At 66.4% G+C, this 57,671-nt stretch carries 51 protein-coding genes and 1 riboswitch (2 of these 52 cut by a window edge); of the genes, 19 read left to right on the plus strand and 32 right to left on the minus strand.

The annotated features are described in order from the left end of the window. Positions 1-965, plus strand: the 3' portion of a protein-coding gene (locus FHG09_RS16340) for a sugar porter family MFS transporter (RefSeq protein ID WP_152348699.1). 463 nt of this gene lie to the left of the window's left edge; only the last 965 of its 1,428 coding nucleotides appear in the window; its start codon lies off the left edge, out of view; the stop codon is at positions 963-965. Between the two features lie 9 nt (positions 966-974). After that, positions 975-1,343 (plus strand): universal stress protein, encoded by a 369-nt coding sequence (locus FHG09_RS16345; RefSeq protein WP_152348700.1) that lies wholly within the window; start codon positions 975-977, stop codon positions 1,341-1,343. Here FHG09_RS16345 and FHG09_RS16350 read toward each other — a convergent pair. Together FHG09_RS16350 and FHG09_RS16355 are read right to left on the minus strand one after the other, a co-directional pair. After that, entirely contained in the window at positions 1,312-2,151 is an 840-nt protein-coding gene (locus FHG09_RS16350; RefSeq protein WP_152348701.1) for an isocitrate lyase/PEP mutase family protein, read from the minus strand. The genes FHG09_RS16345 and FHG09_RS16350 overlap by 32 nt on opposite strands. Positions 2,152-2,181: 30 nt before the next feature. Then, positions 2,182-2,892, minus strand: coding sequence for an ArsR/SmtB family transcription factor (locus tag FHG09_RS16355; protein WP_193627414.1), 711 nt, complete (start codon positions 2,890-2,892; stop codon positions 2,182-2,184). Between the two features lie 137 nt (positions 2,893-3,029). Between FHG09_RS16355 and mgtE the strand changes: the two genes are divergently transcribed. Then, positions 3,030-4,397, plus strand: a complete 1,368-nt coding sequence (gene mgtE / locus FHG09_RS16360) for a magnesium transporter (RefSeq protein WP_152348703.1) — start codon at positions 3,030-3,032, stop codon at positions 4,395-4,397. A gap of 46 nt (positions 4,398-4,443) precedes the next feature. On the opposite strand, the gene FHG09_RS16365 is transcribed toward mgtE, so the two are convergent. Beyond that, a complete protein-coding gene (locus FHG09_RS16365; RefSeq protein WP_152348704.1) occupies positions 4,444-6,216 on the minus strand; it encodes an ABC transporter ATP-binding protein in 1,773 nt (590 codons plus the stop codon). Next, entirely contained in the window at positions 6,213-7,889 is a 1,677-nt protein-coding gene (locus tag FHG09_RS16370) for an ABC transporter transmembrane domain-containing protein (RefSeq protein ID WP_227492820.1), read from the minus strand. The genes FHG09_RS16365 and FHG09_RS16370 overlap by 4 nt, the downstream gene beginning before the upstream one ends. Positions 7,890-7,938: 49 nt before the next feature. Here FHG09_RS16370 and FHG09_RS16375 point away from each other — a divergent pair, with 49 nt between their 5' ends. Continuing rightward, positions 7,939-8,838 carry an oxidoreductase gene (locus FHG09_RS16375; protein WP_152348706.1) on the plus strand — a complete coding sequence of 300 codons (900 nt, stop codon included), beginning with the start codon at positions 7,939-7,941 and terminating at the stop codon, positions 8,836-8,838. A 40-nt stretch (positions 8,839-8,878) separates the two neighbouring features. Continuing rightward, positions 8,879-9,955, plus strand: coding sequence for an amidohydrolase family protein (locus FHG09_RS16380; protein ID WP_152348707.1), 1,077 nt, complete (start codon positions 8,879-8,881; stop codon positions 9,953-9,955). 64 nt (positions 9,956-10,019) lie between these two features. Here FHG09_RS16380 and FHG09_RS16385 read toward each other — a convergent pair whose 3' ends face one another. The 5 genes from FHG09_RS16385 to FHG09_RS16405 form a co-directional block, all read right to left on the minus strand. Continuing rightward, entirely contained in the window at positions 10,020-10,919 is a 900-nt protein-coding gene (locus FHG09_RS16385; RefSeq protein WP_152348708.1) for a GntR family transcriptional regulator, read from the minus strand. Positions 10,920-10,965: 46 nt separating this feature from the next. Next, the gene (gene pdxA, locus FHG09_RS16390) at positions 10,966-11,991 is read right to left on the minus strand and encodes a 4-hydroxythreonine-4-phosphate dehydrogenase PdxA (protein WP_152348709.1); all 1,026 of its coding nucleotides are present in this window, start codon (positions 11,989-11,991) and stop codon (positions 10,966-10,968) included. Next, entirely contained in the window at positions 11,988-13,253 is a 1,266-nt protein-coding gene (locus tag FHG09_RS16395; RefSeq protein WP_152348710.1) for a four-carbon acid sugar kinase family protein, read from the minus strand. Before FHG09_RS16395 ends, pdxA begins: the two co-directional genes overlap by 4 nt. A gap of 38 nt (positions 13,254-13,291) precedes the next feature. Beyond that, positions 13,292-14,308 carry a 2-keto-3-deoxygluconate permease gene (locus FHG09_RS16400; protein ID WP_152348711.1) on the minus strand — a complete coding sequence of 339 codons (1,017 nt, stop codon included), beginning with the start codon at positions 14,306-14,308 and terminating at the stop codon, positions 13,292-13,294. A 162-nt stretch (positions 14,309-14,470) separates the two neighbouring features. Further along, complete coding sequence (locus FHG09_RS16405) at positions 14,471-15,643, minus strand: acyl-CoA dehydrogenase family protein (RefSeq protein ID WP_152348712.1); 1,173 nt, start codon at positions 15,641-15,643, stop codon at positions 14,471-14,473. Positions 15,644-15,873: 230 nt separating this feature from the next. Here FHG09_RS16405 and FHG09_RS16410 point away from each other — a divergent pair, with 230 nt between their 5' ends. Continuing rightward, the gene (locus FHG09_RS16410) at positions 15,874-16,770 is read left to right on the plus strand and encodes a LysR substrate-binding domain-containing protein (protein WP_152348713.1); all 897 of its coding nucleotides are present in this window, start codon (positions 15,874-15,876) and stop codon (positions 16,768-16,770) included. Positions 16,771-16,821: 51 nt separating this feature from the next. Here the strand turns inward: FHG09_RS16410 and FHG09_RS16415 are convergent, their stop codons facing one another. The 4 genes from FHG09_RS16415 to FHG09_RS16430 all read right to left on the minus strand — a co-directional run bounded on the left by FHG09_RS16415 (position 16,822) and on the right by FHG09_RS16430 (position 21,738). Next, positions 16,822-18,252 carry an aldehyde dehydrogenase family protein gene (locus FHG09_RS16415; RefSeq protein WP_152348714.1) on the minus strand — a complete coding sequence of 477 codons (1,431 nt, stop codon included), beginning with the start codon at positions 18,250-18,252 and terminating at the stop codon, positions 16,822-16,824. A 75-nt stretch (positions 18,253-18,327) separates the two neighbouring features. After that, positions 18,328-19,869 (minus strand): APC family permease, encoded by a 1,542-nt coding sequence (locus tag FHG09_RS16420; RefSeq protein WP_152348715.1) that lies wholly within the window; start codon positions 19,867-19,869, stop codon positions 18,328-18,330. A 142-nt stretch (positions 19,870-20,011) separates the two neighbouring features. Further along, a complete protein-coding gene (locus tag FHG09_RS16425) occupies positions 20,012-20,974 on the minus strand; it encodes a helix-turn-helix domain-containing protein (protein ID WP_152348716.1) in 963 nt (320 codons plus the stop codon). 167 nt (positions 20,975-21,141) lie between these two features. Further along, positions 21,142-21,738 carry a TetR/AcrR family transcriptional regulator gene (locus tag FHG09_RS16430; RefSeq protein WP_152348717.1) on the minus strand — a complete coding sequence of 199 codons (597 nt, stop codon included), beginning with the start codon at positions 21,736-21,738 and terminating at the stop codon, positions 21,142-21,144. A gap of 98 nt (positions 21,739-21,836) precedes the next feature. On the opposite strand from FHG09_RS16430, the gene FHG09_RS16435 reads away from it, so the two are divergent. Together FHG09_RS16435 and FHG09_RS16440 are read left to right on the plus strand one after the other, a co-directional pair. After that, the gene (locus tag FHG09_RS16435; RefSeq protein WP_152348718.1) at positions 21,837-23,774 is read left to right on the plus strand and encodes a primary-amine oxidase; all 1,938 of its coding nucleotides are present in this window, start codon (positions 21,837-21,839) and stop codon (positions 23,772-23,774) included. 125 nt (positions 23,775-23,899) lie between these two features. Then, positions 23,900-25,135, plus strand: coding sequence for a threonine/serine ThrE exporter family protein (locus FHG09_RS16440; protein ID WP_193627415.1), 1,236 nt, complete (start codon positions 23,900-23,902; stop codon positions 25,133-25,135). 103 nt (positions 25,136-25,238) lie between these two features. Here the strand turns inward: FHG09_RS16440 and FHG09_RS16445 are convergent, their stop codons facing one another. The 3 genes from FHG09_RS16445 to FHG09_RS16455 all read right to left on the minus strand — a co-directional run bounded on the left by FHG09_RS16445 (position 25,239) and on the right by FHG09_RS16455 (position 28,503). Beyond that, the gene (locus tag FHG09_RS16445; protein WP_152348720.1) at positions 25,239-26,204 is read right to left on the minus strand and encodes an aldo/keto reductase; all 966 of its coding nucleotides are present in this window, start codon (positions 26,202-26,204) and stop codon (positions 25,239-25,241) included. 89 nt (positions 26,205-26,293) lie between these two features. After that, positions 26,294-27,139: an SDR family oxidoreductase gene (locus FHG09_RS16450; protein WP_152348721.1), complete on the minus strand. Its 846-nt coding sequence runs from the start codon at positions 27,137-27,139 to the stop codon at positions 26,294-26,296. Continuing rightward, positions 27,136-28,503, minus strand: a complete 1,368-nt coding sequence (locus FHG09_RS16455; RefSeq protein WP_152348722.1) for a flavin-containing monooxygenase — start codon at positions 28,501-28,503, stop codon at positions 27,136-27,138. The genes FHG09_RS16450 and FHG09_RS16455 overlap by 4 nt, the downstream gene beginning before the upstream one ends. Before the next feature lie 47 nt (positions 28,504-28,550). On the opposite strand from FHG09_RS16455, the gene FHG09_RS16460 reads away from it, so the two are divergent. Together FHG09_RS16460 and FHG09_RS16465 are read left to right on the plus strand one after the other, a co-directional pair. Further along, a complete protein-coding gene (locus FHG09_RS16460) occupies positions 28,551-29,300 on the plus strand; it encodes a TetR/AcrR family transcriptional regulator (RefSeq protein WP_152348723.1) in 750 nt (249 codons plus the stop codon). Positions 29,301-29,351: 51 nt separating this feature from the next. Then, positions 29,352-30,632, plus strand: coding sequence for an MFS transporter (locus tag FHG09_RS16465; RefSeq protein ID WP_152348724.1), 1,281 nt, complete (start codon positions 29,352-29,354; stop codon positions 30,630-30,632). A gap of 121 nt (positions 30,633-30,753) precedes the next feature. On the opposite strand, the gene FHG09_RS16470 is transcribed toward FHG09_RS16465, so the two are convergent. Further along, on the minus strand, positions 30,754-31,599 hold the full coding sequence (locus FHG09_RS16470) for a DNA-formamidopyrimidine glycosylase family protein (RefSeq protein ID WP_152348725.1): 846 nt from the start codon (positions 31,597-31,599) through the stop codon (positions 30,754-30,756). A gap of 132 nt (positions 31,600-31,731) precedes the next feature. Here FHG09_RS16470 and FHG09_RS16475 point away from each other — a divergent pair, with 132 nt between their 5' ends. Next, on the plus strand, positions 31,732-33,663 hold the full coding sequence (locus FHG09_RS16475) for an aconitate hydratase (RefSeq protein ID WP_152348726.1): 1,932 nt from the start codon (positions 31,732-31,734) through the stop codon (positions 33,661-33,663). Between the two features lie 211 nt (positions 33,664-33,874). Here FHG09_RS16475 and FHG09_RS16480 read toward each other — a convergent pair whose 3' ends face one another. From FHG09_RS16480 to FHG09_RS16490, 3 genes are all read right to left on the minus strand, one after another. After that, a complete protein-coding gene (locus tag FHG09_RS16480) occupies positions 33,875-35,353 on the minus strand; it encodes a catalase (protein WP_152348727.1) in 1,479 nt (492 codons plus the stop codon). 235 nt (positions 35,354-35,588) lie between these two features. Next, on the minus strand, positions 35,589-36,902 hold the full coding sequence (locus tag FHG09_RS16485; protein ID WP_152348728.1) for a hypothetical protein: 1,314 nt from the start codon (positions 36,900-36,902) through the stop codon (positions 35,589-35,591). Positions 36,903-37,099: 197 nt separating this feature from the next. Next, positions 37,100-37,645: a HutD family protein gene (locus FHG09_RS16490; protein ID WP_152348729.1), complete on the minus strand. Its 546-nt coding sequence runs from the start codon at positions 37,643-37,645 to the stop codon at positions 37,100-37,102. Positions 37,646-37,952: 307 nt separating this feature from the next. Between FHG09_RS16490 and FHG09_RS16495 the strand changes: the two genes are divergently transcribed. Beyond that, entirely contained in the window at positions 37,953-39,386 is a 1,434-nt protein-coding gene (locus FHG09_RS16495) for an MFS transporter (RefSeq protein ID WP_152348730.1), read from the plus strand. 41 nt (positions 39,387-39,427) lie between these two features. Here FHG09_RS16495 and FHG09_RS16500 read toward each other — a convergent pair whose 3' ends face one another. Then, a complete protein-coding gene (locus FHG09_RS16500) occupies positions 39,428-39,790 on the minus strand; it encodes a VOC family protein (protein ID WP_152348731.1) in 363 nt (120 codons plus the stop codon). A 194-nt stretch (positions 39,791-39,984) separates the two neighbouring features. Here FHG09_RS16500 and FHG09_RS16505 point away from each other — a divergent pair, with 194 nt between their 5' ends. The 5 genes from FHG09_RS16505 (at position 39,985) to FHG09_RS16525 (ending at position 45,060) form a co-directional block, all read left to right on the plus strand. Next, entirely contained in the window at positions 39,985-41,016 is a 1,032-nt protein-coding gene (locus FHG09_RS16505) for an ATP-grasp domain-containing protein (RefSeq protein WP_152348732.1), read from the plus strand. Continuing rightward, on the plus strand, positions 41,013-41,690 hold the full coding sequence (locus FHG09_RS16510) for a uridine kinase (RefSeq protein WP_227492821.1): 678 nt from the start codon (positions 41,013-41,015) through the stop codon (positions 41,688-41,690). Before FHG09_RS16505 ends, FHG09_RS16510 begins: the two co-directional genes overlap by 4 nt. A gap of 42 nt (positions 41,691-41,732) precedes the next feature. Then, positions 41,733-41,839, plus strand: a riboswitch (TPP riboswitch). Then, on the plus strand, positions 41,834-42,526 hold the full coding sequence (locus FHG09_RS16515) for a TenA family protein (protein WP_152348733.1): 693 nt from the start codon (positions 41,834-41,836) through the stop codon (positions 42,524-42,526). Its footprint overlaps the riboswitch before it by 6 nt. Positions 42,527-42,580: 54 nt before the next feature. Then, positions 42,581-44,062, plus strand: coding sequence for a phytoene desaturase family protein (locus FHG09_RS16520; protein WP_152348734.1), 1,482 nt, complete (start codon positions 42,581-42,583; stop codon positions 44,060-44,062). Positions 44,063-44,181: 119 nt separating this feature from the next. Next, on the plus strand, positions 44,182-45,060 hold the full coding sequence (locus FHG09_RS16525) for an AraC family transcriptional regulator (protein ID WP_152348735.1): 879 nt from the start codon (positions 44,182-44,184) through the stop codon (positions 45,058-45,060). Position 45,061: 1 nt separating this feature from the next. Here the strand turns inward: FHG09_RS16525 and FHG09_RS16530 are convergent, their stop codons facing one another. The 4 genes from FHG09_RS16530 to FHG09_RS16545 all read right to left on the minus strand — a co-directional run bounded on the left by FHG09_RS16530 (position 45,062) and on the right by FHG09_RS16545 (position 48,871). Then, on the minus strand, positions 45,062-46,411 hold the full coding sequence (locus FHG09_RS16530) for a hypothetical protein (protein ID WP_152348736.1): 1,350 nt from the start codon (positions 46,409-46,411) through the stop codon (positions 45,062-45,064). A 66-nt stretch (positions 46,412-46,477) separates the two neighbouring features. After that, a complete protein-coding gene (locus FHG09_RS16535) occupies positions 46,478-47,353 on the minus strand; it encodes a hypothetical protein (RefSeq protein ID WP_227492822.1) in 876 nt (291 codons plus the stop codon). Continuing rightward, positions 47,350-47,928, minus strand: coding sequence for a hypothetical protein (locus FHG09_RS16540; protein ID WP_152348738.1), 579 nt, complete (start codon positions 47,926-47,928; stop codon positions 47,350-47,352). The genes FHG09_RS16535 and FHG09_RS16540 overlap by 4 nt, the downstream gene beginning before the upstream one ends. 127 nt (positions 47,929-48,055) lie before the next feature. After that, positions 48,056-48,871 carry a hypothetical protein gene (locus FHG09_RS16545; protein ID WP_152348739.1) on the minus strand — a complete coding sequence of 272 codons (816 nt, stop codon included), beginning with the start codon at positions 48,869-48,871 and terminating at the stop codon, positions 48,056-48,058. Between the two features lie 127 nt (positions 48,872-48,998). On the opposite strand from FHG09_RS16545, the gene FHG09_RS16550 reads away from it, so the two are divergent. Next, complete coding sequence (locus FHG09_RS16550) at positions 48,999-49,208, plus strand: DUF3073 domain-containing protein (protein ID WP_152348772.1); 210 nt, start codon at positions 48,999-49,001, stop codon at positions 49,206-49,208. A 299-nt stretch (positions 49,209-49,507) separates the two neighbouring features. Here FHG09_RS16550 and purM read toward each other — a convergent pair whose 3' ends face one another. The 3 genes from purM to FHG09_RS16565 are packed head-to-tail and all read right to left on the minus strand — an operon-like array spanning position 49,508 to position 52,588. After that, positions 49,508-50,605, minus strand: coding sequence for a phosphoribosylformylglycinamidine cyclo-ligase (gene purM, locus FHG09_RS16555; protein WP_152348740.1), 1,098 nt, complete (start codon positions 50,603-50,605; stop codon positions 49,508-49,510). A 1-nt stretch (position 50,606) separates the two neighbouring features. Then, on the minus strand, positions 50,607-52,088 hold the full coding sequence (gene purF, locus FHG09_RS16560) for an amidophosphoribosyltransferase (protein ID WP_152348741.1): 1,482 nt from the start codon (positions 52,086-52,088) through the stop codon (positions 50,607-50,609). A gap of 44 nt (positions 52,089-52,132) precedes the next feature. After that, a complete protein-coding gene (locus FHG09_RS16565) occupies positions 52,133-52,588 on the minus strand; it encodes a hypothetical protein (protein WP_193627416.1) in 456 nt (151 codons plus the stop codon). A gap of 196 nt (positions 52,589-52,784) precedes the next feature. On the opposite strand from FHG09_RS16565, the gene FHG09_RS16570 reads away from it, so the two are divergent. Beyond that, complete coding sequence (locus FHG09_RS16570; RefSeq protein ID WP_152348742.1) at positions 52,785-53,762, plus strand: universal stress protein; 978 nt, start codon at positions 52,785-52,787, stop codon at positions 53,760-53,762. A 40-nt stretch (positions 53,763-53,802) separates the two neighbouring features. Here the strand turns inward: FHG09_RS16570 and FHG09_RS16575 are convergent, their stop codons facing one another. The 4 genes from FHG09_RS16575 to FHG09_RS16590 form a co-directional block, all read right to left on the minus strand. Then, on the minus strand, positions 53,803-54,696 hold the full coding sequence (locus tag FHG09_RS16575; RefSeq protein ID WP_152348743.1) for an EamA family transporter: 894 nt from the start codon (positions 54,694-54,696) through the stop codon (positions 53,803-53,805). A gap of 61 nt (positions 54,697-54,757) precedes the next feature. After that, positions 54,758-56,200 carry an aldehyde dehydrogenase family protein gene (locus FHG09_RS16580; protein ID WP_152348744.1) on the minus strand — a complete coding sequence of 481 codons (1,443 nt, stop codon included), beginning with the start codon at positions 56,198-56,200 and terminating at the stop codon, positions 54,758-54,760. 2 nt (positions 56,201-56,202) lie between these two features. Then, on the minus strand, positions 56,203-56,598 hold the full coding sequence (locus FHG09_RS16585; protein ID WP_152348745.1) for a sterol carrier family protein: 396 nt from the start codon (positions 56,596-56,598) through the stop codon (positions 56,203-56,205). Then, positions 56,598-57,671: the 3' portion of an asparaginase gene (locus FHG09_RS16590; protein ID WP_152348746.1), read on the minus strand. The gene runs 69 nt beyond the window's last position; 1,074 of the gene's 1,143 nt are visible here — the last part of the coding sequence; its start codon lies off the right edge, out of view; it ends in the stop codon at positions 56,598-56,600. The genes FHG09_RS16585 and FHG09_RS16590 overlap by 1 nt, the downstream gene beginning before the upstream one ends.

Here is a 57,671-nt window from a genome sequence, read left to right on the forward strand (position 1 = left end):
CCCGCAATGAGCTGATGATCGTCGCCGGCCAGCTCGCGGCCTTCGTCATCAATGCCGTGATCTTCAACTTCTGGGGTCACGTCGATTCCATCTGGCGTTGGATGCTCCTCGTGGCCCTGGGCCCGGCGATCGCCCTCCTCGTGGGGATGGTCTTCCAGCCGGAGAGTCCCCGGTGGCTGATCTCGAAGGGACGCTCCGACGAAGCTCTCGACGTCCTCCGGCAGGTCCGTTCCCCCGAACGCGCCGAGGCGGAGGTCGCCGAGGTGACCAAACTGGCCCAACAGGACGCCCAGCAGCAGACCGGCGGGCTCTCCGACTTGGGGACGCGTTGGGTGCTGCGCTTGGTGATCATCGGCGTCGGGCTCGGCTTCTTCCAGCAGCTGACGGGCATCAACTCGGTGATGTACTACGGCACGCAGCTGCTGACCAACGCCGGCCTCGACTCCGGAGTCGCCATCATCGGCAATATCGCCAATGGCGTGTTCTCCCTGGCCGGCATCTCACTGGGCATGTTCCTGCTCAACAGGCTGCCGCGCCGCGTCATGTTCCTCACCGGATACGGACTCATCGCGTTCTTCCACGCCCTCATCGCCCTGACCGCGGTCATCGTCCCGGCCGGCCCGGGACAGGCGTGGACGGTCCTCGTCTTCCTCGTCCTCTTCGTCTTCTCGATGCAGGGCACCGTCGGTCCGCTGACCTGGCTGATGCTCTCCGAGATCTTCCCGATGAAGATCCGCAGCTTCGCGATGGGCATCTGCGTGTTCGTGCTGTGGATCATGAACGCCGTCGTCGCCCAGTTCTTCCCGCCGCTCATCGAGGCGATGGGCATGACCGCGACCTTCGGCATGTTCGCAGGTCTGGCCGTCGTCGCCTTCATCTTCCTCGCCCTGCTCCTGCCGGAGACGAAGGGCAAGGATCTCGCACAGTTCGAGCGGGAGTTCAAAGCCGAATACGGCCGGAGGTAAGGAGTCACCATGTCCGTCGCAGTCGCCGTCACAGACAGTCCGGAGGGCCGTCGCGCGCTCGAGTCCGCAGTCTCCGAGGCCAGGCAGCTGAATACCGGTCTCCTGCTCATCAACCTCACCCTCCACGACTTCACCGACGATGAGATCCCGCCCGACCTCGAGGTCACCCTGATCAACCGGTCCGGTCGCGGCGATCGTGATCCCGTCACCGCCGTCCTCGATGAGCTGGGCGACCACGCCGAGGTGGAGCGGCTCGTCCTCGGGGTGCGCAATCGGTCCCGGGTGGGCAAGATTCTGCTCGGCTCGGTCACGCAGAGACTCATCCTCCGCTCCCCCGTGCCTGTGCTCACCGTCCGCCGGGATGCGGCCGGACGCTGACTCGGCCCAGTTCGGTGAATGCCCCGTACGACAGCACATTCGCCGTCTCTGCAGGGCGGTCATCATCGAGGATCCGCAGGGCACGCAGCGCCTCCGACATCGCCGCACGATAGGGCAGCGATCCGGTGCTGATCCGGCCCACCCCTGCCTCGGCGAGGGTCGACCGCGAATACCGCGGACTGACCAGCACATTCACCGGAGCCCGGCTGCGACCGGTGATCGTCTCGATCGTCTTGAGGTCGAGGTCGCCGGGGACGAAGATGCCATCAGCTCCGGCATCGGTGTAGGCGTCGACGCGTTCGAGAACCTCGCCGAGGTTGTGCTCCCCCACCCAGAATGTGTCGATCCGAGCGTTGACGAACAGTCCAGGGAACGCCTCCTTGATCGCCTCCGCCTTCGCCGCCAGAACCGCCGGTTCGCTCATCAGGCCCTGTCTCGAGTCCTGGATGTTGATGCCGTCGACGATGAGCCCGCCGGCGGAGTCGCCGGCGAAAGCCTCGCGCACGGCCTCGACGACGGATTCGGGAACGTTTCCATAGCCGTCCTCGAAGTCGCAGGTCAGCGGCTGTTCGGGCAGTACTTTGCGAAGAGCGGCGGCGAGGTTCGCGGTTGCGGTCAGGGTTTCTCGGTCCTCATCGGCGGCACCGATGGCAGCGGCGACGCCCAGACTCGTAGTGCCGACGGCTCGGTGCCCCGCCTCGGCGAAGAGCTGTCCACCGGCCACGTCCCAGGCACACGGCAGGATGAACGGGTCGCCGGGGACATGCAGCTTGTGGAAGGCTGCCGTGGTGTCGGTGGCATCGGTCATGTCTGGTCTCCGTTCTGTGCCATCGTCGTCTCAGAGATGGTCGTCGTCAGCGGTGAGCACCCAGTCGAGATGTTCGCGTCCGGCCGGGGTGATCTTCAGCGCCCGAGAGTTCGGACGTCGCACGATCCATTCGCGATCGAAGAACGTGCGGCAGATGTCGTCGCCGAGGGTTCCGCCCAGGTGGGAGCGGCGTTCCGTCCAATCGAGGCACCGTCGGATGAAGGGACGCGCCGACGAGGTCGGTGCTCCGACGTCGAGTCCGAATACGTCGGCGAGACCGGCCCGCCCGGCGTCGGTGATGGTCAGGGACTCGTCGATCCACTCTCGCTGGGTCAGGGCAGAGAAGAGCTGAGTGCCGAACCGGCCTGCGATGTGCCTGTAGCAGGTGCGGGCGTCGATCAGCCGGCGATCACGGGTCTTGGCCGCCAGGGTCGGTGCCGCGGCCATCGACCCTCCGACCAGAGCTCCCGTGTGTTCCAACCAGTCGGCGATGTCGGTCGAGGCGATCTGGACATAGCGGTGCCGACCTTCGCGTCGCTCGGCGAGGACACCATGGTCGATGAGGATGCTGGCATGTTCGGACAGTGAGGACATCGGAACGGACAGGGCGCGGCAGAGCTCGGTGAGCGTCCACGCACGACCGTCGAGGACACTGGCACAGATCATCACGCGGGTGGGATCGGCGATGGCCGATGCCAGGGCGGCGATGTTCGGCGCGGACTCCGGGAATCTCCTCGTCATGGCTCCATCGTAGGACCGTGTCGTTTCGGCCCGGCCCGAAACGTCCCGGCTCTGTGCTTCGAGGCGGCGCGGAGGTCCGCCTCGTGCATGGCCTAGGCTTGACTGCGGGAGTTTCCGTTCGAGGTGAGGGGGCATGCATGGCCGATACGACAGAGGGCACCGAGGCGGCCGACCGACTCGAATCAGCGCTCACCGGCCGGATCGATACGTCCACCCTCGACGAGATCTCGGCGCTGGCCCAGCAGGTTCCGCGGGCCGAGATCGGACGCCTCGTCCACACATCGACGCCTCTGCAGTCGGCGATGCTCTTCCGGGTGCTGACCAAGGAGGAGGCGCTCGACGTCTTCGAGGACCTGCCGCCGGCGTACCAGGCCGAACTCATCGGCAATCTCCGTGAGCCCGAGGTCGCCGACATCGTCGAGGGCCTCGACCCCGATGACCGGGCCGAACTCTTCGGCGAACTGCCTGCGAGTGTGGCCAGTCGTCTGATGAAGGGACTGACCACCGACGAGCGGGCGATGACGTCCGCAGTCCTCGGCTACCCGAAGTCCGCGATCGGCCGCTACATGTCACCCGAGGTGCTCGGCCTGCACGAGGATTGGACCGCTGCCGAGGCGATGGAAGTGGTGCGGGCCCGCATCGACGGTCCCGAGACCGTCTACCTCCTGCCCGTGGTCGGACCCGGCCGGGTGCTGCGCGGAGTCGTGTCTCTGCGCAACCTCATCGCCGTCGACGGGGACACCGTCATCGAGGACATGGTCCGCGATTCGATCAGCACCCATGCGCTGAGCGACCGTGAGGAAGCGGCACGCGAGTTCCTGTCCCACCGGCTCATCGCGATGCCGGTGACCGACCAGGAGGACCGCCTCGTCGGAATCCTCACCATGGACGACGTCCTCGACATCATCGACGAGGAGGACGCCGAGGACATCGCGCGCGGCTCGGGCACGGAACCGCTCGACCGCTCCTACCTGTCCTCGACGATCCTGCGTCTGGTCAGGAGCCGCATCGTGTGGCTGCTCGTCCTCGCCGTCTCCGCGATCCTCACCGTCCAGGTCCTCGAGGTCTATGAGGACCGTCTCGACCAGGTCGTCGTCCTCGCCCTCTTCATTCCGCTGCTCACCGGCACCGGCGGCAACACGGGCAACCAGGCCGCGACCACCGTCACCCGCGCCCTGGCCGTCGGTGAGGTTCGCATCCGGGACCTCGGGCGGGTGATCTGGCGGGAGCTGCGTGTCGGGGCGCTGCTGGGAGCGGTCCTCGGCGTTCTCGGCTTCATCGTCGCGGGCCTCGTCTACGGGTGGCCGATCGGCTTGGTCATCGGGCTCACCCTGCTGTCGGTGTGCATGATGGCAGCGACGGTGGGCGGGCTGATGCCGATCATCGCGAAGAAGGTCGGCGCGGACCCGGCCGTGTTCTCCAACCCGTTCATCTCCACGTTCTGCGACGCGACCGGCCTCATCCTCTATTTCACGATCGCGACCACGGTGCTCGGGCTGAGATGAGCCTTTCGGGCTGCGCTGAGCCTGCTCGGTCGATCGGCCGAGGCGGTCAACCCGACCACGCCTCCCACAGACGGGCGTAGGCCCCCTCGGCGGCGACGAGTTCGGCATGGGGTCCCTCCTCGATCACCCGGCCGTGCTCCATGACGAGGATCCGGTCGGCCTTCTCGGCCTGGCTGAGACGGTGGGCGACGACGAGAGCGCCCCGCCCGTCCAGGGCCGCCTGCGCGGAGGCTTCGAGGACATGGGCTCCGGCGGATCCCGCCTCGGCGGTGGCTTCGTCGAGGATCGCGAAGTCCGGGTCGGCGAGGACGAGTCTGGCCAGGGCGATCGTCTGCTCCTGGACTGCGGAGAGCCGGGTTCCGCCGTCGCCGATGTCGGTGTCCAGACCCTTGGGCAGTGTCCTCACCCAGTCGTCGCCGACCGTCTCGAGCGCTGAGCGGATCGCCGCGTCGGAGGCTGCCGGCACCGGCAGTGCGACGTTGTCGCGCAGCGTTCCGCTGAAGGTGTGGACCTCTTGGGCGACCATCGAGATGTGGTCGCGGAGAACTGCTTCGTCCAGTCCGGTCAGATCCGCGCCGGGGCCTGGGTCGCCAACGAGTGCGGCACGTCCGTGCGAAGGTGCCGAGAGTCCGGCGGCGATGCGGGCCAGGGTCGACTTGCCGGCGCCGGTGGTGCCGACGACGGCGACGACCTCGCCCGGGGCGATGCGCACGCTCACGCCTGTCAGGACGTGATTGTCGGAATCAGGGCCCTCGTCGTAGCTGAACCACAGGTTCTCGAGCACCAGCGACGGGGCGCCTGAGACGGTGTGGGTCGACCGCCTCGGCGAGGTCTCGGCTTCGTCGATGACCCCGACCATGCGGGTCAGCGACGCCCCGGCGGACTGGATCTGATCGAACAGGCCGACCAGTGCCCCGATCGGGTTGAACAGACGGTGGAAGACCAGCGCGGCAGTGGTCACGGCTCCGGCGGTCGTCTCGCCGAGGAGGACGAGTGCGAATCCGGCGACGAGCAGCAGAGAGAGGACGACGGCCTCGGCGCGGTTGTTGCGGCCGAAGGCGCGGGTGAGGAAGCGGAATACGTGGATCGACAGGTCACGGGCCTCGCCGGAGGCCGAGTCGACGCGGGTCATCTCCCCGCCTTCGGCGCGGTAGGCACGCAGGGTCTGGGCTCCGGTGAGCCCGCCGAGGAGACGGCCGGCACGTCTGCCGAAGGCCGCGCGCTCCTCCTTGTAGATGGGCTCGGACCGCGGCAGGTACCAGCGCAGAGTGAGCCAGTACATCGGCAGGGCGATGAGGCCGACGATGCCCAGCCGCCAGTCGATCGCGGCCAGTCCCGCGGCGGAGACGATGACGACGAGGAGGGATTCGACGACCAGAGGCAGCACCTGGGCGGCGGCTTCGCTGATCTTGCGTGAGTCGTCGGCGACGCGGGAGACGAGGTCGCCGGTGCCGGTGGCCTCGATCCGCTGGGAGTCGAGTGACATGGCCGAGTCGACGACCTGTGTGCGCAGTTCGGCGACGACGGGCATGGCGATGTGGGCCAGGGCCCAGGCGCCGATCCACGTGCCCAAGGCCATGACGACACCGGCGACGGCCACGGCGATCGCACAGGCCCACACGAGGTCTTCTCCCGCCCCTGCCGGCAGTTCGTCGACGAGCCGGCCGATCGCCCAGGGGCCCACCAGGCCGGCGCCGGCGTTGGCCAGCCCGGCGATGACGAGGAGGACCATCCATCCCGCCCTGGCTCGCAGCAGCGGGGCCAGGCGGGTGAACGCACGGCGTCTGGTGGCGATGGTCAGGGTGGTGTGTGCGCTCACCTGGTCACCGCCTGACGGTAGGCCTCGGCGTCGTCGGCGGCGAGCAGTTCGGAGTGGCCGCCGCTGAGGACGGGGCCGGTCGTCGGCACGAAGACCACGGTGTCGGCCGCGGCCAGGAAGGCCGGTGAGCTGGTGAGGATGATGGTCGCGGTCGCCTCGGCGGACCGTCGCAGCCGCGTCACTCCCTCGGCGATCCGGGCTTCGGTGACGGCGTCGACGGCGGTGGTCGGTTCGTGGAGGACGAGGACGGACGGGTCGGCGTCGAGGGCTCTGGCCAGTGCCACGCGCTGGCGCTGCCCGCCGGAGAGATTGCCGCCGAGCTCCTGGATGCGGTGATCGAGGCCGCCGTCGACGAGGCCGAGGAGTTCGTCGGTGCCCGAGGCCGCGAGCACGTCCTCGGTCACCGGGTGGTCTGTGGTCCCGACGATCATCGTGATATTCGAGCGGATCGTGCCTTCGAACAGGTCGACGGTGTGGGGAGACACGATCATCCGGTCCGGTCCCGTGCCGCGGGCGTGGGTTCCCAGTGCGCCGAGGAGGTCGGCTGCCGGTTCGGACTGTTCGGTCACGATGCAGGTCAGAGTCCCGAATCCGCAGGTGAAGTCGACGGTGCGGCCCTCGTCGACGTCCCAATCATCGACGGTGATTCCCGAGTCGTCGAGTTCCACGGTCGGTGGGGTCGGGCGCTCCGCCGACGCGGGGGCGTCCGCTGTGTCGATATCGCGAAGCAGGGTCGCGATCCTCTCCGCGGCACCGTGGGACTGGGCGAACTGTCCGACGATCTCGGCCAGTGCGCGCATGGGTTCGGTGAGGAATGCTGTCATTCCGAGGATGCCGATGAGCGCCCCGACGCTGATCTGGCCTTCGATGAGGCGCAGCCCTGCGACGATGAGGACGAGCGCGAGCACGATCGACATCACGAGTGCGCCCAGACCGGCAAGACGCCCGGTCCTCTCGCCGGTGGCGATGCCGGCGGTGGCCGCCTCGTCGGAGGTGGTCCGGTAGCGGCTCACCGCCCAGGGTTCGCCGCCCATGGCTTTGATCACGCGCAGGCCGTGCATGAGGTCGGAGGCCGAGCGGCCGGCGCGGGCCACGGCCTCGAGCTGGGCACCGGCCTTGGCCGAGACGGACCGTCCGGGCAGCGCGACGATGAGCAGACCGATGGGCACGGCGATGAGGACGACGAGCCCGGTCACCGGGTCGGCGACGAGGAGGAAGACGGCGGCGGTGAGCATCCCCAGCACCGAGGCGATGCCGCGTCCGGCTTGGGCGAAGGAGAGGGCTGCGGTGTCGGCATCGGCCGAGGCGATCGAGAGGACCTCGCCCGAAGCGCGGTCGGCAGGCAGATTCGCCGAGGTCAGGGCCGCGTGGGTGATCTCGACGCGCAGGGCATGCGCCTCGTGTTCGCGGGCGGCATTGCAGAAGCGGGAGCCGAAGCGATATCCGAGGCTGAGCACGGTGAACAGCAGCCCGATGCCGATGATGGAGACGATGAGCATCGTCCACGACAGCGGGATGATCGCCCGGTCGACGACGATGCCGATGGCCACGGGCACGAGCGCTTCGCAGACCTGCCACAACGACAGTGTGACGGCTCCGGGGATGAGGAGGGAGAGGCGCCGGCGGGCGGCTCTGGCCAGGAGGGTCGAACCTGAAGAGGGTATGGTCGGCACGAAGGCTACCCTAACATCTCCGCTGATTCGGAGGACTACACTGCCGACTATGCTGCCCATCACCGCCGACCTCGAGCACGGGATCCCCCACCTCCAGGGTCGGACCTTCGTCGTCACCGGAGCCAACAGCGGTCTCGGGCGGGTCAGCGTCGGCGCTCTCGCCGCCCACGGGGCGCGTGTCATCCTCGCGGTGCGCAACCTCGAGAAGGGTGAGGCGGCGGCGGCGGCGATGACCGGATCGGTCGAGGTCCGCGAGCTCGATCTGGCCGACCTTGCCTCCGTGCGCTCGTTCGCAGCGAGCTTCGACGGCCCGATCGATGTCCTCATCAACAACGCGGGCATCATGACTCCGCCATTGGGCTTCACCGCCGATGGCTTCGAGTCCCAGTTCGGCACCAACCACCTCGGACACTTCGCGCTGACGAACCTTCTCCTGTCGCAGATCCGCTCGCGGGTCGTCACGGTCTCCTCGCTGGCACACAGGCAGGGAGTCATCGACTTCACCGACCTCAACTGGCGGCGCCGGCGGTATCGGGCGATGGCCGCCTATGCGCAGTCGAAACTGGCGAACCTGCTGTTCACCACCGAACTCGAACGACGACTGACGGCGCACGATTCTGCAGTGATCGCGACCGCGGCCCACCCGGGACTGGCCGCAACCAACCTCTTCCACTCCGGAGACCGACGACGACTGCGCGATGTCCTCGGCAAGGCCATCACCCGGCTGTTCACGCAGAGCGACACCGCCGGTGCCGCGCCGACGCTCAACGCAGCCCTGGCCGATGTCCCCGGCAATTCCTATCTGGGTCCGGGCAGTGCCTTCGAGACTCGCGGCGAAACCGTCTTCACCGGCCGCACGCCGAGCGCGCTCGATGAGGACGTGGCCGGGGAACTGTGGGAGGCGTCGGAGGAGCTGACGGGGGTCGGGTTCCCTGAATCGTTGTCCTGACGAACCGACCATTCGCCGCCACGGTCGGTATCGTGGCGCTATGACTGTACTGCGCAATGTTCGGATCCTCGACCCCGACTCCACGAGCTCTGCCGGCGAACCGGTCGACGTCGAATTCGCTGACACGATCACTGCGATCCGCCCGGCCGCGGAACCGGATCCGTCTTCGGCGGCCACCCTGCTTCCCGGTCTCATCGACACCCACGTCCACCTCGGCGAGCGCTCGCGGCTGGTCGAGGCGCTCCGGTCGGGGCTGACGACGGTCGTCGATCTGGGCACCCATCCGGATTCGCTCGTCGCGGGATTTCGGGCCGACGACGAACTGTCGGACATACTCAGCGCAGGATCGGCCGCCTCGGCGCCGGGCAGCACCCAGATCGAGGTGATGGGTTTCCCGGCCGAGTCCGGTGTCATCGGTCCCGGCGATGCCGAACGGTTCCTCGACTGGCGCGTCGGGAACGGCGTCGATCTCATCAAGATCATCATCGAAGATCCCGACGCGACCGACACGCCTGCTCTCGACGTCTCCACCCTGCGCGCGCTCGCAGAGGGAGCCCGGCAGCGGGGGCTTCTCACCGTCGCCCACGCGGTGACTGCCGCGGCCTTCGCTCGCGGACTCGATGCCGGAGTCGACATCCTCACTCATGTGCCGTTCGATCGCCCGCTGCCGGAGGCGATCATCGAGCGGATGGTCGAGACCGGCACGCGTGTCTCCCCCACTCTGGTGAAGATGCGCGCAATCGCCGACGCCCGCCTCGGCGAGCATGCCGATGCCGCCATGGAGCAGGCGATCGCCAATGTCCGCGCCATGCACGAAGCCGGAGTCATCGTCATCGCCGGCACGGACGCGAATGAGACACCCTTCGCCCCGGTCCGTCACGGTCCCTCGCTGCACACCGAACTCGCCTATCTGGTCCAGGTCGGCATGAGCACCGCCGAGGCGATTCGGGCGGCGACCTCGACGGCGGCGGAGACGTTCGGTCTGAGCGACCGGGGTCGGGTCTGTGAGGGTGCCCGGGCCGATCTCGTCGTCGTTGACGGCGATCCGCTCGCCGATCTCTCGGTGCTGGCCAGCCCCGCCGAGGTGGTCGTCGGCAGACGTCGGATCGCACGCTGATCGCGTCTACCGGAAGGCCTGCTGCCCGGTGATGTAACGTTCCAGGTCGTAAGCTTGGTTCGCCCTAGTGCGATTCCGGGCTTGTGGGCAGACGCGCGGCAAATCCCTTCAGCTGTTCGGCCAGCGAATTTGCGGTCTCTTTCAAATCAACGCCAGGTTGCGCAGCGATGCCCGTAATAGAGTCGGACAGCAGATGAGCAGGCCCCCAGTCGCCGGGCCCCTTGTCTCCGGCGTCCACATCAAAGACAACTCTGTCGGAGCGATGCCAGGTGCAAAAGTACTCGACCGCCGCACCAACATTGCTTTGGCTCGTGCCTTCGAGCACTAGCAGCGGCGATCCTGCCGACAGCGACAACGCTTCGGCTAATGTGTCAGAAGCAGCAACCGCGCGAACCTGCCTGCGTCCTGCAGACACGGGAATCCCGAATCGTGTGTCGAGCATCGCATGCAACGAGGCATCGACTAGGTCGGCCGCGGCCAAACCCGGAACCAGATCTCGAGGCAACCAGGTGTGGATGATGGCGAGCGGTTCACCATCGACGCTGCGGCGTCGCCTGACTCCGATCAGATCGCTGGTTCCCAGCGCCCTCTCTGCACGCGAATCGGTTTCCCGGCCGAGAGACAGGACTTCTGTGGTCACGACCTCATTCGCGGTCGCAATCTGCGCCGAGAGTCCCGTCATCTTCTGTACGGCTCGATGATGCTCATGGCGGGGGGCGACAACGCTGCCCCGCCCCCTCCCACGTCGGATCAGCCCATCGTGAGTCAGCGATGACAGCGCCTGTCGAACCACCGACCGGGAAATGCAGAAGTGTTGCTGAAATTCCGCTTCGGTTGGAAGCTGCGCGCCCGGAGGCAAATCTCCTTGCGAGATCGCCTGCCGAAGCACATCGCCTAATTGCCGGTGGAGAGGGCAGGCTGCGTCGGGATCAAGTACCTTCGAGGGCTGGTCATCGATCCACATGTCGCCTCCTCACTGTCCGACGCTTCATCGTAGCAACGCCACCGTCTCACATCGCCTGCGCGGCTCTCCAGACGACATCCCACTTCGGAGCGAGGCTAGCAGCTCGCTCGAGTGAGAGCACCAAACTCGCTTCACGGGCGATGCCTTGACCGGCGATGTCGAAGGCAGTTCCATGGTCGACTGACACTCTGACCACAGGCAGGCCCACAGTGATGTTGACACCGTCGTCGCCGTAGACGGCCTTGAACGGCGCATGCCCCTGATCGTGATAGCAGACGACGACGAGGTTGACGTTTCCTCGTACCGCTGAGGGAATCAGGGCGTCGCCGGGCAGTGGCCCGGAAACGTTAAGTCCCTGCTTTCGCGCGGCTTCGACTGCCGGAGCGAGCACATCTGCATCTTCATCACCGAAAAGTCGGTTCTCGCCGGCATGAGGGTTGAGCCCCGCCAGCCCGATGAGCTCGTTGGGCTTACCCATCGACTCGGCGAAGGCACCTGCGAGCTTGAGCACGCTGAACGTGCGATCGAAGGTGATGTTCTCGATCGCCTGACGCAACGAGACGTGTGTTGTGAGGTGGAAGAAGTAGAGATCTCCGGCGGAGAGCACGAGCGAATAGTCTTCGACTCCGAATTCTTGCGCGAGCAGTTCGGTGTGCCCAGGGAAGCTATGGCCACCGGCATGCATCGCCGCCTTGTTGAGGGGAGCCGTGACAATTCCGTCAATCGCCCTCTCCCTCGCCAGACGGCAGGCCTCGACGACGAACCGGTACGATCCGTCGCCTGCTTCCGGGCTGAGCTCGCCGACCGGGACCGATTCAAGAGACGGCCCGACCTGGATCACTTCGATGGTGCCGGGGACGTTCTGTGCCTCGCTCGGATCGTTGATCTGAGATATGGCTACGGGATCGCCGCCGACGGACTCCACGCCGCGTCTCACCGAAGCGAGATCGCCGATGACCACCGGCACGCACTTCTCGCGTAGCTTGTCATGACCGAGCAGTGACTTCGCTGTGATCTCCGGCCCGATGCCTGCCACATCGCCGAGAGTAATCGCCAATACGGGTAGTGTCATTGTCTGATTCCTTCATTGTTGATGCTGAGAAGTTCATCGGCGATATCGGCCACATCTGTGCGCCTGCCGAAACCGCCTGCTTTTGTGATGACCGTGGCACCGGCGGCGATGCCGCCCTCGATCGAGCCAATCGGAATGCCCTCACGAACCGTCGCGTGAATGTGTAGACGCTGGGCGCCGAGGCGGCTGAGAACAGCCCTCGCTCCCTCTCCGCCCAGCAGCATCAGGGCAATCGAAGTCCGGCCATCGATAAGAGAAGAAGTGGCTTCGGCAAGAGTCTGCACTATCAGTTCAGTGGGTTTGAACTCACCAGCGCCGCTTGGCTCAGCCCGTTGCCTCGGAGCGTCGATGACAGTGATGAGATGGCGCAGATCCGTGGCGCGAACTGCCGACAGCCATGCAGCTCGCTCACCCTCGTCGAGTATCTCGCGCACCGTCGGGGCCCAGGTTATTGACTGCTCGCAGCGCCGCGCAGACAGAGCAGCCACCTGAGATCTTGTCACGTCATGGAGCGAACTCGCCACGATAATCATTCGCTGCGGATTTTGTCGTGTTCGCGATTGAGCTTCGAGCCCCGCTCCCCACACCGTCGCTAGCGCTGCGGCAAGACCCGCCGACCCGACCGGCACGACGTCGTCTTCAAACTCGGCGACTACCTCGGCGAGGACAGCAAGGTCGTTTTGTTCATCGGCATCAACCGAGATAACAGAAGACGTCGTTCGAGCAACCCTGATTGCTGCCAGCAAAGACTCCTTCGACCATCTACCTCGCTTAGGAGCCGGCACGACGCACGAGCCGGGGATGAGTTCGGCGACTGAGCTCGTCGTCAAGGGCGTCACGGGATCCGAACCGATCGATGTCTCGTGCACAGGTGTTCCGTTGACGAGAAGGAGGCCATCGGCAATGGTACGTCCCATCGCAGGGTAGGCCGGGCAGATCAGCGCAAAGGCATCCGGACGTGTTCGCTGCCACGCGTCGAGGGCTCCGCCGACCTGCGCTCCAACAGATCCGCGCAGGGTCGAATCGATCTTGAGGAAAAGGCGAGTAGCCCTCTCGGCACCGATTGAGGCAGCCGAACGCGTTCGAGTTCTCGCTTCTGAATCGCCGAGTGCCCGTGCATCGGTGACGAACGCGCTAACGCTGCCGTGCTTATGACTGCCGAGCGCACAATCATCGAGGAGTAGCTGCGCATTCCATCCAGCGTGTGCGAACTGCACTGCCGAATCCATGGCACCGGTCAGATCATCGGCGACGACCGACACCACTGGCGCCTCTTGGACGTTCCCCGTCCGAGCGTTCGTCACAGGCCGTCCGCTCGCAGAGGCTCGGAGTCCTTTTCGGCGTTGGTGATGCCGCCCTGTTTCTTGAGCACCCACGCAGCCAAGAGCGGAGCGAGCACAGCCGACACCAGAACAGCCGAGGCGACTTGTGCGGTGGCTACCTCGACGAATGGCTCGAAGCTGGGATCGGCACCGGCGATGATCGCCGGTGTCGCTATGGCATTGCCAGCGGTGGTCGCCGAGGCGATTCCGATGCCGGATTGCTTACCGCGGCGCAGGATCCAGCGGTATCCGAAATAGGCCAGCGTGCCAGTAATGACCGTCGCAATCGCGCCGACGAGCAGCCCGGACAGACCGCCGGTGACGACATTGCCCAGGTCGATGCCCGTACCGAGAGCGAAGGCGAAGAAAGGGATCACGATGTTGGGAATGGGACGCATGATCTCCGTCCACTTCTCATCGAGGTTGCCGACGATGACGCCGAGGACAAGAGGGATCACTGCTGCCAGAAGAAGAGTGTATGGGATGTCCGCGAGTCCAGCTGCTCCGAGGAAGAGCATGGAGAAGAACGGTCCGTCGTTGACGGCCGAGGCCATATAGGCTCCCCGGTCTCGTGCATCACCGTAGCGTCCGGTGAAGGCCAGCCAAAGCCCCCCGTTGCTGTTATCCATCGTGACGATGAGCGCGAGGATGGAGACACCGAGGATTCCCTCGATCCCGACAAACTGCCCCAACAGCACCACGAGTCCAGCAGGGATGATCGATTTCGTCAGCAGGATGGTGCCTGTCGTCGCAAGCACTGGGCCCGAGGTTTTGAGGGTGATCTGCATGCCTGTGGCGAAGATGAGCAGGCCGATGAGAGGCAGTGCGCTGTCCCGGAACAGCGCCGACGTGAAGTTTCCCATCTCGAGGAACCCGGGGAAGAACGTCCCGACGATCGAACCGAGTATGAGCGGAATCAACATGATTCCGCCCGGTATCCGATTCATTCCATCGAAAAGCGGAACCTTGCTGGTGATCTGTGATTCGGCAGCCATGACGAATCCCCTTTGCGTGAGCTGATTGTAGGCACATGATCAAATATGTACGTACACAGTGTACGTACATATGAACATTAAGCCAACGCCGGGCGGGGAGAGCCCTCGCCTGATAACTAGATGGCGAGGGCTCTTGAACAGCCGATCAGCGCGGCTGATCAACTACCGGAAGGCCTGCTCGCCGGTGATGTGACGACCTAGAATGAGGGTATGGACCTCGTCGGTGCCTTCGTAGGTGCGCACGGATTCGAGGTTGTTCGCATGCCGCAGCGGTGAGTACTCGAGTGTGATGCCGTTGCCGCCGAGCATCGTCCTCGCTTCGCGGCAGATGGCGATGGCCTCGCGGCAGTTGTTGAGTTTGCCGACGGAGATCTGGATCGGGTCGAGCGTTCCCGCATCTTTGAGCCGGCCCGTCTGGAGAGCCAGGAGGGTGCCCTTCTGAATCTCGAGGGCCATGTTGACCAGCTTCTCCTGCGTGATCTGGTAGGCAGTGAGCGGTTTGTTGAACTGAAGGCGGTTCTGTGCGTAGTCCAGGGCGACCTCGAAGGAGTCGCGGGCGGCCCCCATGGCGCCCCACATGATTCCGTACCGGGCCTCATTGAGGCAGGAGAACGGCCCCTTCAGTCCCGTGACTCCGGGCAGGACCGCCTCGGCGGGCAATTTCACGTCCTCAAGGTCGATGTCGCATTGGATGGAGGCCCGCATCGAGAGCTTCTGCTCGATCGGTGTGGCCGTGAATCCCGGAGTGTCGGTGGGGACGAGGAACCCGCGGATGCCTTCATCGGTCGTGGCCCAGATGACGGCGATCTGCGCGATCGAGGCCAGACCGATCCAGCGTTTGGCTCCGGTCAGCTTCCAGGTTCCGTCCTCATTGCGGGTGGCCGTGGTGGCCATCGAGGCAGGATCGGAGCCGGCGGTGGGTTCCGTCAGTCCGAAGCAGCCGATGATCTCACCTTTGGCCATGCCGGGCAGGTAGCGGTTCTTCTGCTCTTCGGAGCCGAATTTGTGGATGGCCGACATCGCCAGCGATCCCTGCACGGAGACGAAGGTGCGCAGTCCCGAGTCCCCGGCTTCGAGCTCGAGGGCGGCGAGACCGTATTCGACGGCGGAGCGTCCGGGGCAGCCGTAGCCCTGCAGATGCATGCCGAGGAGGCCGAGCTCGCCCATCTCACGCATGATCTCGGTCGGGAAGATCGCTCTTTCGTACCAATCGGCGATGTTCGGGCGGATCCGCTCGTCGACGAAGGTGCGGACCTTCTCACGGATCGCCAGCTCCTCGGCGGAGAGGAGACCGGCGAGGTCGAGCAGGTCGGAGGGATCGGCGGCAGCGGTCATGGATGTCTCCTGGTGCGAACGTGTGATGGATCGGATTGTGGGCCGGGACGTCGAGAGCGGGGTGCCGGTCGACGTGACCCTTCCCGTTCACTGTGCCATTCGCATTACCTTAAGTCCAAGACTTAATATTGACCCTATTGATTGGTTTGGAATATCAATTGGCAGTTCGCAGTGGGCGCGGCACCGCTGTCGGCGAGGTAAGCGAGCCGCTGAGCCCGAGGAGCACAGGCATGGAGTTGAGACATTTCGAGGCCTTCGTCGCCGTCGCCGAGGAGCTGCATTTCGGCCGCGCCGCGCAGAAGCTTCACATCGCCCAGCCGGCATTGAGTCAGATGATCCGCTCGCTGGAGAAGGAGCTCGGGGTCCGACTCTTCGACCGCACGACCCGGCGGGTGCGATTGACCGCTTCCGGTGAGGCGATGTTCGAACCCGCGCATGCGATCGGCACGCAGGTCGACGGGGCGAAGCGGATCGCACGGGCGGCTCAGGACGGGGCGGTCGGTCGGGTGCGGATCGGCTTCGGTGGGACGAGCGGCTATTCGATCCTCTCACTCATCGCCCGTGAGGTTGCGGCCAGGCAACCGGGCATCTGCCTCGACCTCAATCCGCAGATGTACTGCGGGGAGGCCGCGCAGGCTCTGCGTGACGGGGAGATGGATCTCGCCGTCGTCAGTCCGCCGGCTCCCGCAGGGATCGATTTCCATGTCATCCGACAGGAGACCGTGATGGTCGCCGTTCCGATCACGCACCGGCTTGCCGATGAAGAGGAGGTCTCGATGTCCGACCTCGCCGGCGAACCGTTCATCTCCTATGCCCCTTCGCACGGTTCGCAGGTCAGGGAGGTGATGGTCCGGTTGGCCGATGAGGCCGGATTCCTTCCGCATGTCGTCCAGGAGGCACCGGATCCCTACAGCCTGCTGGCACTCGTCGGCGCGCAGGTGGGAGTGGCCATCGTCGTCGAGTCCTCGGACCACATCCGCATCGACGGGGTGCGGTATGTTCGCCTCGCCGAGGGTGGGGATGCCTTCACACTCGCGCTCGGCTGGCGCCGGAACAACCCGTCGACGGCCCTGGCGAAGACTCTCGCCATCGTCCACAGCCTCCTCCCCTCCCCTATTGCTACGTGACGGCGGCCCAGCGACCTCGCGCGAGGTTGCTGGGCCGCCGTCGGGTAGTAATTACCAGCTGATGACTTGGGGGACGCTGACGTGTTTGAGGCCCTCGAGACCGAACTCGAGGCCGAAGCCGGACTTCTTCACCCCGCCGAAGGGCACTCGGGGGTCGACGGCACCGTGTTTGTTGATCCACGTGGTGCCTGCCTCGAGTCGGGCAGCGACGCTCCGGCAGGCGTCGAGATCGGTGCCCCACACCGAGGATCCGAGGCCGACTTCGAGCTCGTTGGCCCATTCGATGGCCTGGTCGAGGTCGGTGTATCTGATTATCGGCAGCACGGGCCCGAACTGCTCCTCGGCGACGAGCGGATTGTCGTTGTCGATGTCGGCGACAAGTGTCGTCGGGTAGAAGTAGCCGGGCTGATTGGCGGCGGGGTCGCCACCGATCAGCACTCGCGCGCCTCCGTCCTTCGCCGCTTGGACGAGGTTCGCGACGATGTCGTACTGCTGTCTGTTCTGCAGCGGACCGAGCACGTTCTCCTCCTCCAGGCCCACGCCCATCGGGGACTGTCCGGCCACCTCGACGAGGGCCTGGCAGACCTGGTCGTAGAGCGATTCGGGAACGTAGAGGCGCTTCATCGCCGCACAGGTCTGCCCGGTGTTGATGAATGCTCCCCAGAACAGGTCCCCGGCGATCTGGGCCGGATCGGCGTCGTCGAGGACGATGCCTGCATCGTTGCCGCCGAGTTCGAGGGTGATGCGGGCGAGGTTGTCCGCGGCGGTGCGCATGATCGCCTGCCCGGTCTTCGTCGACCCGGTGAACATGATCTTGTCGACATCGGCATGGCTGGTCAGAGCGGCACCGACCGCCCCGTCGCCGGGCACGACGGCAAGCACATCGGCCGGCAGCACCTGGTTGACCACCGCGACGAGCGCCTGCACGGACAAGGGCGTGTACTCCGAGGGTTTGAGGACGACGGTGTTGCCCATCTTCAGCGAGGGGGCGAACTGCCAGACGGAGATCATCATCGGCCAGTTCCAAGGCCCGACCGCTCCGACGACGCCGACCGGCCGGTAGTGGAGTTCGGCATGGGTCTCCCCGTCCTCGACGAGGACTTCGGGTTCGAGTTCGAAGGCGGCGTTCGCGCGCAGCCAGGCCGCGCACGCGCCGACCTCGAAGCGGGCGTTGGGACCGTTCAGGGGTTTGCCCTGCTCGCGGGAGAGCAGCTCGGCCAGCGCCTCGGCGGAGGCTTCGATCGCGTCGGCTGCCTGGTTGAGGAGGTCGCTGCGCTCCTGCGAACTGCGCTCCGCCCAGGCAGGCTGGGCCTTGCGTGCGGCAGCGACGGCGGCATCGATGTCGGCGGGGGTGCCCTCGGCGGTGCGGCCGACGACCTCGCCGGTGGCGGGATCAAGGATCTCGCGGCCGGCGGGGTCTTCGACCGCGGCCAGAATGGCAGAGGTGGTGCTGAGGTCGGTGACGGCTGTCTCGGTGGTCATGATGCTCCTTGTGTCGGGGACTGTGCAGTTGCTGATGGGCAGGTCGGTTGGTGGTCGAGGTCATGGTTCGGTCTCTCATCCCAGGCTTCCACCGGAACCGATTCCTGCATAGAGGTCCGGCGAGGACGAGCGGAGGACGATGGCCCAGATGGTGCCGATGAGTCCGGGGACGAGGACGATGGCCGGCAGCAGCCAGGACAGGACCGTGGTGCCCTCTGCGCCGATGAGGACGTTGAAGTTGATGACGATGGCGACGAAGAGGGTGAAGAGCCCGACCGCGGAGAGGCCGGGGGCGAAAACCCGGGTCCACAGCGAGTACTCCCCCGCCTTCGTGCGCAGGAAGCCGACGACGGCGAGCGCGGTCAGCGCCATGAGCAGCACGAGGCCGAAGGCGCCCATGTTCGTCAGCCACGTGAAGAGCGTGACGACGGGGAACAGCGGGTCATCGCTGCCGGAGCCGACCACCGCGAAGACGAGGATGATCACGAGCGCGAGACCCGACTGGGTGAGCGAACCGGCCACCGGGGCACCGGTGCGACGCGAAGTCCTGGCGAGGCCGGACGGAAGGACCTGATCGCGGCCGAGGGCGAAGACGTAGCGCGCGACGATGTTGTGGAAGGCGACGAGCGCGGCCAGCAGCGAGGTGAGGAACAGCAGGTTGCCGAGGTCGACGAACCACACCGGAGCATGCTCGCCGAGGAAGACGAACATGAGGTCGGGGCCGAACTGCTGTGACCGGCCGATGACCTTCGAGGCCCCCTCTCCGACGACCATCGCCCAGGCCGAGAGCGCGTAGAACACCGCGATGATGCACACGGCGATGACAGTGGCACGTCCTGCGGTGCGTTTGGGGTCCTTGACCTCCTCGTTGTAGATGGCTCCGGACTCGAAGCCCATGAAGGCCGCGATCGAGAACGCCAGGGCCGCACCGACTCCGGGGGCGAAGAGCTGGTCGAGCGCGAAGCCGTCGGTGGTGATGCCTTCGGGGCTGTGGGCGAGTCCGATGATGTCGAAGACGATGACGATGAGGAACTCCGCACCGACGATGATGCCGAGCACCTTCGCGGAGAAGTCCACGCGCAGCACCCCCATGATGCCGACGATGACCCAGGCGATGAGGGCGCAGACCCACCAGGACCAGGAAAGGCCGAAGAGCGTGTCGAGGAAGGAGGAGAAGACGAAGCCGAACATCCCGGCGATGCCGATCTGCATGGCGTTGTAGGCCACCAGCGCGGTCATCGCCGCACCCATCCCGGCGGGTTTGCCCAGTCCTTTCGAGATATAGGCGAAGAAGGCGCCGGCATTGTGGACGTGGCGACTCATCGCCGCATACCCGATCGCGAAGAGGATGAGGACGATCCCGAGGACGACGAAGGACAGCGGAATCCCGATCAATCCGGTGACGGCGAAGTTGCTGGGGACTCCGCCGGCGACGACGGTCAACGGCGCCGAGGCGGCGATGATCATGAAGACGAGCGCGGGGATTCCGATGCGGCGGGCATCGAGTGAGGCCGTGGCCGCAGGTGCGTGCCCGACGTCCGTGGACGGTCGATCGGCAGCGCTGCCGATCGGGGAACCCGGATCGCCTTCGGCCGGGTCCGAGCTGAGAGTGCTCATGTGATCCACCTAACAGTCGTAAGTGATTACTGCCAGTGTGGCCGCTGCCTGTCCGCTGCGTCTTGGCTTTGCAGGCAGAGTTCTTGACGATTCGCGCATTCGCGGCCGGCTGCCCCGGCTCGACCCAGCCGAACCGGTTTCGTCAGTCGGCCAGGGCGCTGCGGCGATATCCTGCGGGCGGCTGGCCGACCGCGCTGCGGAACAGGCGGGAGAAGTGTGCAGGGTCGCTCAGTCCCCATCGGGCGCCGATGGCCGCCACCGGCGTCTGACGCTGTCCGGGGTCGACGAGGTCGAGTCGGCACTTCTCGATGCGGCGGCGCCGGATCTCCCCGGACACGGTCTCCCCGCTGCCTTCGAAGATCTGGTGCAGGGTGCGCACCGAGATGAAATGGGCGGCCGCGATGGTCGACGGTGTCAGCTGCGGATCGGAGAGGTGGGTGTCGATGAAATCGGTGACCTCGGCCCACAGTCGCCGCCGCTCGTCGACCTCGCCGCCTGCGGCCGAGAGCTCGTCGGCCATCACCGTGGTGAGCAGATCGACGACATTGCCGGCCAGCCGCACCCCGGTCGCCCGGCTGAGGGTCGGCAGCATGGCTCCGGCCTGGGAGATGACCTGGGCGACGACCGTGCCGAGCTGATGGTCGGCTCCGATCGGGGTGGCGGTGAGCTGGCCGACGGTTCCGGCGGGCAGGTTGACCCGTGACTGCGGGAACATCATGACGTAGGACGAGAAGTCCGAATCGAAGCTGAGCGTATAGGGACGGGACGTGTCGTAGATCGCCAGCGATCCGGGTGCCAGGGTCATCTCGCGTCCGTCCTGGATGAGCAGGCCGTGCCCGTCGAGCTGCAGCGAGACCTTGAAGTAGTTCGTCCCGACCGTGCAGCAGTGCGCCTCTGACCCGGACCGGGCGATCAGGGCGGGGGTGCGCAGAACGGCGTGGGGGTTGGCGTTGATCTGCGACATCACCACGGAGTCGTAGTCGCGAGCGCTGATGCGACCCTGGAATCCGCCTCGGCGCTGGGGTTCGGTATCGAGCGGGACGAACGAGTCCGAGACCAGGCTCTGCCAGCCGTCGAAGTCGTTCGCGGTGTCTTCAAGCAACATCGTCGTCCTTAGATTGCTCGGCCCCGACCGCTTCGTCGAAGGCCCGTTGTCCGGTCACTCTATCCCCAACCGTCGCGCCAGTCACGACCCTGAGACCGATTACCGACCATTTGGTCACCGCCCTTCGGCAAGGCTCCCGCCGCTCGCCCCACTCCGGCCCCGCCTCATCAGCTCCGCCGGTCCAGTCGGGCGATGACGTAGTCGAGCTGGGCCCGGAAGCCGTCGAAGTCGAATCCGCGCCCGCCGATGATAGCGGTGGTCTGTGCCCCGAGGAGATAGGTCAGGAGCACCTCGGTCTCGGATTCGATGGCGGCCTCGGCACGCAGCCGACCATCGGCATCGGCCTCGCTGAGCCAGGACACGATCCACGCTCGCCAGAGCTCCATGGTCTCAGCGGTCGCGCGCGCATGCTCGGGGTTCTGGGCCACCTCGGCGAGATAGGACAAGACGACGCGGGCCTCATCGTGCAGTTCCGGCGTCACCGGGAGCACCTCATGCGCGAACGCCCGCAGAGCATCGAGCCCGCGCAGACCCGCCGTCGAGGTCGCCACCCTGGCGTTCGTGGCCTCGAAGACGTACAGGTAGGTGGCCGCGAGGAGATCGGCCTTCGACCCGAAATACGTTGTGACGACGCCGTTGGCGAAGCCGGCCTCGGTCGCGATATCGCGCATCGTCGCTCCGCCGAGCCCCTGCCTCACGATCAGGCGCAGCGTCGCCTGCACGAGGTCCCGGCGACGCTGGTCATGGTCGACGATCTTGGGCATGGTTCCTCCAGCGGTAATGATCGGGTCTTGACTTTATTTCCTACGAGTGTAGATTTTAGCGTGACTCAGCCCACAGGCCCAGATTGCAAAGGTGCACAATGTCCTGCCATTCCTCCGCCGCCATCGCCGAGGCGACCACAGCCACCCCCTTCACTCTGCCGACCGAAACCGAGATCGCAAGCGTCACTTCGGTGCTGCGCTCGGCCGGACATTTTCCGGAGACCGCGCGCATGGCCTACGTCGGCCTGCTCGATCCCGTGCGCGGCACGGATCGGACCACCGCCGAGGTGGACCGCCGTTTCCGTGCCTTCGTCCTCGACAAGACCGCCGGCACCGCCCGTGACATCATCGTCTCAGCCACCCGCGAGACCGTCGACACGGTGACCGAGTTGGACTCGACCGAGATGGGCGAGTTCCCCGTCATGGAGGAGGAGTTCGAGGTCGTCGAGGAGGTCCTCGCCTCCGATCCGACGTGGCTGGCCAGCCTGGAGAAGCGCGGGCTGCCCGTCGACGAGGTCCGGGTCGCTCCGCTGTCAGCCGGGGTCTTCGAGTACCCGGAGGAGTCGGGTCGGCGGATTCTGCGTGGGCTCGCCTTCCACCAGCAGCACGAGACCGACTCGGCGTGGGCGCACCCGATCGACGGCCTCGTCGCCTATGTCGACGTCACGAACAAGACCGTCGACCAGATCCTCGACCTCGAGAACGTCCCGGTGCCCGCCGAACACGGCAACTACACGGATCCCGAGCTCACCGGACCTGTGCGCACTACGCAGAAGCCGATCTCGATCACGCAGCCGGAGGGTCCGAGCTTCACCGTCACCGAGGGCAACCACATCGAATGGGAGAAGTGGTCCTTCGATGTCGGCTTCGACATGCGCGAAGGACTCGTCCTGCACAACATCGCCTTCGACGACGGAGACCGGCGCCGCACGATCCTCGACCGGGCCGCCATCGCCGAGATGGTCGTTCCCTACGGCGACCCTTCGCCCGTGCGGTCGTGGCAGAACTACTTCGACACCGGGGAATATCTCGTCGGGCAGTGGGCGAACTCGCTCGAACTCGGGTGTGACTGCCTCGGCGATATCACCTATCTGTCACCGTGGGTGGTCAACAACCTCGGCGAACCGCGGCAGATCAAGAACGGCATCTGCATGCACGAAGAGGACGCCTCGATCCTCGCCAAACATTCGGACCTGTGGTCAGGGGTCGCCTACACCCGCCGCAACCGCCGCTTCGTCGTCTCGTTCTTCACCACGGTCGGCAACTACGACTACGGCTTCTACTGGTACCTCTACCTCGACGGCACGATCGAGTTCGAGGCCAAGGCCACCGGTGTCGTCTTCACCTCGGCGCTGCCGAACGGGTCGACGGACTTCGCCTCCGAGATCGCGCCCGGACTCGGCGCCCCGTTCCATCAGCATCTCTTCGGTGCTCGCCTCGACTTCGCCCTCGACGGAGGCAAGTGCCGGGTCGAAGAGGAGGACGTGGTTCGTCTCCCGGTCTCGGAAGACAATCCGCGCGGCAACGCCTTCAGCCGATCCCGGACGGTCCTGGGCACAGAGCAGGCCGCACAGCGGGACGCGGACCAGTCGAAGGCACGGACGTGGGTGGTGACGAACCCGGAGTCGAACAACCGCCTCGGCGAACCGGTCGGCTACAAACTGCACCCGACGGGCCTGCCCACCCTGCTCGCGGCCGAGGATTCGTCGATCCATCGCCGCGCCACGTTCGCCTCGAAGTCGCTGTGGGTGACGCAGTATCACGAGGACGAACGCTATCCGACCGGGGATTTCCCGAATCAGCACCCCGGACATGCGGGTCTGCCGACGTGGACGGCTGCCGACCGCAACGTCGACGGTGAGGACATCGTTCTCTGGCACAGCTTCGGCCTCACGCACTTCCCGCGGGTCGAGGACTGGCCGATAATGCCCGTCGACGCCGTCGGCTTCAAGCTGCGCCCCGAGGGCTTCTTCGACCGCTCCCCCGCCCTCGACGTCCCGGCCCCGGAATCCGGCAGCCACTGCTGCGACTCCTGACCTCCCCTAATTGCTATCTGACGGCGGCCCAGCAACCTGGCACCAGGTTGCTGGGCCGCCGTCGGGTGGCAAATGGCTGGTATCTTCTACTTCGTCGGCCGACCTGCAGACGAGAGGGACTGGGAGTGCACGAGGCAAGCGAGACGACCGTTCCCGCTCAGGAGCTGCTGGTCAACATCGGGACCGGGCTGCTCGCCGGCGGGATCTCCTCGGTCGATGTCGAAGACGCTCTGACCGGTCTGGCCCCCGCCGTCGGTCTGAAGTCCATCAACGTCGCCGCCCTGCCCAAGGGCCTGTTCCTCACCGTCGGCCCCGGCAGCCCCACCCGGTTCGAACGGATCGGTCCTGACCTGCGGTTCGACCAGACCGCGAAGCTACTCGACATCGTCGACGCCCTTCGATCCCGCCGGCTCGGCATCGAGGCGGCCCGCCGGAAGATCGAAGCCGAAGTCATTGCCAGTCCCCCGCGCTGGCCAGGATGGCCGACCTACCTCGGTGCGGTGCCCATCGGCGTCGGGCTGTGCCTGCTGCTCGAACCCGGACTCGTCAATCTCGCATTCGCCGCCTTCGGCTCCCTCATCGTCGCCGGCGTCCTGGCGCTCAACGCCAAGCATTCCAGCCTCGGTGCACTGCTGCCGGTGGCCTCGGCGTTCGTCGTCGGCGTCCTCATGCTCGCCGGCTACCGACTCGAGTGGCTCGAGAGTCCGCTGCGCACGATCGTCGCGACCCTCGCCCTCCTGCTGCCCGGCAGCGCCGTGGTCACCGGGCTCACGGAGATCTCCGCCGGTGCTCTCTCCGCCGGCAGCTCCCGGCTCGTCTCCTCCACAGTGCAGCTGGCGATGTTCATCGCCGGAGTCGCCGGTGCCGCCGTGGTCACCGGTACCGGCGCCGAGGCGCTGGCGAACTCCCAGCTGACCGATTCCACGTGGTGGCTCTCGGCCCTCGGAGTCGCCTCCGCGACTCTGGGTCTCATCCTCTACCTCCACACTCCGCTCGAACACACGGTCCCGATCGTCCTCGCCATCGCCGCCGCAGCCCTGGCCCAACTGGGAATCGGCGCTCAGTTCGGTGCCGCGGTCGGCGGTCTTGCCGGCGCCCTGACCGCCTCCCTGGTGGCCGTCGTGCTCTCGCGTGTGCCGAAAGGGCCGATCTGGCGGATCAGCTTCGTGCCCGCATTCCTCGTCGTCGCGCCCGGCTCGTTCGGACTCCTCAATGCCTCACAGATCGAGTTTGGCGACGGGTCCGGAGTCGCCGGCAGTCTGCTTGCGGCAGGGGCGACGTTCTTCACGATCGCCATCGGCACCGTCATCGGCTCCGCCATCGCCCATGCCGCCGAGCCCAAAGACGAAATCGTCGCCTGAGGCCAGGCCCTCCCCTGCAAGAGCCCTCCCATACTACTTGATGGCGCCCCAGCAACCCGGCGCCAGGTTGCTGGGGCGCCATCAAGTAGTAGTAATAGGAGGGTCAGGAGGGGTCTTCTTGCGCGAACGGCGCGGAGGCCGCGTCGAGACGTTCGACCTCGTCGGCGCTGAGTTCGAGCCCGGGAGCGGCCATGAGCGATTCGAGCTGCTCAGGTGTGCGGGCCGAGACGATCGGCGCCGTCACTCCCTTGGCCAGCAGCCAGGCCAGTGCGACCGTCGCCGGAGCCACGTCATGCGAGTTCGCGATCGCCACGAGGTCGTCGACGGCTCGCAGCCCCTCGGCGTTGAAGTACCCGTTGACCATGGCCCCTCGATCGGCACCCTCGAGGTCGGCCTCGGTGCGGTATTTGCCGGTGAGGAAGCCCGCGGCGAGGCTGAAGTAGGAGAACACCGCGAGGTTCCGTCGCTCGGCCACCGGGCGCAGGTCGGTCTCGAACTCCCGCCGGTAGACGAGGCTGTACTGCGGCTGGATGGCCACAGGTTTGATCAGGCCTTCGTCCTCGCATGCGGCGAACCAGGCGGCCAGCCGCGCGGCGGAGTAGTTCGACACTCCGATGTGCGTGGCCTTGCCGGAACGCACGATCTCATCGAAGACGCGGGCCACCTCGGCGATGGGGGTCACCTCATCATCGCGGTGGGCATAGTAGAGGTCGACGTGATCGGTCTGCAGACGCTCCAGGGAGGCGTCGATGGCGGTGCGGATGTAATCGGGGTTCTGCGTCTTGTGGTCGGGGTGGTCACCGACCTTGGTGGCGATGACGACGTCATCGCGGTTGCCGCGGTCGGCCAGCCAGGTGCCGATGATGGTCTCGGATTCGCGACCGGTGTTTCCGGGCACCCACGCGGGGTAGGACTCGGCGGTGTCGAGGAAATTGCCGCCCGCGGCGACGAAAGCGTCGAGGACCGCATGCGACTGGGCCTCATCGGCCGTCCAGCCGAAGGTGTTCGTGCCGAGGTTGATCGGGAAGATCGACAGCTCAGTGCCGGGGAACTGCTTCCGTGACGTCAAATTCTCCTCCTTCAGTAGGGTGCTCGGCCATATGTGGACCGCACTCCCGCACAACGGAATTGCGTCGGGGACTATTCCGCCGAGGCGACTCACCCTTCCTTCCGCCCCGCGCGGGAGGTCATGAACGCTGCCGTTTCGTACCCGGCGCGGGCGTCCTCCCGCACCTGCTCCACCTGGTCGGGGACCATGGCGGCGAATGCGCGGTCCTTGAACCGCTGCGGCAACAGGCTCACCCACCGGGTGGCCGATCCGATGAAACCGGGAACGGTGACCTCGAACCGGGGCCGCGCCACAGCGTCGACGACGGCGGCCGCGACATCGTCGGGGCGCAGCAGTCGGACCGACCCTGTGCCGGTGCCCGCTGCGAGGACGGTGTCGACGACGGCGGGCATGATGACGCTCGTGTCCACTCCCTCCCCGCGCAGCTCCGCACGCACCGCGCGGAAGTACCCGAGCACCCCGGCCTTGGTCGCAGCGTACGTCGCCTCCCCCGGGACGGGCAGGATCGATGCCGCCGAGGCGACCGCGATGAGGTGACCGCGCCCGGCCCCGCGCATGGCAGGCGCTGCGGCCTTGACGCCGTTGATGACACCGAGGAGGTTGACCTCGAGCTGGGCCCGGGCCGCAGAATCCGGCTCCTCCTCGAAGGATCCGACCCACATGATGCCGGCGTTGTTGATGAGCACATCGACGGGACCGAGTTCGCTGCGGACGGCACCGAGGAAGTCGTCGAAGGAGTCCCTGTCGGCAACGTCGAGGGAGTAGGCGCGCACGCCCAACTCCGCGGCGGTCTCCTGCGCCGCTTCGAGGTCACGATCGCCGATGGCCACTCGAGCCCCGGCAGTTGTGAGGCGCTCGGCGATCGCACGCCCGATCCCGCGGGCCCCTCCGGTGATGGCGATGACCTTGCCTGTGACTGCTCTCGATCTGCTCATGCGGCCACCGCACCCTTCGTCATCTCCCGTTCGATCTCCCACAGGTAGTGGTCGAAGTCGACCTCCATCGTGTGCCGCGGCGAATCGTAGAACTGCTTCTTGTTGCGGTCGTCATCGCGGGCCATCTGCCTGACCATGTCCCGGCGGCTCGGCAGCTCGCAGGCGCCGGTGAGGATCTTCGCCGCCAGCTTCGACTGGACCTCGGACAGCGGCATGACCGCCCCCACCGGTTGGAGCAGTCCGATGAAGAACAGTCCCGGCCGATCCGGATGGACCATCCGCTTCCACAGGGGCAGGTCGTTGTTCTCGACGTCGACGACGTCGGCGGACAGGAACGGGAACGAGACCCGGTATCCGGTGGCCCAGACGATGAGGTCGGCCGGTGCCGAGGTCCCATCGGCGAAGACGACCCGATCCCGCTCGAGGCGCTCGATCCCGGGGCGCGGAGTCACAGCCTTCGCCTTGAGCCGGTCCCGGATCGCGTCCGATTGCACGGGGTGCGATTGGCCCGGGGCGTGCGGGGGCACCGGCAGTCCGTACTTCTTCAGTCCTCCTGAGGCCAGTGCGCCGAGGCGCAGCCTCAACGAGGTCATCCACCACGGAGCCCATCCGGGCAGGACGACCTGATCTGTCGCCATGCCCATGATCGTCTTCTTCATCACCCATTGGCCGCGTCTGATCGAGAGGTTGACGCTGCGGGCCCGATGCGAGCCTTCGACGGCGATGTCCATGGCCGAGTTGCCGGCACCGACGACGACCACATCGCGTCCCTCGAGCTGGTCCCCGCTGCGATAGTCGTGGGCGTGGATCTGTTCGCCGTCGAAGTCCCCCGGGTATTCGGGGTCGGGCCACCGGGCATCCCAGTGGTGCCCGTTGGCGACCATCACGGCGTCGTAGTGCCGGGTCTCGGAACCGGATGCGGACGTGATGTCGACGTCCCAACCGCCACGGCCGCCGCCTCGGCGAACATCGGTGACCTCGGTGTCGAAGGTGATCGTGTGGCCGAATCCGAAGTGTTCGACGTAGTCGCGGAAGTAGTCGTAGACCTGATCGTGGCGGGCGTAGTGCGGGTAGTGCTCGGGCATGGGGAAGTCCGAGAAGGCCATGCGCGGGCACGAGGTGTTGATCTGCAGGGTCTCGTAGCACGCGCTTGTGCCGTTGGGGTTGTCGAAGAGCCACGTGCCCCCGATTTCGCTGCCCTTCTCGAAGCAGTCGAACGGGATGGCCGAGGTGTAGAGGATCTTCGCGGCGGCGATCCCCGAGGATCCCGCCCCGATGATGCACACACGAGGCAGGGTGTCGTTCGGTGGGATGGGCGCGGTCACCTTCGGGGCTCGATGTCTCTGTCTGACGCTGTAAGGCATGTCACAATACTGCCATTGAAAATCAGAATTTTCACTACACTGGAGGAATGAATGTGCAAGCCTCCGAGAATTTCCCCGGCACCTCCTCGGCGGGCATGTGGCGCGGAACCTCACGGGCCGACCGCGACGGGGCACGCCGTGAGCGCCTCCTCGAAGCTGCGCTCGAGCTGTACGGAACGCTCGGATTTCGGGCGACCTCCATCCAGGCGCTGTGCCACGAATCCGGCGTGTCGAGCAGGTCCTTCTATGAGCTCTTCCCCGCTCGGAAGGCGGGGCCGACCGCGGAGGACGGGACAGCACCGGAGTCGTTATCGGCCCAGGAGTCGCTGCTCGAACAGCTCTACATCGTCCTCAATGCGGAGATCGGCGAGGCCATGGCCACGCTGAGGATTCCGGCCGCGGCGAGCCTGCGCGACGCGACCGTCCACGTCGTGTCCGCTGCCCTCATGCCGATGCTGCGCGATGAGCGCAAGGCCCGCGTGCTCGAGGTCGAGGCCGTCGGCGTCAACGAGTCGCTCGAAGCCCGGCGGAGGGAGACGATGCGCATGCTCGCCGCGGCCGTCGATTCTGCGTTCGTGCGGCTGCAGTCCGCCTACGACCTGCCCGACCTCGGTTTCTCGCCGGAGGCGGACGGCGGCGATCTCACCAGCCTCATCGTCGTCGGCGGAATCACCGAAGCCCTGGTCCAGCGCGTGCATACCCCCGTGCCGGAGCGTATGTCGACCACGGCCTTCCTCACTCACATCGCCGAGGTGGCCATGCGCGCCTATGGGGTGGTCCCCGACCGCGGTTCGTGACACGATGGCCCTGTGATCGGCCACCTGTTCGGGTGTCGATGAGGAGAGACAATGGCTGTTTCGCAATCGCGATCAAGACGGGTCACGGGGGCCGCTGTGCTGTCCATCGTCTTGGCGCAGTGGTTCGGGACCTCGCTGTGGTTCAGCCCCAGCGGCGCCGTCGAAGGGCTCTCGACCTGGCTCGGGGCGACACCCGGGCAGTTCGGATGGCTCATCGCCGCCACCCAGATCGGCTTCATCTGCGGAACGCTGCTGAGCGCGGCGACCGGGATCGCGGACCGTTTTCCGCCCGAGCGGATCTTCATCGTCTCGAGTCTCATCGGTGCCGGACTGAACTTCGTCTGGACGCTCGGCCCTTCGGAGCTCACGCTCGTGTGGATCTCTCGCTTCTTCGTCGGCGTCAGCCTTGCGGGGATCTATCCGATGGGCATGAAGATGATCGTCAAACGGGCCCAGGCTAAGTCCGGGCAGGCCCTCGCCTGGCTCGTCGCGATGCTGACCCTGGGCACCGCGATGCCCCAACTCCTGTCGGCGGTCGGGGCCTCCCTGCCCTGGCAGTCGATCATGTGGGGCTCGTCCGCCCTGGCCGTGCTCGGGTCCGTGCTCATCGCCATGATCTCCGGGGGATGGGGAGGGGCGCCGCGCCAAAGCCGTGGAGTGACGCGGGCGAGCGCTGCATCCACGGCGATGACGAGTCCGAGGGCCGTTGGTGAACCGGCGCTGCGCAGACTGTTCCGGGACCGGATGTTCCGAGCCGCCGTCTTCGGGTACGCGGGCCACATGTGGGAGCTCTATGCCTTCTGGGCCGTGGTTCCCACACTCGTCATCGCTGCTGTGGGCGAGAAGAGCGGCTCCACCGGCCTGGCGACGACGAGCTTCCTCGTCATCGCCGCCGGGGTGGCCGGATGTGTGCTCGGCGGAATCATCGCTCGCCGGACCGGTGGTGCCGCCGTCGCCGCAGCGGCGCTCGCGGGCTCGGGACTGATGTGCCTGATCTACCCGCTGCTGCCCGACGTGGGCCCGATCCTCGTCGCGGCCTTAGCGCTCTGGGGCTTCCTCGTCATCGCCGACTCCCCTCAGTTCTCGGACCTGGCCGCCCGTTATGCTCCCGCAGAGCTGACGGGAACGGGGCTGACGGTGATGAACTCCCTCGGCTTCGCCGTCAGCGTCATCAGCATCGTCGTCCTCCAGAGCCTCATCGTGAGTTTCGGAGCCGTCGCCGTGTGGCTGCTCCTGCCCGGCCCCGTGCTCGGTCTGCTGGCGATGCGCCCGCTCGTGCTCGGGCCGAGGTCGCCGCAGCCTCGTCCAGGCGAACGGATTCGTCGGCGGTGACAGCGAGCTCCGGGACGGCCGGCAGAGCACCGTACCGCTGCGACGGCCTCCCTCGAGGTCGCCTTCGGTGCGGTACCGGCCGAGCAGCGAATCTGTCGGGGACACGGACTGCTTGAGCGGACTACTTGAGGAGTCGGTCCATCCTGCGGTCGCTGAGCTTCTTGCCTCCGGTCTGGCAGCCCGGGCAGTACTGCAGTGACTTATCGGCGAAGGAGACCTCCGCGATGGTCGCCCCGCACACCGGGCACGTCTTCCCGGTGCGGCCGTGGACCCGCAGCCGGCGCTTCTTCGCCGCCTTGATCTTCCCCGGCGGCAGCTCGATCAACGCGTCCCGGGCCCGACCGAGTACCTCACGCACCGTCTCGAGCAGTGCCGGTGCGTCGACGCCCGAGGCCGGAGCGAACGGGGAGAGCCTGGCCGCATGGAGGATCTCGTCCGAGTAGGCGTTGCCGATGCCGGCGATGAGTTCCTGATCCTCCAGGACGGTCTTGATCCGAGAGTTCGAACCGGCCAGGGCCGAGGCGAACTGGTCTGCCTCGATGGACAGGGCGTCGGGTCCGGCCCTGTCGATGGCGGGCACCTCGGAGCGGTCGGACACGAGCGAGACCGCGGCGTTCTTCTTCGTTCCCGCTTCACTCAGATCGAAGCCGGCCCCGGACGCCAGATGGATGCGCAGGCCGAGCGGTCCCTTGCCCATCTTCACCGGGCCGGTGGGCACAGCTTCGTACCAGACCAGCCAGCCGGCACGGGCGAAACGACAGACCAGTTCGAGGCCGTCGAACTCGACGATGAGGACTTTGCCGACCCGGGAGACCCCGGTGATCTCGAGTCCGCGGATCGCATCCAGCGGCGGATCGGCGGTCTTGAGGATGCTCAGCTCCCCGATGTCGGTGCGGGTGACGAAGTCGCCGACGACCTTCGCGCGCAGGAAGCTCACCAGTGCGTCGACCTCGGGCAATTCCGGCATAGTCCCAGTATGCGCCCTGGTCGGGACGGAAACCACTGCCCTTGTGAGTCCTGTGCGCGAGGGCTAACGTGGACAGATCACGCATGGGCGTGCCGCGCCATGTGCTTCGACCACTGCTGAAGGAGGTTGACGATGGCAGAGAATGTCGCTCAGAAGCTCATCAACTCACATCTGGAATCCGGGGAGCTCGCCCCCGGCAACGAACTCGGGATCCGGATCGACCAGACACTCACACAGGATGCGACGGGCACCCTGGTCATGCTCGAACTCGAGGCGCTCGGCCTCGACCGGATCCGCACGGACCTGTCGGTGCAGTACGTCGATCACAACCTGCTGCAGACCGATGAGAAGAACCCGGAGGACCATGAGTTCCTCCGCTCGGCGGCCCAACGGTTCGGACTGTGGTTCTCACCCGCAGGCAACGGCGTCTCCCACCCGGTCCACCAGTCGCGGTTCGGCAAACCGGGCGCAACCCTCATCGGTTCGGACTCCCACACCTGTGCCGCCGGGGCACTGGGGATGCTCGCCATCGGCGTCGGCGGTCTCGAGATCGCCATGGCCATGGCCGGTGAGTCCCTCTACATCAGCGCCCCGCAGATCATGGGGGTCGAACTCACCGGCACACTGCCGGACTGGGTCTCCGCCAAGGACGTCATCCTCGAGATGCTGCGCCGCCATGGGGTCAAGGGCGGCGTCGGCAAGATCATCGAGTACCACGGGGACGGGCTGAGGAACCTCACGGCCATGGACCGTCACGTGATCGCGAACATGGGTGCCGAACTCGGTGCCACCGCCACTGTCTTCCCCGCCGACGATGCCGTCCGCGACTACCTCGAAGCCGTTGACCGCGGTGAGGACTTCACCCGCCTCGAGGCGGACGAGGGTGCCGAATACGATCTCACCGACAGCATCGACCTCTCGCAGCTCGAACCGCTCATCGCCGCACCCTCGTCACCGGGCAATGTCACTCCGGTGCGCGAGGTCGCCGGTGACGACGTCTTCCAGGTCGTCGTCGGCTCCTCGGCGAACCCGGGGCTGCGGGATTTCGCGGTCGTCGCCGAGACGCTGGCCGATAGGCAGATCCATCGGCAGGTCTCCCTCGACATCAACCCCACCTCCCGCGAGGTCTTGGCCGACCTGATCTCCGGCGGATGGCTGACCTCGCTGGTGGGATCCGGAGCACGGATCCACCAATCCGGCTGCATGGGCTGCATCGGTATGGGCCAGGCGCCGGCAGTCGGGCGCAACAGTCTGCGGACCATGCCGCGGAACTTCCCCGGTCGCTCCGGCACCGACGAGGACTCCGTGTGGCTGTGTTCGCCGGAGACTGCGGCCGCCGCCGCGCTGACCGGGAAGATCACCGATCCTCGCGACCTCGACATGGACTATCCCGAGGTGCGGCTGCCGGAGAAGTTCTCCGCGAATCCGAAGATGCTCGTCCCGCCGCTCGAACTCGAAAAGGCGCGGGAGGTCGAGCTCGTCAAGGGGTCGAACATCTCGACTCTGCCCGACTTCGAGCCCCTGCCCGACGACATCGATCTGGAGATCCTGCTCAAGGTCGGCGACAACGTCTCCACGGATGAGATCATGCCCGCCGGCTCCCGAGTCCTGCCCTACCGATCGAACATTCCGAAGATCGCCGAGTTCGTCTACATTCAGGTCGACGACACCTACGCCACCCGGGCCGCCGAGCACGACGGCGGACACGCGATCGTCGGCGGTGAGAACTACGGGCAGGGGTCCTCGCGTGAGCACGCGGTCATCGCTCCTCGGTATCTCGGACTGCGGGTGGTGGTGGCGAAGTCGCTGGCACGCATCCACTGGCAGAACCTCGCGAATTTCGGCGTCCTTGCCCTCGAGTTCACGAACGAGGCCGACTACGAGGCAATGTCCCAGGGTGATGTGCTTGAGTTCCGGGGCCTGCGTGATGAGCTCGCTCAGGGAGATTCGATCACCGCCGAGGCGGCCGGGCGGAAGTTCGAATTCCGCCATGGCCTTTCGCCTCGTCAGGTCGAGATGGTCCTCGCCGGCGGTCGCATCGCCCAACGCGCCCAACAGAACTGACCCCAATTACTCCGACGGCGGCTCAGCAACCTGGCGCCAGGTTGCTGGGCCCCCGTCAGGTAGTTCGGGGAGGGCACGAAAACGGCGGCCCGGATACCGTGTTCGGTATCCGGGCCGCCGTCTCGTTTCGAGCGCCCGTGGGCGCCTACGAAGCCGACCGCTGGATCAGCCTCGAACGCTCGGAGCACCTGGACTACCCCAGCGGGTGGCTTCAGCCCTTGACCTTGGCCTCGATGGCCGCGCCGACCTCGGCGTCGATGTTCTTCCAGTACTGGATCGCGTTGGACAGCACCGGCTCCTCGACCCCGTCGGAGAGGCCGCCGGCGACGGTCTCGATGAGACCCTGGCGCTCCTCCTCGGAGTAGACCTCGCGGACCAGGGTGTGTGCCTGGCCGAAGTCGTCGTCCTCGGCGTGCAGGCTGTAGGCGCTGCGGACGAGCTCGCCGTCGGACTCCCAGCTGTTGTCGATCGTGCCCTGGGTGTCCTGGTAGGAACGTCCGTACGAGTTCGGGGCGTAGACCGGTGCATTACCCGAATGGTGGTACTGCATCTGGCCTTCCTTGTCGTACGAGTTCGTCTTCGTCACCGAGGCGTTGACCGGCAGCTGGTTGAAGTTCGTGCCGATCCGGTTGCGCTGGGCATCCGGGTAGGAGAACACGCGGCCCAGCAGCATCTTGTCCGGAGAGATCCCGGTGCCCGGCACGGTGTTCGAGGGGCTGAAGGCAGCCTGCTCGATCTGTGCGAAGTGGTTCGACGGGTTCTCGTTGAGCGTGAACTTGCCGACCTTGATGAGCGGGTAGTCCTTCTTCGACCAGGTCTTCGTCAGATCGAAGGGATTGAACCGGTAGGTCTTCGCCTCTTCGTAGGGCATGATCTGGACGTAGAAGGTCCAGGACGGGTAGTCGCCGCGCTCGATGGCGTCGAAGAGATCGCGGCGGTGGATGTCCGCATCCTCGCCGGCGAGCTTGCCCGCCTCCTCGTTCGACATGTTCTCGACACCCTGATCGGTGTGGAAGTGATACTGGACCCAGAACTTCTCGCCCTCGGCATTGATCCACATGTAGGTGTGCGAGGAGTAGCCGTTCATGTTCCGCCAGGTCTTGGGCAGACCGCGCGGTCCCATGAGGTAGGAGACCTGGTGGGCGGATTCGGGCGAGAGAGACCAGAAGTCCCACTGCATGTTGTTGCTGCGCAGACCCGAATCGGGGGTGCGCTTCTGCGAGTGGATGAAGTCGGGGAACTTCATCGGATCGCGGACGAAGAAGACGGGGGTGTTGTTGCCCACCATGTCGAAGTTGCCCTCTTCGGTGTAGAACTTCAGCGCGAATCCGCGCACGTCGCGCCAGGAATCGGGCGAACCGAGTTCACCGGCGACGGTGGAGAAGCGGGCGAGCATCGGGGTCTTCTTGCCCGGCTGCAGGAAGTCGGCCTTCGTGTAGGCGGAGACGTCCTCGGTGACTTCGAGTTCGCCGAAGGCACCCGATCCCTTGGCGTGGGGGCTGCGCTCGGGCACACGCTCACGATCGAACCGGGCCAGCTTCTCGACCAGGGCCACATCGTGGAGCATGAGCGGACCATCGGCCCCCACGCTCAGCGAGTGGGCGTCGGATTCCCTGGGCGCACCGGACTCGGTCGTCGAGGGCTTGGTGCTGTCATGTCCGGGGTATTCATGATCTGTATGTTGCGTCATCACATCTCCTTCAACCGTTTGATTTCAGGTGACCTCGCGCGTTTCTCCGCCGTTGCCCGACGGAGAGACGTGTCTCCCACCAGATCTGTGGATCGGAGGGTGCACGCGCCTCACCTGATCTCGATTTCCCGACGTCGGCAAAACTCTGTCGGAGTCAGTTTCAACCTAGCGAGGTTCTCTGTTGAGCACAACCAAGGGCGGCCTGTCTTCATTCCCGTAAGCGGTGTCGATCTCCTCACCCCTGCGCTGAGGCGGCCGATCCACCGCCGGAGCCGCCGTCTGACCCGCCGGTTCCCGAGCCCGAGGATCCGCCGCTGTCCGCGGAGGATCCGCTGCCGCCGGTGCCCGACGAACCGTCCGTTCCGCCGCTGGTGTCAGCTGCGCTCCCGGTGCTTCCCGCACTGTCCGAGGCTGTCGTGCCGCTGCTTGTATCGGTGCCGTCGGCGGTCGTCGAACCGGTATCGGTTCCGGTGTCCGTCGTGGTGTCCGCTCCCTGGTCGGTCTGGCCGGAGTCCGTGCCCTGCGAGCCGGTTTCTCCCGCCGAGGTGGACTGTCCGGTCTGACCGTCCGATCCGCTGTCGGATGAGCTCTGCTGCCCATCCGCCCCCGACCCGGAGCCGCTGCTCGACCCCTCGCCGGAGGACCCGGAGTCTGAGGTTCCGGTGTTCGTCTCCTCACCCGTCGTCGACTGTCCCGACACCGATCGTGAGATCTGCGAGGTGCCGGGCGAGATATCGGCGTCGGTGAAGTTCTCGGCCACGACGACAGCGCCGAGTCCGATGCCGAAGGCGGCGACGCCGATCGTCACCGGGTAGAGGACCCGTTTGCGGCGCAGCTTCTGCCACCAGGTGCGCGGTTGCGCGGCAGTTCCGGATCCGGATTGCTCAGCGTGTTCGCCGGGTTCGTCCTCCTTCGCCGAGGCGGCTGTCGAATGCGCGTAGTCACCGGTGGGTTCCGGCGGTGCGAAGGCCGAATCCTCGGCCAGCGAGGGGTCGACTGCGGCGGGTTTCGCAGCATCCGGGCTCTTCGCGATCTTCGCCTTGACAGCCGGGGCCAGCTTGGATCCGACTTCCTGGATCTTCTCCTTGCCTTTGTCGAGGCTGCGCCCGTACAGGGTGACGGCCAGTGCGGTGACGATGCTGGCGACGCCGGCTCCGACGACGGTTCCCGCGACTCCCAGCTGGCCCCCGATGACCGAGGAGGTCGCTGCCGCGCCGGCGCCGGCGATGAGCTGGGTGGCGGAGATGCGTCCCTCGGATGACTTCTCGTTCTCGGGTGCGTCCTGCGCTTCGGGATCAGAGCCCGATTCGATCATGGTCCCTGTCGGAGTGCCGATGGGCATGGTCGAGTCATCGCGACGGATCGGATTCGGTGGAATCACCGGGGTCGTCACATGCTGGGTCGGAATCGGTGCGGCGCCGGGCCGAGCGGCCGCGATCTCCTCGGTGATGAGCGGCAGGGTCTGCGAGTGCCGAGGTGTGTGAGTCGACTCCGCTTCGTCTGCGTACTGATTGTCCGACTGGTCCGGTTCGCCGGTATTCGATGCCACTGATCCTCCCAGAACACGTGCTTCGCACCAGTATCCGGCGTCAGTGTTCGGGCATGCTGAAACGCGGTCTCCGAGCCTGAGAGATCGCTGACCCAGAGAGTCGCGCTTGCACCCTCTGACGTGGAACGATGCAGAACCGTGTGACCTGCGGGACACCCGACTCTCACCATTTTTCCAGCCGTGGGCGCCGTGTGCGCTCAGTGCAGGATGACCGAGCCGAGGTGGTCGCGCGGAAGCTCGGAAGCGCTGAGTTCGAACAGCTGGAAGCGCGGGGCGTGCGGGGCCGCGTCCAGGGTGAGCACGAAGCAGGGCTGTCCTGCGAGACGCGGCGGGCTCGGCTGTCGGGGTCCGATCATCGACAGCCGTCGACGGGAGTCCGCGTCGGGCTCGGGACCGCGGGCATCCTCGACGACCATGAGGTTGACGGCGAAGCACGGTTCGGCCAAGTCGGTGAGCACGACAGCCTGCTCACCGCGGAAGCACATCGGACAGCGTTCGGGCACCCGGCGGGCGGTCCCGTCGACGGTGAGGACCACCTCGGAGGTGGGCAGGAAGGTGCGGTCCATCCTCGGCAGTGCGGAGAACGGACCGGGACGTTCGAGGCGGGCGATGCTCAGTCTCCAGGGTCTCAGATGCGGGGTGAGCGCCTCGGAATCGGTGATCGATACGAGTTCGGTCGTCTCTCCTGCGCCGTTGGCCCATGGCACCGGGGCCCGGTCGTCGAAGCTCGTGAGCACGCGCATGGGACCCACTCTAGACCGAGCAGCCCGCTCCCTGACCCACACGTGCAGGATCCACAGGAGCCGGGCCCACACGCACAGGTGCGGGCCCCCGCACGGAGGATCTTGCCAAACGTCGGGAGAGGACTAGCCTTGAGGGGTGCAGTGCGTCGGCTCGCCTCGGCGCAGGGCATGAACAGCACTCATATCGATGAGGGGCACGCGTCGATGAAGGGCAGGCGGAATCGTTTCCGGGTGCTTTTCGTTCGTCTCGCCAGCACGCCGAACACACGTGCCCACAGGCCTCTCACCGTCGGTCGGAGGGAGGGGCATGTTCGGACCGGACAATGTCCGCAGACGGTGGCGGCCGGAAGAGATCACCGTGACCAAGCCCGATGTCACGAAGCGGGCCATCGCCGCCGCCGCCATCGGCAATATCACCGAGTGGTACGACTTCGGAGTCTACGGCTACCTGGCGGTCGTCATCGAAGGAATCTTCCTGCCGAAGGACTCTGGCCCCATCGGACACGTGATCGTCGCCGGGCTCTTCGCCGTCGCTTTCCTCGTCAGACCTCTCGGCGGGCTCTTCTTCGGGCCGCTGGCCGACAGGATCGGCCGCAACAAGGTGCTCGCGATGACGATGATCCTCATGGCCGCCGGCACCTTCCTCATTGGGGTCATCCCCGACTATGCGACCGTGGGTCTGTGGGCGCCGTTCCTGCTGCTGGCGTGCCGACTGCTCCAGGGCTTCTCCACCGGCGGCGAGTACAGCAATGCGATGACCTTCATCGCCGAATACGCACCGGATCGGCGGCGCGGGTTCCTCGGCAGCCTGCTCGAGGTCGGCACCTTCACCGGGTATGTCCTCGGGGCCTTGTTCGCGACGATCGTCCAGACCGTCTCGACTCCCGAATTCCTCGAGTCGTGGGGCTGGCGGATCCCCTTCTTCATCGCCCTGCCTCTCGGCTTCATCGGCGTCTACCTTCGGACCAGGCTCGCGGACACCCCGGCCTACAAGGAGATGGAGCGGCTCTCCGAACAGGAGGAGCAGAAGAACCACGTCAAAGGAGAGTTCAAGGAGATCTTCAAGCTGTGGCCGAATCTGCTGGCCTGCTGCGGTCTCGTGTTGGCCTGGAACGTCACGAACTACATGCTCACGTCGTTCATCCCGCTCTATTTCCCGATGGTTGAGGACATCCAAGGCAGCGGCGGCGTCTCCGAGCTGACCTCGCAGATCCTGCAGATCATCGTCATGGCCTGCTGCCTGGCCGTCATTCCGGTCATCGGCAAGGTCTCGGACAGAGTCGGTCGCAAGGCCGTCGTGCGATCCGGCGCCATCTCACTCATCGTCCTGTCGTTCCCGTCTCTCTGGCTCGTCCGCGGGCACAGCGACATCGTCGTCTTCCTCGGCCTGCTCATCATGGGACTCAGTCTCATCTGCTTCAGTGCGACGATGCCCTCGACCCTGCCGTCGCTGTTCCCGACGATGGTGCGCGCCGGCGCCCTGGCGATCGCGTTCAATCTTTCGATCTCGCTGTTCGGCGGCACGACCTCGGTGGTGATGACCTCACTCATCAACGCAACCGGATTCCTCATGTGGCCGGCGGTCTACCTCATGGCGGCCGGCGTCATCGGACTCGTCGCCATCCACTTCGTGCCGGAGAGCAACCGCCGCCCGCTGTGGGGATCGACCCCGTCTGCGGCGTCGCGGGAGGAGGCGGAGGATCTCGCCGAGGAGCTCAACAGCAGAGCCGGACCCACCTGAGGTACGAATTCTGCTTCAGGCGCCGGTGGGCTCCTCGGGTGTCAGGACCTGCACAGGCAGAACGGGTGACCGGCCGGGTCGAGGAAGACGCGGAACGTCTCACCCGGTTGCTCGGGGGCTTTGCCCGCACCGATCTCAAGCACGGACTTCTCCGCAACATCGAGGTCGTCGACGATGACATCGAGGTGCATCTGCTGCGGGTGAGCCTGACCGGGCCAGCTGGGCGCGTGATAGTCCTCGACCTGCTGGATGCAGATCGGCGGCCAGGAATCGGAGGTGACTTCCGCCCAGGTGCCGTCCTCGTCGACCGCGACCGTCCAGTCGAGGAGTTTTCCGTAGAACTCCGCGAGCTCGGCGGCGTCGGGAGCATCGAGCACGACAACGGGCTGCTTTGCTATAGCCATGCCCCGAGTCTACGCCGCGGCACGGACATGTCGAGGGCCCCGGCAGCCCCCGGGTCCAAGCAGTGGACGATCTGCTCGAGAGGCAACGGCAATCGCGCCAGGGACCCTGTTCGCGGAACGATGACGTGGCGTAAGATTGTTGAGCAGATCCGCCGGGCGAGCGATCGCGCCGGCACCCCAAGCGAAGGTGCGCGATGAGTTCTCACACTCTGCCTGTCGGCGACACTCCGGCGGTGTACATCATCCACGACAATCCGGAATGGATCGCCCCACTCACCGAGGCGCTCGATCGCCTCGACGTCCCTCATATCGAGTGGCTGCTGCCCGAGACCACGATCGATCTTGCTGCCGAACCTCCACAGGGGCTGTTCTGGTCGCGGCTGTCGGCGTCGGCGCACACCCGAACCGATCCGCATGTGAAGGAGTACGGACGCGCGGTCCTCGACTGGCTCGCCGCCGCTGGGCGCCGGGTCCTCAACGGTCGCGACGTCTACGAGCTCGAGGTGAGCAAAATCCGTCAGCATCGCGAGCTGGCCGGCCGCGGCTTCGACGTGCCGCGCACCGCAGCCGCATTCGGACCGCAGGCGCTCGTCGAGGCCGCGGGGACCTTCGCTCCCCCGTTCATCACGAAGCACAATCAGGGCGGGAAGGGACTCGGTGTCCGCCGCTTCGACTCCCATTCGGAGCTTTCCGACGCGGCTGCAGATTTCGCACCCCGCGGAGCGAATGCACCGATCGACGGCATCACCCTCATCCAGGAGTATGTGCAGCCGGCGCAGCCATTCATCACCCGTGCCGAATTCATCGGCGGCCGTTTCCACTATGCGGTGCGCGTCGACGTCTCCGGCGGGTCCTTCGAACTGTGCCCAGCCGATGCCTGCGAGATCCCCAGAGCCGAGGCCTCGAACAGTTCCGCTGCCACTCCGGTCAGCCAGTTCTCCCGCCGGGACGACATCACCACCGAGACACCGCTGATCGCTCACCTCGAGACGCTGCTGGTCGATCTTGGTGTCGCGATCGCCGGCATCGAGTTCATCGAAACTCTCGACGGCCGCCAGGTCGTCTACGACATCAACACGAACACGAACTACAACCCGACCGTCGAAACGGCCGAACAGCTGGCCGGTCGGCGGCCGGCCGCCGACCGGATCGCCGATTTCATCGCCGACACCCTCGCCGAGGTGGCCCCGCCGTCCGCGTCGCTCGCCGGGTCCGCATCCCGGTGAGCATCCGCATCCGGGTACTCACGGATCTGCTGACTGAGCTGCGCGCTGTCGGGCCCGGGCGTCGTGCGCTTGTGGCCCTCGACGGGGTCGACGGGGCCGGGAAGTCGACGATCGCCCGGGAACTCGTCGGTCTCGCGCAAAAGGGTTCGGGCGGTGCCGGCACTGCGTCGGTTCGTCCGGTCGCCACAGCTGGCATCGACGGGTTCCACCACGAGCGGGCGGTTCGCTGCGCCCGCGGCAAGGGACCGGAGACCTTCTACCGGGATTCCTACGACTACAGCGCATTCGTCGAGTCGGTCGTCGAACCCTTCCGCAGGGGTGAAGCGATCGTTGCTGCGGTGTGGGACGTCGACGCGGACCGGCCGATCGAGCCGGAACCTCGGATCCTGCCCAGCGACTGCGTCCTCCTCGTCGAAGGGATCTTCCTCCACCGTCCCGAGCTGCGCAATCTCTGGGATGCGAGCGTGTGGGTCGATGTGCCGTTCGAGGTCTCGGTTCCTCGCGGCAATGAGCGGTTTCCCGGACGCTTCGATGCCGACCCCGAGGATGAGTCGAACCACCGATATGTCGGCGGCCAGCGCCTCTACTTCGCCGAGGCGACCCCGTGGGAGCAGGCGACGTGGGTGCTCGACAACCGCGACCTCGACCGGCCGACCTTGACCGGTCGGCCCTGACTCGTTCGATCTGACAACTGTTCTTGTCAGAGTGGTAGGGTCGAGGGGCTACAGGGGAGCGCCGAAGGAGCCGACGCTGAGAGTGCACACGCAGACCCTTTGAACCTGATCCGGTGAGCACCGGCGGAGGAAGTGGAAGAGCAATGACCACCACAGACATCGACACGACGATCACCGTGGCCGCCGACGGAGCAGTGTCGGCACTGATGAGGTCGACGAGCAGACAATGGGCGGAGGCCGTCGACCACCGATTCGTCCGCGAACTCTTCGCCGGCACGGTCGACGACGCGGTCATGCGTGACTATCTCGTGCAGGACTATCAGTTCTTCGAGTCGTTCCTGTCCATGCTCGGTGCCTGCGTCGCCCATGCCGATGAGCTCGATGCGAAGCTGCGGTTCGCCCGGCAGCTGGGGATGCTCGCCGCCGATGAGGACACGTACTTCGTCGACTCCTTCGCCGAGCTGGGAGTGCTCCCCGATGGGTATCTCGACCCTGAGCTCACGGCGCCCACGGCGGGGTTCCGTGATCTCATGGACGAGTCCGTCACCTCGGCGTCATATCCGCAGCTGCTGATCGTCCTCGTCGTCGCCGAATGGCTCTACCTCGACTGGGCCGAATCCCAAGAGGCAAAACCGTCGCGCCAGGTGCACCGAAGATGGATCGACCTCCACCGAGGCGACGCTTTCCACGGTTGGGTGCAGTTCCTCGTCGACGAACTCGAACGCGTGTTCCCGACAGACGACGACCAGGGCTCAGACGCCGAGACCCTGAGTCGCACCTGGCACCAGGCCGTCGCCCTCGAATGCGACTTCTTCGACAACGTGTACGAAAACTGAGCCACCCCGGACTGCACACCGCAGCTGCCCAGCCCGCTGACCTAGACTGACCTCATGAGCACAGGTGTTGATGCAGTCGTCGTCGGATCCGGCCCCAACGGCATGGCCGCCGCGGTCACCCTGGCCCGCGCCGGGCTGTCCGTCGAGGTCTTCGAAGCTCAGTCGACGATCGGTGGCGGCGCCCGCACCCTCGACCTCGGTTTGGCGCCGGGCGTCACTCATGACATCTGCTCGGCCGTGCACCCGCTGGCCATTGCCAGCCCCTTCTTCGTCGACTTCGACCTGCGTGCCCGCGGCATGGAGCTGACCACCCCCGAGGTCTCCTACGCCCAACCCCTCGACGCCAAGCCCGCCGCGCTGGCGTTCCACGATCTCGACGAAACGGTCGACCGCCTCGGCGAGGCGGGACCGGAATGGCGACGTTTCTTCGCCCCTCTGCTCGATCGTGTCGATGACGCGATCTGGCTCTCCCTCGGTGACAAGCGTTCCGTGCCGGAGACACTGCGCGATATTCCCGGAATCGCGAACGTCGTGAAGTTCGGCCTGCGGCTGCTGAGCCAGGCCAGTCCTGCCTGGAACATTCCGCTCTCCCACGAATCGAGCCAGGCCCTGTTCACCGGCGTCGCCGCGCATGCGATCGGCGGACTGCCGGCGATGGGCACAGCGGCCACCGCGACGATGCTCTCCACAGTCGCCCACGCCGACGGCTGGCCCTCCCCCATCGGCGGTTCGCAGGCGATCATCGACTACCTCGTCGCCGATCTCGAAGCCCACGGCGGAACCGTCACCACGAATGCGCGCATCGACCACATCTCCGATCTGCCAGCGGCCCGCGCCTATCTTCTCGACACCTCGGCGCTGAACGCCGCCCAGATCTTCTCCGGACTGCTTCCCGGCAAGGTCGACCACAGCCTGCGTTCGTTCAAGCACGGCAACGCCGCCGCCAAGGTCGACTTCGTCCTCGACGGCCCGGTCCCCTGGTCCGACCCCGAAGTGGGCCGGGCCGGCACCATTCACGTCGGGGGGACCCGAGCCCAGATGGCCGCCGCCGAGGCACAGGTGATGTCCGGACGGATGCCGGCCGACCCCGTCTGCCTCGTCTCAGACCCCACCGTCTTCGACCCCTCACGCGAGGTGGGCGGACTGCGGCCGCTGTGGACGTACTGCCATGTCCCATTCGACTGCCCGCTCGACCCGACCGAGTACATCACCCGGCAGATCGAACGCTTCGCCCCCGGCTTCCGCGACCGCATCGTCGCTCACAATGCGATCCCCGCCTCCGAGATGGCCAGCCACAACCAGAACTACATCGGCGGCGACATCGCCACCGGTGTTGTGTCCTTCTACCGCATGATGGCTCGCCCGCGCACCAGCTGGGACAACTACAGCCTCGGCGTGCCGGGGGCCTTCCTCTGCTCGGCGGCGACCCCACCGGCCCCGGGCGTGCACGGGATGAACGGCTGGTTCGCCGCCCGCCGAGCGCTGAAGACCCGCTTCGGCATCGACGAGGCGCCCAGCCTGGCACCGGGCGACTGACTGATCGAGTCCGTCCCCACGGGGACGCACCACCATCTCAGACGTGATCGAATCGGGCACAGATTGTCGGGCGGGACACCCTGGGCCACCGGAAGTATGGATGAGTGAAGGGAGAGATCGTGATCGCTGAACTCAATACACTCATCGACGTCATCGAGTCGAACCTGACTGCCGATTCCGCGGAGTCCGTCGAGGTCGGTGCGCTGGCCGCCAGGCTCGGCACGACCGAGTATCACCTGCGGCGGATGTTCTCATCGCTGGCGGGAATTCCGCTCTCGGAGTATGTCCGCAGGCGCAGAATGACCGTCGCCGCCGGTGACGTCATCGACGGTGAGGATCTGCTGGGTGTGGCGGTGCGGTACGGATACGGATCGACGGAGGCATTCACGCGCGCCTTTCGGTCCGTCCACGGTACGGCTCCGTCCGAGGCACGGCGCAACGGCGGTCCCCTTCGCAGCCAACAGTCACTCAGGTTCCGCCTGACGATCGAAGGGAGTTCGACCATGGACACCAGAATCATCGACCACCCCGCATTCGCACTCATCGGCCATGCTGTGCGTGTGCCGCTCATCCACGAAGGAGAGAACCCGCACATCCGCGAGTTCGTCGCTTCGCTCCCGCACGCCGAGCACGAACGGCTCAAAGAGCTCTCGGACACGACGCCAGAAGGGCTGCTCCAGGTCACGGACGGTGTGGATCCCGACTACCGCGAAGGAACCGACCTCACCTATCTTCATGGGGTCGCGATCTCGTCGGCCGCCTCGGCGCCGGAGGACCTCGATATCATCGATGTCCGGGCCGGGATGTGGGCCGTCTTCACAGCAAGCGGCCCGTACCCGATGGCACTTCAAGACACGTGGGCGGCCACGGCCGGCGAATGGTTCCCGTCGAACCCGTGGCGACTGCGTCCGGGGCCCTCGATCGTGTCGATTCTCGATCGCGCCGAGGACTTCAGCACCGCGACGACGGATCTCTGGCTGCCCGTGGAGCGGGCCTGACTCAGCCCCGCACCCACCGGTCGGCATCGTCGTCGTAATGCCATTCGACCACCTCGGTGACGGCGTCGATGACGTCGTTCAGCCAGAACGTCGTATCCGGGTGCCAACCCGCCATCAGACTCGCGGTCCGATCGTCGGTGTTCCCCACCGTGGGGAAGGTCTCCGATGCCTCGCCGAGGTGGGCCTCGGCTACGTCGATGACCGCACCTGCCGTACGCAGATAGCCGGCCAGACCGACGTGGACGCCGTCGAATTCCTCGGACACCTGTGACCAGTCCGGGATGACCCAGCGCCCTTTGCGGTCGGTGGCCTCGAACCACACCTGGCGGCGTTGGGCGGTGACGTCGAGCGGATAGCGACGGCACAGATCCGCCCAGTCTGCAGGTCCACGGATCTCGGCGATGCGAGCGTCCGAGCGCAACCGCAGGCGGCAGGCCCGGGCGCGCTCGAGACCGAAATCGTCCTCGACGAGTTCCACGCCGATCGGCGTTCCGTGCGGCCAGGTCCCTGTCGATGACCAGAGTCCGCCAGGCGGTGTCGAGCACCACTCGCCGCTGACCTCGCCAAGGGGATTCTTCACGAAATCGTGGCGATAGTCCGTCTCCGTGGTGAGGACGTCGGCGAGCCACTCGCCGAGCCCCCAAGGCGGGTGGATTCCGCTCCCGGTGCTGGTCGGATGGAGATCGGTCAGAGTGATCTCCGGATGCTCCTCTGACGAGTCGGCGGGGCCCGGCTCAAGGTCGAAGACCGCCGGCAGTGAACCACGATGCACTTCATCATCCCAGGCCAGAGCCCATTGATCATTCGGATTGAGCGCCAAAGACCAGCTGTCGAGCAGTCCGGTGTCAATGAGGATCTCGGCGAAGCGACGCAGGGCTTCGCGCACTACGGGGTCGGAAGCGATCTGGTTGTGGCCGTGCGGAGGCTGCCAGTACATGGCGCCGGAGATGACCTCGGCCATCTCGTTCTCGAGGTCATCTTGGGTCGGGATCACCGGTGTGACGAGTCGTAGCCGCGCCGCGACGTCGGCTGAACTCATGGCCTTCGGATCTGGACCAAGTTCTGGTTCCGTCTCGAGTTCTGGTTCGGATCCCGCCTCCGTGCCGTCTTCGCGGACGTAGATCGTCACCGCGACTCCCTGCGCCCTATCGACGCGTGAGCCGGCGGCGAAGACGGCGCTGCGGAACTCATCCAAGGCACGCGCTTCCTCGGTGAGGGGCTCAGCTTCGTCGTCGAATTCGTCGGTCCGTCCGCGCTGGGCCAGCCCGAAAACGAGCGAGCGTCCCCGCGGGGACGTCAGCAGATCCTCGGCGGTGATCCGGCCGTCCGGATCGGTCGGGTACGTGGTCATGGTACCGAGACTACGCGACCGCGTCGACGCTCGGAGGCGCAGTTCCTCCGCGCGTCCGCCGCACCTTCAGCCAGTCGCGAAGCGCCGCGGCACGAGTTTCTCCAGGGGCAGGAACGCCGCCCAGCAGACGACGGTCGGCAGGAAGTGGATGCCCAATGCCAGGTACGTCATGAGGTGGAAGAGGCAGAAGAACGCGACGACCGCGTAGAGCCACTTGCCCTTGAGGAACAGGGCGACCGGTGAGAGGAACTCGAAGACCAGCGTCGCCCACTGTGCGGCGATGAGGAGGCCGGGCATTTCGAGGAACGGCTTCGACCATTCGGCGCCGCGGCGCATGAGCGCCCAGATGATGACCGCACCGTTGGCCCAGTGGGTGATGTTGCCCGAAGCGATCCACTTCATCAGCACCGAGTAGAAGTAGGTGAGCACGACCGAGATCTGCACGATCCGCAGCGCCCAGCCGGCCCGCACCGAGGCGGTGCTGACATCACGGAATCGGGCGGTGCCGATCGTCGGCAGGACGAAAGCGGCGATGACGAGCGCCATATGATCATGCGCCACGTACCCGTATCCCTGGGTGTAGAACATCCACGCGCCGAAGCTGATCGCCACCGCCCAGCCGCTGAGGCGCTGGAGGATTCCGGCGGCGGCGAGCAGGGAGAAGACGATGATGAGGGTGAGCAGGATCTGCGCGCCGAGGACGCTGACCGCGGGGATGTGGAGGAACCTCGCCAGCCACAGCGGCTGGTAGAACTCGGGTGTCCAGCCGTGGGCGATGACGTCACCGGAGATCGTGTGCACATCGATGATGATGAAGACGTAGATGAAGACGCGGAACACGGCCACCCGGGCCAGTGGCACGGCGGGCATGAACCAGCGGAGGAACGGATTCCGGTCGGCCGCCTCGGCGGGGGTGGTCGTCAATGTCGGGGTGCCGCTCATCGGACCTCCCAGGTTGCCAGCGTCGTCTGTTCGGGTTCGCCGATGGCAAGGCCGTTCTGCAGCTGGGTGGTGGTGCGGCAGAGGATCATCGTTTCGGGTTTCGGTTCGTTCGGGTGCAGCCGGGCGTACGAATCGGCCATCGACTGCATGAGCTCGGGGTGGGCGATGACCCGGTCGAGCTGGGATTCGACGTCACCGCGTTCGATGCCGACGGTCGCGGCGTTGAAACCGAGGCGACGCGGTTCCTCCTCGTCGGGGAACTGGGCTTCGATGCAGGTGGAGTTCACGGTGCCGTTGAGGTCTTTGGCGGTGGCGTACTGGGTGAGCGAGCCGAGCGGGAAGAAGTCATTCGTGTTGAGGAACTGCCCGCAGGTGAGGATGACGAACGCAACGGCAGGAACGACGATGCGCCAGGCGACGGAGACCTTCGACAGCGGTTTCACGCGGGTCGGGCCTTTGGCGCTGCGGGAGCCGGGTGGGGCGGACTCGCCTGTGCCGTCCACGGCGGACGCGGCAGCGGGATCCGCGGCGGCGGGGTCCTGGCTCGTCAGGAGACGGCGCTTCTTCTCTTCCATACGCTTACGGGACTCGTCCTCTCGGGTGCGGCTCGTTCGCTGACAATCCTATCCGCCCAGAACTACCCGACGGCGGCTGAGCAACCTCGCGCGAGGTTGCTCAGCCGCCGTCGGGTAGTAATAGGGGTCAGGAGCTGCGGGCGTAGAGGTTGAGCTGCTCCCAGCCGGCCGCATACTTCTGGAAGGCGGCGACGGCCGATTCCGAATCATCGTTGCTCAGAGCGGTGACCCACGAGTCGACGAGCTCCGCGGCCTCGCTCGGCCACAGCACATCGGACATCCCGCCGAGGTCGAGCTCGAGGATCGAGTTCATATCGAAAGTGTCGATCCACTCGGCCAGAACCGAGGTCTGCTCGACCATGTCGACGACCTTCGAGCTGTCCGCGATCGTCTCCGAAGCCCATTCCATGCGCGCCGAGGCGGCCAGAATGTCCGTGCGGATGAGCACCCGCAGCCCCTCGTCGGTCTCCTCCGTGATGACCTGATCCTCGGTCAGGGAGAAGAACAGCCACCACGACGGCGGCACGTCCCACGCCGAGACCCGGGTGAAGATCCGCGTGTCCTTCGCGTCCTGCAGCCATTCCGCACGGCGGCTGGCGGCACGTCGGCGGGCGGTCTTCGGAGCGACGATGTCCAAGGTCGCCTTCGAGGTGTGCTCGGTCAGCGACTCGAGCGCCTCCCACCCGCGGATGTCCTCTTGAGCAGGGCAGAAACGGTCCACCCCGTCCGCGGTCTGAGACGCAGGAAGGAAGATCGGAGTGCGCCGAAATGAGTCGGCCACGGGCGACGGAGGCAGGGAGATCAAGCGCTTGTCGGCGTCGTGGGAAATCTGCTCCTCGACGCGTGACCGGTTGTCCTCCACCTGCCTGTCTTGCAATTCGGAATGCACCACAAGAGGTTCGAAGATCCGCAGGGTGACGACATAATCGCGACGGTAGGCCATGGGCTCAGCCTATCCAAGGTCCACTCACAAAATGGAACTTCGCAGTATGAACAGGTAGGATTTAAGCGCATAGCAGAGATCTAGTCCGGGGCAATCGGCCCCATTGACGACGGAGGGGGTCACGCCAGTGGGTCGCGGCCGCGCAAAGGCAAAGCAGATCAAGGTAGCTCGGAAGCTGAAGTACTACAGCCCGGATACCGACCTTAATAGACTCCAGCAGGAGCTGGGCGCCGACGCGCGCCAGTCTGGTCCGTCCGATCCGTACGACGATGAACCCGACTACTCTGATTACGCCGACAAGTACAATGTCGACGATGACGACGAGGACGATGACTGAGCTCAGATGAGTGCAGCCGCGCACGGCTGATCTGACATCGCAGAGGGCGGGGACTTCGGTCCCCGCCCTCTGTCGTGTGCGGATGTCGTGTGCGCATCTGATTGTGGGCACACGTGTTCTCCCGCTCCGGACATTTCCTCGCCGAGGCGGCCGTGCCCTCCCGTGCATCCCCCACCGTTGGCAGCATTCCCTCCAGCCCCGCGGCCATCACTCATCAGAAGCAGCACACCCTCGTGCAGGAGCACGAGGGTGTGAGAGTACGGGTGAGGGATGCTTCGCGGCGCGGCGCCGCGCGGCGCCTACTGCAGGATCGCGGCGCCGCCGTCGACGCCCTTGGCACCCTGCACATAGTAGGGATCGGAGTTCAGAGAACCGTCATCGGCAGCGACGTCGCCGAGCACCCAGGCCCCTGGGCTCGCGGCGAGCACACCGTCGACCGACTCCGCGTCGACGACGAGGACCATGCCCACGCCGAGGTTCCAGGTGCGTTCCCGGTCGTCCTGCGGCACTCCGCCGAGGTCGCCAAGCACGGAGAACACCGCCGGGATCTCCCAGGAGGCACGCGACATCGTCGCGACCAGACCCTGCGGAAGCACCCTGGCCACATTGGCAGACAGTCCCCCGCCGGTGACGTGCGAGACCGAATGCACGGCATCCGGCAGCGCGTCGAAGAGAGCGGCGAGCTCACCGGTGTAGACATGGGTGGGAACGAGCAGCTCCTCACCGAGGGTGCGGCCGAATTCCTCGACCTGCCGATCCAGGCCCCATCCCGCCTCGGCGATGATGTGGCGGACCAGGGAGTAGCCATTGGAGTGGATGCCCGAGGACGGCAGACCGATGAGCACGTCCCCGGCGCGGACCTTCTCGGGTCCGAGCAGCTTCGAGGCCTCGACGACGCCGGTGGCCGCACCGGCGACATCGTACTCGTCGACCCCGAGCAGGCCCGGATGCTCAGCGGTCTCCCCGCCGACCAGCGCGACACCGGCCGATGCGCAGGCATCGGCGATTCCGCGCACGATATCGGCGATGCGTTCGGCCACGACCTTGCCGCAGGCGATGTAGTCGGTCATGAACAGGGGTCGGGCGCCGCAGACGATGATGTCGTCGACGACCATGCCCACGAGGTCGTAGCCGATGGTGTCGTGCTTGTCCATGGCCTGCGCGATGGCGACCTTCGTGCCCACTCCGTCGGTCGACGAGGCGAGCAGCGGACGCTCGAAGTCCTTGAGCACGGAGACGTCGAAGAGTCCGGCGAATCCGCCCATCCCACCGACGACGTGCGAGTTGTGGGTGGCCGAGACGGCGGCCTTCATGAGTTCGACGGCGCGGTCTCCTGCCTCGACGTCGACGCCGGCGGCGGCATAGGTGGTGGACTTCGGGTTCGCTTCGGAACTCAACTCAGCATCCTTTGTCGGCGGGTGTGTTGTTGACGGGAATCGGGTAGTCGCCGGAGAAGCAGGCGGTGCACAGCTGGCTGCGCTCCTGCTGGGTGGCGGCGATCATGCCGTCCAGAGAGATGTAGCCGAGAGAATCTGCGCCGAGGTTCTCGCAGATCTCGTTCGTGGTCAGTCCGTTGGCGATGAGCTCGGCTCGGGTGGCGAAGTCGATGCCGTAGAAGCACGGCCACTTCACCGGCGGGGAGGAGATGCGCACATGGACCTCCGCCGCCCCGGCCTCGCGCAGCATCCGCACGAGGGCCCGCTGGGTGTTTCCGCGCACGATCGAATCGTCGACGACGACGAGGCGGCGGCCTTCGATGTTCTCCCGGATCGGGTTGAGTTTGAGGCGGATGCCCAGCTGCCGCAGGGTCTGCGAGGGCTGGATGAAGGTGCGTCCGACATAGGCGTTCTTCATCAGTCCCTGACCGAACGGGATGCCCGAGGCCTCGGCGTAGCCGACGGCCGCCGGCGTTCCGGATTCGGGTGTGGCGATGACGAGGTCGGCGTCGACTGGGTACTCCTCGGCCAGCTGCCTGCCCATCTGGGTGCGTGCGGCGTGGACGTTCTTGCCGGCGAGCATGCTGTCGGGGCGTGCGAGATAGACGTATTCGAAGACGCACCGGGCCTGGTCCGGTTCGGCGAAGCGGTGCGAGCGCAGACCGTCTTCGTCGATGGCGATGAGCTCGCCGGGTTCGATGTCGCGCACGAACTTCGCGCCGACGATGTCGAGCGCCGCAGTCTCCGAGGCCACGACCCAGCCGTTCTCCATCCGTCCCAGCGACAGGGGACGGACCCCGTGCCGGTCACGGGCGGCGTAGAGGGTGTGCTCGTCCATGTAGACCAGCGAGAACGCTCCCTCGACATGCGGCAGCAGGTTCAGCGCCGCCTCGGTGAGGTTCTCTCCCTCTTCGGTCGCGAAGAGTTCGGTGACCAGGGAGGTGTCGTTCGACGAATCCCGGAAGGGCCGGGTGCGGGCCGTCTTCCTCGTGGCCGCCTCCACGACCTTCGTCGCGTGGTCACGACGGGAATCGGCCATGGCTTCGAGCGCGTCGAAGTTCGTCAGGTTGCCGTTGTGGGCCAGCGCCACGGTGCCGAACGGGGTCGGTCCCAGCGTGGGCTGGGCGTTCTCGAACGAGGGCGAACCGGTCGTCGAATACCGGGTGTGCCCGACGGCGATATGGCCCTGCAGTAGCTCGAGGTCGCGTTCGTGGAACACCTGGGAGACCAGACCCATATCGCGGTAGATGAGGATCTGCTTGCCGTTGCTGGCAGCGATTCCCGCGGACTCCTGTCCGCGATGCTGCAGGGCGTAGAGCCCGAAGTAGGTGAGTTTGGCGGTTTCCTCGCCGGGGGCCCAGACTCCGAACACACCGCATTCGTCCTGCGGTCCGCGGTCCTGGGGGTCGATTTCGTGCGTCAGCTGCCCGTCTCCTCTTGCCACGAGTGAAATTGTCTCATACCCGCGCAGACGCTCTGACCCGGTGATCAGACTGTGGAACCGGTGGCCGAATCCCGGCCAGCTCCCGAATCGTCCTCATCGTCGACCGCGGGCGCGGCATCCGTGTCCGCCGAGGCGGCTGCCCCCTCGGCATCGCCGGCATCCGGGTCCTCCGCGCGGGCTTCGGCGATGCGGCGGCGTGCGATCTCCTTCGGGTCGTCGACCATATCGATCTGCGCATCGACTCGGTACTCCTTCGACCGCTTGCGTCCCCTCCAGTCGAGGATGAGTGCGATGAGTCCGCCGAGGAACAGCCCGCCGATCCCGAGGACGAGCAGCATCAGGCCCAGGCCCTTGGCCACCGTGTAGCCCATCGGCATATCGGCCGGGTCGACGAAGACCGCGAGGATTCCCGCGACCACGATGCCGAGCACCGCGCCGATGCCCATGAACACCGAGTACTTGGGGCTGCGACGGACGGAGACGTCGATCTGGTCCTTCATGATCTCCTTGGACACGTGGCCGATGGGGGCCGATGGATCGCCGGGGACACCCCGGAACAACAGGTCCCGAACAGTCTAGTCGAGTCAGCCTGAGGTTCCTCCCAGGCAGCCTCATGCCAGTTCCCATAAACTGGACACAACCAGATGGAAACTGGACGCAACCAGGTTGACGGCCACAGAAGACAGAGGTTCCGATATGTCCCATACGATCATCGTCGGCATCGACGGTTCCGACAACGCCGACTGCGCCCTGCAGTGGGCGATCACGCACGCACAGAAGACCTCCGCCGAGATCCGCATCGTCTCCGCCTACACCGTCCCCGGCGTCAATATGAGCCAGGCCGACATCGTCTACCCCGCCGACTTCGACGTCGCTGTGAAGAAGACCGTCGAAGACATCGCCGAGGCGGCCGCCGCCACAGTCACCGCAGCCGCCGTTCCCGTGTCGACGACGATCGCGCCCGGTGACGCCTCCGGAGTGATGGTCGAGCATTCGAAGAACGCCGCCCTCGCCGTCGTCGGGGCACGCGGTCGCGGTGGGTTCGCCGGCCGCCTCCTCGGGTCCGTGGCCCTGGCGATGCCCGCGCATTCGCAGTGCCCCACCGTCATCGTCCCGAGCACATGGCCGACCCGGGTCATGCCCACGACTCCCCTGCCCGTCGATGATCCCGTCCGTACGACCGATGATCCCTCCGCCGAGGCGGCCGGACGTTCGCGCCCCGACTTCACCGGGGAGGTCGTCGCCGCCGTCGATCCCTTCGAGACCGACACTCCGGTGCTGCGTGCCGCCGCCGCTCAGGCCGCGATCTACGGTGTTCCGCTGCGCCTCGTCGGGGTCACCGCCACGCATATCCTCTCGCCCGAGTGGATGCCCAGCGAGGAGCATCTGATCAGGATGTATGACGAAGCGGCCAAGGCATTCGCCGCCGCTGCCGACTCGCTGAAGGCCGACTTCCCCGAACTCGAGGTGCGGTACTCGGTCTTCGATGCCCCCGCCACCGAGGTGCTTGTCAGCGCCACGTACACCGCCGAGCTCATGGTCATCGGCTCCCGTGGCCGCGGCGGGTTCGTCTCCACCATCCTCGGATCGACGTCGCAGGGAGTCCTCTCCCACGCCGTATGCCCGGTGCGAGTCGTTCGGGTCAACCGCCGTCAGCCCGGCCGCCGCCGCTGAGCCGCGGGGCCGGCGGATTCGGTCAGGCGAGCGCCGGCCCTCACCCCAGCGCGATGAGCCCTATACCTAAGACCACGACGAGGGCGCCGGCGAGTTTGAGCAGCACGTTCTTCTCCCCGAAGAACCACCAGGCCAGCAGCGTGCCGACGATGATCGAGGTTTCGCGCACCGGGGCCACGAGCGCCACCGGCGCCTGCTGCATCGCATAGAGGACGAGCACATACGCCAGGGGTGAGAGGATCGCCACGGTCACGAGCGCCCGCTTGTGTGAGCGGAGGATGTCACGGAAGTCCGCGCGCTTCTCCCGTGCCCCCGGCAGCGCGAACGCCCCGGCGGTCATGATCAGCCCGACGCAGGCTTCGGAGACGGCGAAGTAGAGCAGCGGGGAGTCACTGACATGGTTGACGGCGAAGTCGTCCCAGAGCGTGTAGGAGGCGATGAATGCCCCGATCAGCCCGCCCCAGGCGAGTCCGCGCCGCAGTCCGGCACTGCTGGGGCCGCCCTCGCCGCCGCGGGGACGGATCGTGACGACAGCGATTCCGGCGATGACGGTGAAGGCTCCGGCCGCCTCGGCGAGGGTGGGACGCTCACCGAGGAAGGCCACGGCGATGATGATCGTCACAACCGGTCCGGTGCCCCGCGCCGTCGGGTAGACGACGCCCAGGGGAGCGTGGTCGTAGCCGGACTGCAGGGCCACCGAGTAGCCGATGTGGAACACCGCGCTCAGCGCCGCCGCGCCGACGAGTCCCCAGTTCAGCGGCTGCGCTCCGGTGGCGATGATGACGACGGCGACCGGGACGAGCAGGAGCGCCGAGAGCCCGTGGTAGGCGAGCACGAAGGCATAGCCCTTGCCGGTGACGGACTTCGCGGCGAGGTTCCACAGGGCGTGGGCGACCGAAGCGATGAGGACGAGGCCGAGCACCGGGAAGGTCATCGGCGCACCGTCGACTCACCCGGGCTCGCGCCCCGACCTCGCTCGATCGGCACCCGCACCGTCACAGCTTGATGGCGACGGTCTTCGTCTGCGTGTATTCGTCGAGGGCCTCGATGGACTTCTCGCGACCGTAGCCGGACTTCTTGAATCCGCCGAAGGGCAGTTCGACTCCCCCGCCGGCACCGTAGGTGTTGACGAAGATCTGGCCGGCGTCGACCTCGGCGGCCAGTCGGTGGGCGCGGGAGATGTTCTGCGTCCACAGGGCCGTGACCAGGCCGTATTCAGTGCCGTTGGCCAGAGCCACGGCTTCGTCATCGTCAGCGAACGGCAGGGTGACGACGACGGGGCCGAAGACCTCTTCCTGGGCGATCCGGGACTGCGGGTCCACTGAGTCGACGATGGTGGGGGTGATGAACGCCCCTTCGGCGAGGTCGTCGGCCAGACCTTCGGGCCGTGTGCCGCCGGTGACGATCTGCCCGGAATCGACCTCTCCGAGGAACCCGCGCACCCGCTCGTGCTGTCTGCCGGAGATCAGAGGCCCGAGCATCGGGTCATCGAGGCCGTAGCCGATGGTCACCTGCGACATGGCGGCCGTCATCTTCTCGACGACCTCGGCATGGATGTCGCGGTGGACGATGAGCCGGGATCCGGCCGAGCAGGTCTGCCCTGCGTTCTGGATGATGGAGCGGACCAGCGACGGGACGGCCGCATCGACATCGGCGTCGGGGAAGACGATGTTCGCGGACTTCCCGCCGAGTTCGAGCACGGTGGGCACGACCCTCTCTGCTGCGGCGTGGGCGATGGCCGAACCGGTCTGCGTCGACCCGACGAAGCCCAGGTGCGCCACTCCGGGGTGAGCGCTCAGTGCCGCTCCCGCCTCGGCACCGAGGCCGGTGACGACGTTGAAGGCTCCGGCCGGGAATCCGACGGAGTGGATGAGCTCGGCCAGCCGCACGGTCGACCGTGGGGTCTCATCGGCGGGTTTGGCGACGGCGCAGTTGCCGGTGGCCAGCGAGGTGGCGGCGGCGCGGCCGATGAGCTGGAGCGGATAGTTCCAAGCCACGATATGTCCGGTGACGCCGAAGGGCTCCCGGCGCGTGTAGACGTGCATATCGTCGGCCAGCGGGATCGCGTGGCCGTAGTAGGACTCGATGGTGTGGCCGTAGAACTCGAAGTAGCGGGCGCACACGTCGACGTCGGCATAGGCCTGCGTCAGCGGTTTGCCCGTGTCCTCGGTTTCGATGCGGGCGAGATCGTCACGGTGGGCGGTGATGACGGCGGCGGTGGCGATGAGCAGACGGGAGCGCTGTTCGGGACTCGAGCGTTTCCACTCCTGCTGCGCCTTCGCCGCCACCTGCACGGCCCGGTCGACTTCGTCGGCGCCGGCTCGGGCGATATCGCCGAGGTGGCCGCCGGTCGCCGGGTCGATGTTCGCGTAGGTGAGCAGGGACGGAACATGACGTCCGCCGATGAACGACGTCGTCTGCGTGATCTGTGCGCTCATTCTCAGTCCTCGAGTTCTGCAGCGGTGAACAGGGGCAGGAGATCGCCGAGGTCGGCTCGGGTCCCCGAGGCGTCGATGTCTCCGGCGGCGAGCGCCTCGGCGAAATCGGTGCGTCCCGTGACCAGTCCCAGCCACACGTCGGCGGAGGTCTCGACGACGTTCGGCGGGGTGCCGCGGGTATGCCGGGGGCCGGCGACGCACTGGGTGACCCCGAACGGCGGGACCCGAACCTCGACGCTGTTGCCTTCGGCGCGGGAAGCGAGCTCTTCGAGAGTGAAGCGCACGGCGGTGGCGATGGTCGACCGGTCGGCCGGTGCCGCGTCGAGCCTCGCCTGGGCCAGCCACATCTCCACAGCGCTGCGACCCTGATCGGGGTCGATCCTTCTGCGAATCGCCATCAGTCCCTCTTCCTCTCACTGATATCGGCAATATCCTCCCCGAGCTCCAGGCGTCCGACAACGTTCGTCCGCCCTTCGGAATCCGTGCCCCCGGTGACCGGGTCCGTGATCGCTGCGATCACTGCGTCCACTGTGTCGTCGACCGGCGCCGAGGCGGGCCCCTGTGCAGCGTCGAACGCTCCCGCCCGCCGGAGCAGGGTGAGAGCGACCAGCCCCGTGGCCCGGGAGGACCCGTCGAGGCATTTCACGGCGACCGAATACCCGGATTTGGTGGCCATGACGATGACGCCTTCGGCCCCGCCCTTGGCGAAGACGCCGAGCTGATCGATGACGGTCGAGTTCGGCCGTCCGTGGCCGTCGATGGCCCACGGATCGGCGAAGACCGCCTCGGTGAGAGTGCGAGCTTCGCTCTCATAAGCCGTCCACGCCTCCGAGGTCGCCTCGGCCGCCTCGGCGGCAGCGCCGTCGCCATCCGTGCCGCCCATCCGCACGACGCGCCCGATGGCGCGGGCCAGACCGGTGAGGCTGAGCGCGAACACGGGAGCGCCGCAGCCGTCGATGCCGACCGCGGCGGGCTCCTCGGAGGCGAAGGCGGCGACCACCTCGGCGACCCTCTGCTGCACGGGATGCTCCGGTGACAGGTAGTTCGCGGTGTCGGCGCCGATGGCTCGGGCAGCGGCGAGGAACGCCGCGTGCTTGCCGGAGCAGTTGAAGTACAGGGGCGAGCGCGGGGCACTGTCCTCATCGCCCCGGGCCCTAGCCGTCTCCTGCAGTTCGCGGCGGAAGGCTCCGTCGGCGGGATGAGCGGACGGGCACTGCAGGTCGGACACGCTCAGCCCGGCGGCCTCGAGCATCGCGGACACGACCGCCACATGCCCGGCCTCGGACTTGTGCGAGGCCGTCGCCAGAGCCGCCGCCGGTCCGTCGAGCTGCGCACCGAGGCTCATCGCAGCGATCGCCTGCAGCGGCTTGAGGCTCGACCGGGTGAACACGGGAACGTCCGGGGCACCCAGGCTGATCAGCGCAGATCCCTGCGGGCCGAGGACGACGGCGGACCCGATGTGCCGGGATTC

The organism is Brevibacterium sp. CFH 10365 (genome assembly GCF_009299785.1).
Classification (GTDB): Bacteria; Actinomycetota; Actinomycetes; order Actinomycetales; family Brevibacteriaceae; genus Brevibacterium; species Brevibacterium limosum.

Coding starts and splice junctions, on each gene's coding strand:
- FHG09_RS16425 (WP_152348716.1), bottom strand. CDS start 20,974: ATGTTGCTTGAAGACACCGCGAACGACTTCGACGGCTGGCAGAGCCTG.
- FHG09_RS16490 (WP_152348729.1), bottom strand. CDS start 37,645: ATGCGCGTGCTCACGAGCTTCGACGACCGGGCCCCGGTGCCATGGGCC.
- FHG09_RS16400 (WP_152348711.1), bottom strand. CDS start 14,308: ATGGCTGCCGAATCACAGATCACCAGCAAGGTTCCGCTTTTCGATGGA.
- FHG09_RS16430 (WP_152348717.1), bottom strand. CDS start 21,738: ATGCCCAAGATCGTCGACCATGACCAGCGTCGCCGGGACCTCGTGCAG.
- FHG09_RS16545 (WP_152348739.1), bottom strand. CDS start 48,871: ATGGCCTACCGTCGCGATTATGTCGTCACCCTGCGGATCTTCGAACCT.
- FHG09_RS16405 (WP_152348712.1), bottom strand. CDS start 15,643: ATGACCGCTGCCGCCGATCCCTCCGACCTGCTCGACCTCGCCGGTCTC.
- FHG09_RS16420 (WP_152348715.1), bottom strand. CDS start 19,869: ATGAGCACTCTCAGCTCGGACCCGGCCGAAGGCGATCCGGGTTCCCCG.
- FHG09_RS16350 (WP_152348701.1), bottom strand. CDS start 2,151: ATGACCGATGCCACCGACACCACGGCAGCCTTCCACAAGCTGCATGTC.
- FHG09_RS16410 (WP_152348713.1), top strand. CDS start 15,874: ATGGAGTTGAGACATTTCGAGGCCTTCGTCGCCGTCGCCGAGGAGCTG.
- FHG09_RS16480 (WP_152348727.1), bottom strand. CDS start 35,353: ATGACGCAACATACAGATCATGAATACCCCGGACATGACAGCACCAAG.
- FHG09_RS16535 (WP_227492822.1), bottom strand. CDS start 47,353: ATGAGCGGCACCCCGACATTGACGACCACCCCCGCCGAGGCGGCCGAC.
- FHG09_RS16375 (WP_152348706.1), top strand. CDS start 7,939: ATGCTGCCCATCACCGCCGACCTCGAGCACGGGATCCCCCACCTCCAG.
- pdxA (WP_152348709.1), bottom strand. CDS start 11,991: ATGACACTACCCGTATTGGCGATTACTCTCGGCGATGTGGCAGGCATC.
- FHG09_RS16470 (WP_152348725.1), bottom strand. CDS start 31,599: ATGCCGGAATTGCCCGAGGTCGACGCACTGGTGAGCTTCCTGCGCGCG.
- FHG09_RS16580 (WP_152348744.1), bottom strand. CDS start 56,200: ATGAGCGCACAGATCACGCAGACGACGTCGTTCATCGGCGGACGTCAT.
- FHG09_RS16435 (WP_152348718.1), top strand. CDS start 21,837: ATGTCCTGCCATTCCTCCGCCGCCATCGCCGAGGCGACCACAGCCACC.
- FHG09_RS16450 (WP_152348721.1), bottom strand. CDS start 27,139: ATGAGCAGATCGAGAGCAGTCACAGGCAAGGTCATCGCCATCACCGGA.
- FHG09_RS16520 (WP_152348734.1), top strand. CDS start 42,581: ATGAGCACAGGTGTTGATGCAGTCGTCGTCGGATCCGGCCCCAACGGC.
- FHG09_RS16460 (WP_152348723.1), top strand. CDS start 28,551: ATGAATGTGCAAGCCTCCGAGAATTTCCCCGGCACCTCCTCGGCGGGC.
- FHG09_RS16500 (WP_152348731.1), bottom strand. CDS start 39,790: ATGGCTATAGCAAAGCAGCCCGTTGTCGTGCTCGATGCTCCCGACGCC.
- FHG09_RS16465 (WP_152348724.1), top strand. CDS start 29,352: ATGGCTGTTTCGCAATCGCGATCAAGACGGGTCACGGGGGCCGCTGTG.
- FHG09_RS16575 (WP_152348743.1), bottom strand. CDS start 54,696: ATGACCTTCCCGGTGCTCGGCCTCGTCCTCATCGCTTCGGTCGCCCAC.
- FHG09_RS16540 (WP_152348738.1), bottom strand. CDS start 47,928: ATGGAAGAGAAGAAGCGCCGTCTCCTGACGAGCCAGGACCCCGCCGCC.
- FHG09_RS16455 (WP_152348722.1), bottom strand. CDS start 28,503: ATGCCTTACAGCGTCAGACAGAGACATCGAGCCCCGAAGGTGACCGCG.
- FHG09_RS16495 (WP_152348730.1), top strand. CDS start 37,953: ATGTTCGGACCGGACAATGTCCGCAGACGGTGGCGGCCGGAAGAGATC.
- FHG09_RS16530 (WP_152348736.1), bottom strand. CDS start 46,411: ATGACCACGTACCCGACCGATCCGGACGGCCGGATCACCGCCGAGGAT.
- FHG09_RS16345 (WP_152348700.1), top strand. CDS start 975: ATGTCCGTCGCAGTCGCCGTCACAGACAGTCCGGAGGGCCGTCGCGCG.
- FHG09_RS16355 (WP_193627414.1), bottom strand. CDS start 2,892: ATGACGAGGAGATTCCCGGAGTCCGCGCCGAACATCGCCGCCCTGGCA.
- FHG09_RS16585 (WP_152348745.1), bottom strand. CDS start 56,598: ATGGCGATTCGCAGAAGGATCGACCCCGATCAGGGTCGCAGCGCTGTG.
- FHG09_RS16505 (WP_152348732.1), top strand. CDS start 39,985: ATGAGTTCTCACACTCTGCCTGTCGGCGACACTCCGGCGGTGTACATC.
- FHG09_RS16475 (WP_152348726.1), top strand. CDS start 31,732: ATGGCAGAGAATGTCGCTCAGAAGCTCATCAACTCACATCTGGAATCC.
- FHG09_RS16380 (WP_152348707.1), top strand. CDS start 8,879: ATGACTGTACTGCGCAATGTTCGGATCCTCGACCCCGACTCCACGAGC.
- FHG09_RS16415 (WP_152348714.1), bottom strand. CDS start 18,252: ATGACCACCGAGACAGCCGTCACCGACCTCAGCACCACCTCTGCCATT.
- FHG09_RS16515 (WP_152348733.1), top strand. CDS start 41,834: ATGACCACCACAGACATCGACACGACGATCACCGTGGCCGCCGACGGA.
- mgtE (WP_152348703.1), top strand. CDS start 3,030: ATGGCCGATACGACAGAGGGCACCGAGGCGGCCGACCGACTCGAATCA.
- FHG09_RS16385 (WP_152348708.1), bottom strand. CDS start 10,919: ATGTGGATCGATGACCAGCCCTCGAAGGTACTTGATCCCGACGCAGCC.
- FHG09_RS16565 (WP_193627416.1), bottom strand. CDS start 52,588: ATGAAGGACCAGATCGACGTCTCCGTCCGTCGCAGCCCCAAGTACTCG.
- FHG09_RS16570 (WP_152348742.1), top strand. CDS start 52,785: ATGTCCCATACGATCATCGTCGGCATCGACGGTTCCGACAACGCCGAC.